We start from the raw sequence: 57,671 nt of genomic DNA, 5'->3' as shown, positions 1-57,671 counted from the left end.
CATAAACCTTTAAGCTTTATGCAGATTCCCGGAGCAAAGGATGTCGGCATCGAAATCTATACCATGTCGAAAACTTATAATATGGCAGGATGGCGTGTCGCCTTTGCCGTAGGGAATAAAAGCGTGATTCAAGCGCTGGAACTGATTCAGGACCATTACTATGTTAGTCTTTTTGGAGCTGTTCAAGAGGCTGCAGCTGCTGCACTGCTTGACTCTCAGGAATGCGTCAAAGAGCTTTCTTTAACTTATGAAAAAAGAAGAAATTTATTAGTAGAAGGACTTACTGAACTAGGGTATGAAGTTGAGCCCTGCAAAGGATCATTCTTTGTGTGGATGAAGGTGCCTCAAGGCTACAATTCAGAGTCCTTCGCTGATGACTTGTTGGATGAAGAAGGATTATTTGTCGCCCCAGGAATAGGATTTGGTGACTATGGAGAATCCTTTGTTCGAATTGGATTAAATAATTCTGAAGAAACCCTTCAGGAAGCTCTCATCCGTTTTAAGAATTTCAAAGAAAAAACTCGTAAATAACGTGACTAGGGCAAAAGCGGAAAAGCGAAGCGGTCCCTTTATATCTAGTAAATCTAAAAAAACCCGAACCCATGGAAAATTCAAAGGTTCGGGTTTTCTGGCGACTACATACTTTTGTCCACCTCTCTCTATGATCATTCCAGCTAATCATTTCACCCTCATAAGCATATCGACATGCGGAATGTCATCTTCTAAGTAAACTTCGGATACTTCCTTGAAACCAAACGATCCATAAAAATTTCGCAAATGCTCCTGTCCCTGAAGGAAAATAAATTCTGTGTGCCCTTCTTCTTTCAGTAATTCGATTGCCTTATTCATAATGGACCTTGCATATCCAGCTCCCCGTTTCCCCTTTACGACTAGCACGCGTCCAATTGAATAATTGCCGCCGTATTTTACAGGAGGGACCAACCGGCAGTAAGCAGAAATCTCCCCTTCCTCCTCTATCCAAACATGCAGGCATTCCTTGTCTCGTCCATCCACTTCTGGATAGGGACATTCTTGCTCGACTACAAATATCTCTGTCCGTACTTTCAATATTTCATAAAGTTCATTTGTCGTAAGTTTATTAAATGGCTTAATGACCCAATTCATAATTCGCACTCCTCCTTATGCTGGTTATTCACTAGTTTACAATATTCTCACACCGGTTTCTTGTCTTTCTCACTTGAAAGCAGAAAGAATTTTTGTTTTTAAGTTTCAGCTTATTCGTTGAGGGAATACTGTGCTTACACATAAGGAGGAAAAAATGGAATGATAATGGATTTACTACCTGTTTCTTTAAGAAAATATCTTCAAATGTCTAAACGGCAGCGAAAACATGAAATGCAAATGACTTTATGGTATATGCCATTTATATATATAACTTTAGCTCTCGTCTTAGTAGCCGTTACTTTGGTTATGGACTTAAAGCTTGAAGTCAATCAATATATACCTGAGGGATTTAAGATGGATTCCAGTGCGACTCGCATGCTGGTAAGTACATTAATCGGAGGCATATTAACACTGAGTGCCTTCACGTTAAACTCCCTATTAGTCGTTCTAACAACCTTCAGCGGTCAATTCTCGCCTAGAATGCTGTTAAACTTTGTCTCAGATAAACAAACCCAGCATGCACTGGGCATATTTAACGGAAGCTTTGTTTATGTGTTAATCGTATTTTTATTTATAGGTAGTTCTTCGCACGAATACTTTGTGACCATCCCATTCGTAACTATCTCGTTAGCATTTATCTCGGCTATTACTTTTATTTATTTCATTAACCATGCAACTACCTGGATGCAGGTTCATAACATTACTTTTACGATGAAAAAGGCGTCCAAAGATATTATTAATCATACTCTGAGAAAAGATATTGAGAAGTTTCGAACGAAAGCTGCTGGAGACCTGATGGAGAACTATCGGGAAGATGCAAACACGATTGATGCCATTAAATCTGGCTACCTCCAGCTGGTAGACTATAGAATTATGATAGAAGAAGCGCGAAAGGATAATATTATCGTAAAGCTCCACGTTCAAGTAGGTGACTTTATCCTAACAGGAAATCGATTGATTAGTTATTGGGGACCGGGGGCCGAGGAAGTAGACGAGGAAAAATACTATAGAATGGTAGAAATCGGTCATAAAGAAACGGAACTGCAGGATCTGCAAATGGGAATGCATAAACTTGCAGAGATCGCGATTAAAGCAGTCGGCAATGATGATCCGAAAACGGCCACCAACACCATTCACCAAATGGCTGATCTTATGTTAACCGTAGAAAATTATATTACTTTCACTCCTTATTTAATGGATGATGATAAACAAGTCCGCGTAATTCTTCTCGATGAATCCTTTAATTACTATATTTACCGCGGCTTTGGTTATATACGGCATTATGCTAAGGATAACCATCTCATTATTACGGAGATTATCAATGGTTTAGCCATGGTAGCGGAGTCTATAGATACTTCTAAACACAATGACCTATGGGAATTCGCATATAATACCCTTGATCATATAGAAGAAAATCTAGTCTATGAATTAGACAAGACTTTCCTATTGGAAGCATTATACAAGCTTGCAACCATTACAGATAATGACCCTGACTATTACCTCGTTAAAGACCGGTTTTATCCTGGAGAGAATAACAGACATACAGAAAAGGATTCGGACGATTAATCCCCGAATCCTTTTTTCTTTTCCCTTTCCCTTAACTTTTTCTCTTTCTTGTCGATACTGTTAGTGGAAATGTCCAATTAATCGTCAGGAAAAGGAGTTCGTTTATTTATGAAAAAGAATCAAAAAATTGTTTACATTTGCCACGATGGAGAAGAATTTACAGAAGAATCATCTGCTAGGAAGTACATCCTTCAATTGCGCTGCAAGAAGGTTCTCAATTTCTTTCTCAACTTAAAAGAGAGCAAGAATTAGAACGGCACGATCATTTTCCCTTGAAACCCACGCAATACTGCCCCTTTAGTAAAACCACATAGCTTCCACATCATCCACCCTGGTCTGTTTTCAATAAACGCAAGAAAAGACTAAATACTCCCCCAAAAAATCAGATTCAATGGTTTTGGATGATAGCTGCCCCTCTTGCATCTATCGCAATTACCGCCTACATTTTATATAATATAATCATCTAATTCTCAATAATTCTAAATTCGCTTCTAGAAAACGCGAACCCTGATTACAGCAATAAACAAATCAAACCGCTTCCCAAGCAGATTCACCCTGCTTATTTGTGATCGAACACATTCATTTAGATTTTATAACCATTAACGTAGAATAGGACGATGAATGCTGATCCATGCTCAAACAAGATAAAACAGAAGGGAGCTTTAACTATGGATGAAGAACCTATTTACTCCAAAGACCTTGATGAAGAAACCCTGTTTGTCGTAAGCCAGACCTTTAAAGCACTATCCGATCCAACGAGAATCCGAATTTTGAACCTCTTATTTGAAAAAGAGTATTCCGTAAACGAAATATCTGAAAATTTGAACCTAAGACAATCAACCGTATCTCATCAATTACGGTTTCTAAAAAATTTACGCCTGGTCAAATACCGCCGTGAAGGAACCACTATTTTCTATTCACATGATGACGAACATGTCATTAACGTACTTCAGCAAATGATCCAGCATGCCCTTCACCATTAATAGTAGTACAAAAGAGGAAGCGCCCTGGGAGCCCAGACAAGCATAAGACGAGCGGGCCGAGTGGGCATTCTTCCCTCCTCTAGACGATAAAAAAAGGCTGCCCTGGAGGCAGCCTTACATTTTATAGCTCAAGAGTTTCTGGTGTGTTCGCATCTGCATTCATTAAGCGGATACTCTCCGGATAAATTTCAAGCACGATATAATTCGTATCCTGCTTACTGGAGAACCAGCGTTCCATCTCTTCACTCCAGAGCCAATCTTTAATTTTCTGATCTTCCCTCACTTTAGCCTGACCTTCCACCTCTAAGTAGGCATCTCCATTACCTTCCCCTTCATAGCCAATCAGGATATGAACGTTAGGATTTTTTTCAATTTCGTCCGTCTTATGTGTTTCTGAGCTTGTAGGTGTATAAAAAGTAAATTCATCATCATTAGAAAAAGTCATAAAACGAGAATGCGGCTTATTGTTTTTCACAGTGGCCAGCGTTCCCACTTTGTGCTGGTCGAGGACATTATAAATCTTCTTCTTTAATTCTTCTTGATTCATTTTTACAGGCTCCTTCCAAATTCAAATTTCTTTCTTAGTTTTCCTTATTATAGAAATGAATAAACCTTATAATCGTCTCCTTTCCTAGTTCTCCTTTAAAAAGTTAGACAAATCCTCTATTTTGATGTTTTTTCCAAAAAATTTGTGGAACAGGAATATTACAATAGGATTACAAGGGGGATTGTTTTATTATGAGATTTTCAGCGCATGGGTACAGCGCTGTCTTTGTCATGTTGTTAGTTTGCTTTGGATTTAATGTCAGCAAGGTCCAAGCTTTTCAGATGGATCGGATTAATGGCGATAACCGTTATGAAACCGCGGTAAAGATTTCCCAACACGATTGGAGCAATGGTGCTGATGCCGTGGTCCTTACCCGGGGAGATGAGTTTCCCGATGCTTTAGCCGGTGCGCCATTTGCCTACTCCAAGAACGGACCATTATTATTAACGGATAAAGATCACTTAACTCCTATAACTAAAAGGGAAATAAGCCGCTTACACCCATCCAAAATCTACATCGTTGGAGGTCCAGGCGCCGTTTCTAAATCCATACAATCAGAATTAAACAGCTCTTATGATGCTACTGTTAAAAGAATTGCAGGTAGTAACCGCTATGTTACAGCTGCAAGGATTGCCGATCATATGTCCTCAGACCGGGCATTCGTAGTGAACGGTTCAAGATTTCCCGACGCTATGACTGCCGCTCCCTATGCAGCGAGACATGGATCACCTATTTTACTAACGAAAGAAAACCATCTTCCACTGACTACAAGAGGCGCACTAAAAGCGATTCAATCCACCTTTATTGTTGGAGGGAGTGGTGTGGTGAGTCATTCTATTGTCACTCAACTGCCAAATCCTACACGGTTTTCAGGTGACACTCGGTTTAAAACCTCTGCAGATGTCGCCGAACGGCTTCCTATGGGAGACCCGGATCATGCGTTTGTTGTAACTGGAAGTGAATTTGCTGATGGAATTGCAGGAGCCGTATCAGCAGCCAAATCCAATGATCAAATATTACTCGTGGAGGAAAACTATGTCCCGAATGCTATAAAAATTGCTATTCATCGCCGCGGGTTGAAAAGCTTCACAGTATTTGGGGGATACAACGCTGTAGACCAATACGTAGATACGGAGCTTTCTTTACCAATTCAGCTGCTGCTAGTCAATAAACATAGAGGAATTCCTTCTGACTATAAAGCAGATCATCTTGTAAAACCAAATGTCAGATTCCCGTTTAGTGCCGATATACCGAAGCGATATATGAGTAGTATGGCCGCCGGTCACTTAGAGGAGATGTTTGATGATGCTTGGGATCAAGGGGTAGAATTATATGCCGTTTCTGGATACCGTTCTTACAACCGACAAAAGGAAATTCATGAGAGGATCACAAGAAATCAGGGAGCTGCCTACGCTGATCGAGTCAGCGCAGAGCCAGGTCACAGCGAACACCAGACTGGTCTTGCGATGGATGTGTCCAGCCCTGCCGTGAATTACCAGCTTGTAGAAAGTTTCGCTAATACAGAAGAAGGCAGATGGGTGAAATATCACGCTTCCGATTACGGGTTCATTATACGATACCCTGAGGGTCGAGAAGACGATACAGGGTATAAATATGAACCATGGCACCTTCGTTATGTAGGTAAAACGATCGCACAGTATATGGATCGAACCCATAAGATTCTCGAAGGCTATTTAAGGTAAGATCATAGAAACTCCCCCCTGCCTGTGAGCCAGGGGGATTATTCTTATCCTAGTTTTACAGCTTTAACAGCTATATAGGCGGTGATGTTCATCTTGCACCCTTCCAATCCTAAATGGATGATATAGTTGCAAAATTGTTCCACGTGAATCATTATTCGACAACTTAACGTTTTACAAGCTGCAGACAAAATAGTCAGCAGCTTTTTTTGTTTATTTCCTGGGAAATAGATACTTTATTGTCGATCCTAACAACCAGTTATTTCCACAAGCTAACTCATTCATTATATGGGTTCATATCGAAATACATAGGGCTGAATAAAATAATAGCAAATAACCAGCCAAGCGTTTGCCAAGATAAAAGTTAGAAATGTATATGAACCGGATAACATCCATACATAAGGAAGTAAGAAAATGAGGGCAAAGAGGATGGTTGAAAATCTTGAAGGCTGCAATAAGCAATAACAGCTTGGACAGCGAATCATTTTAGCGGTTTTATTCCCTTTAAGAATGAATGAATCAAGCTCGCCGCTGCATCTTTCACAATATTGTCTGCCCATGGTTCTTCACTCCGTTCCTGTGAGCACTTATTGAATATTGGACCATCTTGGGGATCTGTTTATTCTATTCTGCACAGGCCGGCAAGTTTCAACACAAGATAAAAGTTTCTTTTGGTTTAGGGGGTGTTTTTCTTTTGGTGTTTGGCTATTTTTCCGCCCTCATTGATCCGCACAAATAGGAATAACAATTTTCAATTGTATCCACACAGTCGTGAATCTCGGCCGTTTCAATTTCATAGAGCCCGAATTTATTTTTTGAGACCTTGTACTCTCCGATTTGAATGCTTTCCTCTCCGGGAACCAATTTATTAAGTTCTTTATAAACGGGATCAGAATCTGCCCCGAAGAAATCAAACATACTCGATTGTTCCATTAGTCTGCTCCTTTGTCACTTATTCCTTTTTAAGCTTTCGACATGCTTCCACCAATTCCCTTTCCGTTTTAAATTTAAGTACTGTTCACCATTTATGCGTTGATTAAAATAATCGCCCCAGATTTGATCTGGAGGGAACATAGCGGCTAATCTTTAACAGAACCTGCTAATAATCCTCATACAAAGACCTTTCCAAGCAGCACATACACAATTAAAGTTGGTAAAGCAGCGAGTTTTTTCAGCATTTTAAATCAAGTAAATATTTTTGAAAAGTCTTACATGAGAGTAAAAAAAAGAGAGGTTCACACCTCTCGTCCAACATGCTGGATATTATAAATCTTTGTACCACGTTTCTACCACTTCACCAATTGCACCCATCGTTTTGTTCTTGAAATGGTCTGATACTGTTTCCCCCGATGGATTAGCATAATAATAAGCCTGGTATTCTGGATGGAAATCGTACCCTAAACTGCTGAGCCTTTCTTTGAGTGGTTCAGGCAGATGACTCTTCCCTGTCCGTTCCTTAAAATATTCAGTTGGATAAATCTTGACCTCCACATCACCCGTTCCCGTATTGACGGTGATCAGATGATCGTCTTTGCGCGTCATCCACTTGCCTTTGGAAAATAAAGAAACTCTTATTTTGTTTAGTGAAGAAAGTCCTTCTAAGTTTATGCCAAAAATTTGATTGATCATATGAAGCACTTCCTTAGAAGTCACCTCAGACCCCAAATATTCTAAATACAAATCCATGGCCTCGACCTTGGGAAGGCGCATAATCCACCGATCTGTTTCGGGAGACGTATCCTTATGTAAAACTTCTCGTATTCCCCGCATAATTTCAGGGGAATAAACGTGTGCACGTTTCCCTTCCCCTTTATCTGAAACAGCTTTCAAATCAATATTGAATGCCTCATCCACAGCTTTTCGTATTACAGGTCCATTTATACTATCCCCATAAGATTCCAGGACTTTATCGATCATTCCCTCTGTTCCTCCTATGAATTAATTTTACGTTATGTTACCGTACATGAAGGTTCCACCTTTTCACATCATACCATAAATATTTAGTAGTTTTTTGTTTTTTCAATAAACTTGAAATTAATTATGAATATTATGTAAAACCTCTTCTATAATTCGAGCTTTTTCTGTAAAATATTCTCATACTAAATTAAATGTGACGAGTTAAGATAGTAGAATATAGAAGGTTCAGTCCAGGAGGATCAATCATGAATCACACACACACAAGAACGCAGAAAAAAGCGTTCTTCTATACAATAGCTTTAATAATTATGGGTACCAGCCTGTTTTTTCTTTCAACAAGGTCCATTAGCTCTGAAGATAACAAGGAACTGATCCCCACTCTGTTCATTCATGGATATAAAGGCGGACCGCGAACATTTGGTCCGATGATGGAACGGTTTGAAGATCGGGAAATTGGCCAGCAGCGTATGGTGGTAGTAGTTAGTTCACAGGGACGGGTGACGATCAAGGGTGGTATTCCCCATAAGATGAATCCATTTATTCAAGTCCTTTTCCAAGATGACCGCGCAAGCGTTGCCGACCAGACGTATTGGCTGAAAAAAGTACTTTATCAGCTGCATGAAAAAAGAGGGATAGATCAAGTGAATTTAGTGGCTCATTCTATGGGCGGTCTTGCCTCCACTAACTTCCTCCTGAATAACAGCGAAGGGAGTCATCACTACCCTAAGGTGAACAAATTGGCAGTCATTGCCACACCGTTTCGAGGGATACAGAAGGAAGATTACTTTAAACACAATTCGGGGGATGCCCTGCCTGATTTGAAACCAGATGCAGAAGTTTTAACGCAAATGAAACAGCAAAGAAAACAATTTGACCCTCATACTCAAGTTCTCGCCATTGCCGGTGTCATGAATGAAGATGAAAATCATGCGTACTCAGATGGTCTGGTGACCGTATCCAGTGCTCTTGGCATTCGAGATATTGTACCTAAAGAAAATTATAAAGAAGCCGTAATTTATGATGAATATGCGACTCACAGCGGTTTACATGAATCGAAAAAAGTAGATGCTCTGCTTGCGGAGTTTCTCTGGGACATCCAAAGCAATTAAATGTTCATGAAAAAAAGACAGATCCACCGAGGATCTGTCTTTTTTCTTGAATTTAACTGGCAGCTGTTGCGGATTTCTTAGCTTCATCATGTTTCCGTTCCGATTCTCCGACAACGACCGCACAGGCAGCATCTCCTGTAATGTTTACGGCGGTACGTGTCATATCAAGCAATCGGTCAATCCCAATAATTAGAGCAATCCCTTCGACAGGCAGTGCGACCTGGTTAAGTACCATAGCAAGCATAATCAATCCAACTCCAGGAACGCCAGCTGTCCCGATACTAGCAAGGACCGCGGTTAAGACGACCATAATAAGCTGGGTAAAAGATAAATCCGTGTTATACACTTGAGCGATAAAGATCGTCGCTACCCCTTGCATAATTGCCGTCCCATCCATATTAATCGTAGCCCCAAGCGGCTGTACAAAGCTGCTCACTGGTTTAGGCACCCCTAAGTTCTCCTGAGCAGTCTTCATGGAAATCGGCAATGTAGAACTACTGCTAGACGTACTAAAGGCAACGGTCATTGCCGGGAAAAATCCTTTAAAGAACTTTATCGGGCTCATCTTGCCTAAGAATTTCACTGCGGCTCCATAAGTAACGGCACCATGAAGGAGCAGTGTAACAATAACGATAAGCATGTAAGAAAACATTGCTTTGACACCCTCGAGTCCCATTTCTCCTACGGCTGAGGCTAATAAACCGAAAGCCCCGTATGGAGCAAAACGCATAATTAAGTTAACAAGAAACATCATAATATCGTTACCTTGCTCTATTACCTTTAAAACAGCTTCCGTCTTTTTCCCGAGCATCGCTAAAGCAAAGCCGATAAAGATAGAGAAAGCAATGATTTGCAGCATATTCCCTTCCGTCATCGCCTGAATCGGGTTCGTTGGAATGATGTTTGTAAAGGTTTCCACCACAGTTGGTGCTTCTTCACTTTCATAAGTGGCACCAGTTGGATCGATTCCCCCAGCGTCCCCCGGATGGAAAACATAAGCCATAGCTAAAGCAATCGAGATAGCTATTGTGGTAGTGGCAAGGAAAAACAGGATCGTTTTCCCGCCAATTCTGCCTAATTTTTTAGGATCTCCGAGAGAAGCAGTCCCTAATGTGATAGAGAAGAATACGATTGGTACAACAAGCATTTTAATTAAATTTAGAAAAATAGTGCCGAGTGGATCAAAGATATAACTGTTTAATACGTCGAATAAACTCGGTGCTGCTAAATTAAGAATCAGTCCGACCATCAAACCAAGAGTTAAACCAATAAATATTTTCGTTGTTAATTTCATGTAATGCCCTCCTTCTTCAATTTATAGAAAGCGCTTTCCTTACGTTGTGTTCTGTTTTTTTGCGATCATCGCAAGAGTTGGTTCCGATACTGCAAAAAAGGGTGGATATTGAAGCTGGGTTTTCTTAAAAGAAAGGTACTTACATAAGGGGCTGGTGGCATGCTTTGCGCAAGAAAGTATAAAACCGTGAAATCGCCCACGTTCCTATTTAAATATGAAAGTAGCAAGAAGTCAATAAGGCAAATGACTATTCTTTTTATTTGGAATAGTAGAACAAATGCTGACTCATTCTTTAGACCTAAGGTATGAAATCCAAACGCTCCGGTTATATATAATGTAATTTCTTATTTCATTACCCCTGTGCATGAGTTCAGATTTTTTATCTTCTTACTGTTGGTGAGGGTACCTAAGCAAATAACAAAAAAACACCTGTGCTTATCCTTGTCATAAGCACAGGTGGAGGCATTATTTATTTTATATTTTCAAACAAGAATACCCACATAAAGGTAAGCGACTGCAGAAGTTCATCAGGTAATCCCGTCCTATGCTGTTCTTTCACTTCTCTTTTATACACCCCGTGACCATCCTTCAGTTTCCATCCGTTTTCACTTGCTAACTCTTCCAGTTCCCACGGCATCATCGTATTGCATATGACTTCTTTTCCATACAGCCTTGGGTAACTATTTACTCTCGGTTTAGCAGTAGGTCCTAATACACCGATACATAGCTTACCTCCTGGTTTTAAAATCCGCTTCATTTCACTTAAACCCTCTGCCGGTACCTCTGTCCATTCCAAACAGTTAATCGCCATTACTCCGTCAAAGGTATCTTCCTTAAACGGAAGTCGAGTAATATCACCTTGGACATATTGAATATTTTCCTTTGTGTTACTCCCTTTCGCCCGCGCAATCATGTCCTGAGAAATGTCGACGCCTGTTACCTGGTAGCCTCTGTCATGCAGTTTTGCTGATCCATATCCATCTCCACAGCCAAGGTCTGCTACATGACTAGAAGTTGAAAGATAGTTTTGTAAAAAAGGTATAATGGTTTTTCTGCTTCCTTTTTCCCACATCTGCTGACTATTCTCATTCCAGTATTCCGCTCTGTCATTCCATTGTTTCTCTACTTCTTTATGCCAGTTATAGGGTTTATTCATTGCGCTTCCTCCCGTTGCCATTCAGCGATTGATTTGTGCTTTATTTTAAGAAAAATCCCTAATGAAAAGTTTCTTTCCCTTCTATTATTTCATAGAAATTATATAGATAGGTAAAGAATTATTTTAAGTAAATCTCACTATTTACAATCATGTAAATCCTGAAGCTGCATTGAAAAAACTTCCTTCATAATAAAATCCCCGGTACAAAAGAGTAATGGTTTCGTTACTGAAAGAGAAGTGAAAGGATTCCGGGAAACATCTCGCTTTCCGTGGGCGTACGGTGTGCCTTCTCAGCCTTTTAGGCTTTCGGGGTCACACACCCTGTACTCTCCTCCCACAGGAGTCTCGACGTTTCCCGGAATCCTTTATAAACATTTGAGGAATGAAACCTCTTCTATTCTTGAATTGAGATGACAGAGAACAAAAAGTTTCCAGTCTCTAATCAATACATCCACCGTTTAGGGTTTTGCTAAGAGACTGATCATGATGGTTCCATAAACTATCATGGTAAGGGGGAAGTTTATGAAATGATTTATTCAATTATAAGCTCGATTAATGGCAAAAAATCTGCATAACACTTTCCATTTTTACTAACACAAAAAGGTTTGAACCCGCACCAGAGAGAACTATCACTCCCCTTCACCCTCATTCTGAATAAATTAAATGTTGCGTAAGTCATCAAACTTCGATATGATTAAAACACAAGATAAGCTAAATTAAAATAAAAAACATACTACATATAGTGTTTACGAATAAAAGATGCCACAAGGCTTAATAGGGAATCCGGTAGAATCCGGAGCTGCCCCCGCAACTGTAACCGCTCGCGAAATGGATCATCCACTGTGCCCAGGCACGGGAAGGACCAAAGTAGAATCGAGCGTCAGCCAGGAGACCTGTCTTTGTACGTGAAAGTTTCAACTTCTTCGGGGATTGAGAAGATGAAGCGATGGAATAAAGGCAGGTTTCATTCTTCTGAAGCTTCTTTATTTCATGGTTTCATCCGCTCAATTTATATTTGAGCGGTTTTTTTATGTTTAATTATTCAGTGCTGACCGAAAAAAGGAAACTCTTCTTTTTTTCAGGGCAGCCGTGAAGGAGTGATTGGATGAGTATAACCACAAGCACTGTTTGGGAAGATTGGCTGCTTCAACAGCAAGAACATTTCCCGTCGCTTAGAATAAATCAATGGATCACTAAGCTCCATACGCTTGGACTTGAAAAGCTGGACAAGTCTGCACAAGCAAACACATTAATATTGGAATGCCTGGCAGAAATGGATGAAACAGAGCCTGATTGGACTTTCCTCGCCAGCCGGATTCATCTGAAAGAAATGTATGAGCAATCGGTTCATAACCGCGATGCAAACAAAGCATACCAGGGACTGCACTCCCTCATTCTATTATTAATAGAGGAAGGGATTTATTCTCCTGAAACGCTTAAGCATTATTGTAAAGAAGATATCGATAATCTCGAAGCGGCAATCGTTCCAGAACGAGATAACTTATTTACTTATATAGGATTAAAAACTCTGGATGACCGTTATTTAGCACGTTCTAAAGACGGAAGAATCTTGGAACTTCCTCAGGAAAGATTTATGATCATCGCAATGACCTTGATGGCCCATGAGCCAAAGAACAAAAGAATCGATTTGGTTAAAGAGAGCTACTGGGCTCTCAGTCATTTATACATGACCGCAGCTACTCCGACTCTGGCTAATGCAGGCAAACAATACGGACAATTAAGTTCCTGTTTCATTGATACCGTCGACGACAGTTTACAATCCATTTACGACAGCAACACTGATATCGCTAACTTAAGTAAAAATGGCGGCGGCATTGGTGTTTACTTAGGGAAAATTCGCAGCCGCGGCAGCGATATCCAAGGATTTAAAGGAGTGTCGTCGGGGGTTTTACCTTGGATGAAGCAGTTGAATAATACGGCTGTCAGCGTTGATCAGCTTGGACAACGGCAAGGGGCTGTTGCCGTTTATTTAGATGTTTGGCATAAGGATATCTTCCCTTTTCTGGACAGCCGGCTGAATAACGGAGATGAAAGGCAGCGCACTCACGATTTGTTTACAGGTGTGTCCATACCAGATGTATTTATGGAAGCTGTCGAAAATCGCGACGAGTGGTACTTATTCGACCCACACGAAGTGAGAGAAATTATGGGCTTTTCATTAGAGGATTATTATGACGAGACACGTGGCAAAGGATCATTCCGAAACAAATATCAAGCTTGTGTCGATAACCCCCGTCTATCCAGAATCAGCGTCCAAGCCATCGAAATCATGAAGCGAATCATGATTGGACAGCTGGAAACAGGCACTCCGTACATTTTTTATCGTGACGAGGTAAATCGAATGAACCCTAACAGCCATAAAGGCATGATTTATTGCAGTAATTTGTGCACAGAAATCGCACAAAACCAAAGCCCTACCACCCAAACTGAGAAATTGGTGCAGGACGGGAAGATCATCACTGTGCACCAGCCTGGGGATTTTGTGGTCTGTAATCTATCTAGCATCAATCTTGGCCGGGCCGTACCCGCAGGAGTCTTATCTCGGCTCATTCCTATTCAAGTACGAATGCTCGATAATGTAATTGACCAGAATGAAATTCCAGTAATGCAAGCGCAGCTGACCAATCGGGCTTACCGGGGAATTGGTCTTGGGACATTCGGTTGGGCTCATCTCCTCGCCCAGCAAAAGATCGCCTGGGAATCCGAAGAGGCCCTCACCTATACGAATGAGGTTTATGAAGCCATTGCTTATTACACCATCGAAGCGAGCAGCAAGTTAGCTGAAGAGAAAGAAAGCTATCCCCTATTTGAAGGATCCGATTGGGAAACGGGAGACTTTTTCACTAAAAGGGACCTTGAAGAAGATGGGTCGTGGAACTGGAAGAAGTTGAAAATCCAAGTGAAAAACCACGGATTGCGAAATGGATATTTACTAGCGGTGGCTCCTAACTCAAGCACTTCTCTAATTGCCGGAAGTACAGCCAGCATTGACCCTATATTTAAGAAATTTTATTCAGAGGAAAAGAAGGATTATAAAATCCCTGTCACCGCCCCTGATTTAAATCCTGAGACGTACTGGTATTATAAGTCTGCCTATGACATTAACCAGCAGGCGAGCATTCAGCAAAATGCGATTAGACAAAGGTTTATCGATCAGTCGATATCCTTTAACCTCTATGTGAAAAATTCTATACAAGCAAAAGAACTCCTTGACCTTCACCTAACCGCATGGAAGCTTGGGCTCAAGACGACTTACTATACCCGTTCAACCTCTAGTCAAGGAGAGTACGATGATTGTGAAAGCTGTTCATCTTAAGGAGGGAATCGAATGACAAACTCTATCAATAAAAGAAAACTCGTGGACGAAACGGCACCTAATGCTTCCACAGGAGTCATAAACGGTAAGTCCTCCAATGTCCTAAATTGGGACGACACCCGTTATCCATGGGCCTACCCGATGTACAAAAATATGCTCGCTAACTTTTGGATTCCAAATGAAATCAATATGAGCAATGACTTAAAGCAATGGCCGCACTTAACGGAAGACGAACAAACTTCCTTCAAAAAGATTATCGGGCTGCTTGCTTTTCTAGACTCGGTTCAAACAGATTATTCTGGAAAAATAGCCGATTATTTAACCGACTCCAGTTTATCCGCTTTAATGCAAGTACTTGCTTTTCAAGAGGTCGTTCACAACCAATCTTATTCCTATGTCCTGTCTACGTTAGTCGACCAACAGGAACAAGAGAGTATTTTCGAGTATTGGAAAAACGATGCTATATTAATGGAAAGAAACCAATTTATCACCAGGGGATACCAAGAGTTCGCCGACTCCCCTTCGATTGAAAGCTTTCTAAAATCAATCGTCTATGATGTCGTACTCGAAGGGTTATTCTTCTATGCAGGCTTTGCCTTCTTTTATAATTTAGCTCGCAATCAGAAAATGGTTTCCACCAGCACCATGATTAATTATATTAATCGTGATGAACAGCTTCATGTCACCTTATTTACTAGGATTTTCAAAGAAACCTTGAATGAAAATCCCCAGATAGATCGCTCTGCAATTATAAATTTTGTCGAACAAACGTTTAAAGAAGCGGTTCAACTTGAGATCAAATGGGCCCACCACATTATCGGCAAACAATTCCCCGGAATTCCGATCGGTGACCTTGAAGATTATATTAAGTTCATGGCAAATAAGCGCTGCAAGCAATTAGGAGCAGAAAAACCTTTCCCAGAATACAAAACGAATCCACTTAAATGGATTCGCGCTTACCAGGAAGTAGATGAAGGAAAATCTGACTTCTTTGAACAGAAATCCAGGCAATACACAAAAGTTTCAGAGCATAACGGATTTAACGAACTCTAATTAAAACTGGATAAAGCATAACACCGCCAAAAAAAGTTACCCAAACCCTATCATAGTTAAAAATTCTAAAACAATGAGTAAGCCGCCTGATATCAATCAGGCGGCTTTATTCATGTCAACTTTCCTAACATGAATGCAAATTAGTTATTGATTTTTCAGAAAACTTGCTTTATAGTTAGATTTAGACATTACTTAATGTGTTAGAAAACCTAACATAATAGTTAAAGGGGAGCTGTATGATGAAAAAATTGGAGGCTATTATTCGTCCGGAAGCTTTTCAAACCTTAAGACAGAACCTGGATGAATCAGGTGTCAAAGGTCTGACAGTGTCTGAAGTTGCTGGCTGCGGTCAGCAAAAAGGACAGGAAGGGATCTTTCGAGGCAGTCGATTCGAAATTAAGCTTTACCCAAAAGTAAAAGTAGAAATGGTTGTTGAGGATCACGAACTAACTTCTATTATCGATGTCATCACCGATACATGCGCTACTAATGAAGTTGGAGATGGAAAAATATTCGTTTACACCATAGATGAAGTCTTTCGAATTCGCACAGGTGAAACCGGCAAGTCTGCACTTATATAAATCAATTAGGAAGGATGTTTCATAACTATGAAGAAAGTATTGCCGCTCGTCTTATTAGCTATTTTAGGATTTCCAGCTGCCGCAAGCGCCCAAGCCGCTGTAACACCCGAAACGGTCATGCAATCTGTGGATATGGTCTGGGTTATGATCGCCGCCTTTCTAGTATTCTTTATGCATGCAGGGTTTGCAATGGTCGAAACAGGATTTACCCGTTCAAAGAACGCCCTTAATATTTTAATGAAGAATTTCATGACGCTATCGATCGCTTCCGTTCTTTATTTCATGGTTGGCTATGGTTTCATGTTTGGCACTTCCGGCGGTGGGATCATTGGTATAGATGGATTTTTCTTAAGCGGACAGGAAGACCAGATTGGTTTCTTCGTCTTCCAGGCCGTCTTTGCCGCCACATGTGCTACCATTATTTCCGGTGCTGTCGCAGAACGTATGAAACTTTCCTCTTATTTGTTATTAACGGTAGTAATGACAGGTCTCATCTATCCTGTAGTCGGTCACTGGGTCTGGGGAGGCGGCTGGTTATCTGAACTAGGGTTTGTTGACTTTGCAGGCTCAACCGTCGTTCACCTGACTGGTGCCCTTGGTGCTGTTGTCACCGTTATGCTGCTCGGACCGCGTATAGGAAAATACTCAGGTAAAACAGTGAATGTTATTCAAGGTCACAACATCCCGATGGGGGCATTAGGAGTCTTCATCCTTTGGTTTGGCTGGTTTGGGTTTAATGGCGGCAGCACGCTGGCTGCAGATCCATCCCTAGTTCCAAAGGTTATCGCCACCACGCTGTTGTCTGCTTCCACGGCCGTCATTGGTTCAGCGTTGTACTCTTACTTTAAATACAATCGCATTGATGCTTCCCTAACGCTTAACGGCGCCCTTGCCGGTCTTGTTGGAATTACTGCCGGGACCGCCAATGTCTCTCTCATTGGTGCGATTTTTATCGGGCTGATTGCTGGAGTGATATTAGTAGAAGCTGTTCAATTCTTCGACCGTATCGTTCGTATTGATGACCCCGTCGGCGCTATCGCCGTTCACGGAATCTGTGGAATATGGGGAACGCTCGCTGTTGGATTATTCTCTGTAGATGGCGGACTATTCTATGGCGGAGGAGTAAAACTCCTATCCATACAAGCCCTCGGGGTCCTAGCCGTTATTGCCTGGACAATGGCATCATCAGCCGCTGTTGTCTTTACCCTTAAGAAAACCATCGGAATTCGTGTATCCCGCCAGGAGGAAATATCCGGGCTGGACTTCGCCGAACACGGTTCTACCGCTTACGAATCGACGAAGAGTATCTTTAATGAAAACTACGACCCTTCAAGCCGAGACTTCGGAGTCGGATTACTCCACCGTCTCGATAGTCTGGACAGCACGACCGAAACGAACACAAAAGATCATAAAACCGCTCAATAGTTAACATAGCAGTCTACCCCCACTGCAGCTCCCATTTCCAAGGAGTCCTGCAGGGGGTTTTTTGTGTAAAATGGTCCAAAGTAGCTATTTTTGAATTTAATACGAACGTTTGTTCTTGTTTTGGGGAAAAATATGGTATCCTAGTAGATAGATACCGTTCGATAGGATTAGGTTGTGGTGCAGATAGAAAGGGAGTGATCTCGCACATGAGTACCTATCAAGCCTTAATGATCATGTTAGCGTTTGGAACGTTTACTCTTACACTCCTAGCGCTCATCATAAAAATGAACAATAAAAAATAGACCCGCTTCCTTATTAAGGAAGTGGGTCAAACATTCAATAAAGCACGAACGGTATCGATGTCCAGGTGCAGCTGCCACTGCATCTGGACGATTTATTTTCATTATAGCATAGTACCTGGAATTTTTAATTTATTTTCCTATATGTTCGCTCTATTCTTTCATTCAGTTCTTCTCCGTCTTTTTCGTCAAAATATAAGTGATTTCCAGGAAAGGAACCGGACCAAGAGACATTTGGTGTGTCGCCTTAAGTTCCCCGCCATTTCCCGGCTCCACGTGAAAAACCTCTTGAAGAGGCGTACGGAACGTCCAGTCTCCGAGAGTGAAATAGACACCTTCATCTCCCGCCGCATTATCGCGAAGCACACTCGTTAGAATGAATCCATTACCATCGTCATTTAACGGTCTCAGTACCCCCGTCATCACTCCTCTTGGAAAAGGAAGTCCGATGTTCATATATCCTTCATCCTTATTTCTATGAGAGGAATATAGCGCCGTGAAAATTGGTGCTTCTGTTTGCTTGTTTCTTCTCACCCAGGCTCTTACCTGGTTTCTGCCATCCTTATCATCTGCGATGGATACGATTTCTCCATCCATTTCCACCTCTCCAGACAAGGGAATGTTGATCTGCCCCATTCTGCTAGTCATTCGATGACTCCAAACGGAAAACCTTTTAAACCCCTTCTTCCATTGAACATGAGCTTTCATATCAAACCCTTCAGTAGCTGTATAAAATTGCCTCACAGTTCGATCCAGCCGTCCAGGTTTAAAGTCTGCACTTCGAAGCTTCTCCCATTCAGACACAAGACCAACAGCCTGAGTGTGCACTTCTGTCCATCCCTGGTCATAAATAATGTCATTACCTACGTAACCATTTCCTCTTAACCGGCTGACAGGAAAATTTGTGAATTCAAAGCGTTTAGAGGGATGGACCCCTCTCCAGGCCATTGCCGCGAACAAGGAAAAACCAAACGCATTATAAGCCCCATGCCATTTAAGCATGCCATCAATACCCAGCCAGTAGGTTTCTTTCATTAATCCCAGACTATAGGTAAAAGAGAAAACCATCGTCATTAACAAGAGTAAGGAAGCTGCCCTAAAACCGATTTTAACCCACCCTTTAAAGTCCACAGATATCCATAGCCACCAAATACAAAGCCAGGCAAGGATCAGCACATACAGCCCTACTGTAAAGACTTCAGTTGGTGGCCCCTGGTCCAGACCAAGAGCAACAAGAAATGGACCAGCCATCACACCAACTGTAAGAATCAGATAGGGTTTCCCTACCCGCTGTTTCTTTTCAGCAGCTAAATACCGACCAAAAAAACCTGTTACCAGTGGCAAAACAAAAGCAGCATAATGAAAATGGATCGCCGTCAGCTGCACAATCGTTCCACTATAAGGAAGAAACGGAGCAAAGCCACCGCTTGCCAAGACAAGCCAAACCCCACCAACTGAAATATATATCAGCCCTGCATCGATCACAGTTTCTTCCCGCGGGCGGATTCCTCTGCCAAGAAGCCGCATCAATCCCCCGAAAGCGATCAGCAAAGTGTAAAAAAGCCACACACCTGCCCACCATCCAGCATCTCTTCCCGGCGGCAGAGTGACGGCGATCACTCCAGCACCGGCGAATGGGAGTGAACATAGCATCACTTGGTACAGCCACTTCTCCGCCCGGTTCCTCTCCCCTTCTTGAATCACTTCTTCTAATAGCAGCGGTACAAGGACTAAAAAAGAGAATCCAAGCGCCGTATCAATGATAGTCAGGTAAAAAATCATCTTCCATAAAACTAATATGACAAAACCCGCCATAGCTATCCATCTGCCAGCAAATTTCATAAGGCCATTCTCCTATCTATGTATATTTGACCAGGATTTTTGATGTGAAAAGTCGAAATTATATATACGCCCCTATTTTTTCAGTTTATCAGAAACCTAAAAGGAAGGAGTGTCGTCTATAACTATGAGGTGGGACAAATTGATACATAAACAGCGATTACAGACGTACAATCAACCGGCCAGCCAGGAATCAACCGCGCAGCCTAATATGGATAAACTAATAGAACAATGGATCCGCAATTATGGTCATGATTTAAAATGGCTTGCTTACTCATATGTTAAAGACCATTCCATTGCCGAAGATATTACTCAGGAAGTTTTCATAAAAGCCTACCAGAAATATTCATCTTTCAAAGAGAATTCCAGTGAAAAAACCTGGCTTTTTAAAATAACCATTAATTTATGTAAAGATCATCTGAAAAGCTCTTATTTTCGCAGAGTTGTAAGAAAAGGAGCAGATATATTCAAAAATATTCCTTCTGATTATTCTTCCCCTGAAGAATATGCAATAGACAAGAGCGACGATGAAGAGCTCCTTAATCATGTGCTTCAGCTGGAGAAAAAATACCGTGAAATCATTATCCTATACTATTTTGAAGAGTTTCAAATTAAAGAACTCGCTCCAATGCTTGCTATCAGTGAAAACACTGTGAAGACCAGGCTGAGAAGAGGACGGCAGCTCTTACAAGACCGGATCACTTCAGAAGGGAGGTCACAACATGAATGATTTATTAGATCGACGTCTCAAGAAAATGAACCACAACGTAAAATATAAGCAAGTTTCTTTCGAGGAAAAAGATATTCAAAGGATGGTTCGCCGCACAAAGCAAAAGTCGGCAAGGTCAAGTAAATCATGGATGAAACTGGCCCTGCCTATCCCTATTGTAACTCTATTAGCGGCGATGGTTCTGCTCTATTTTAATACCCCTTCCCGCACACCTATGTATACGGCGGCTACACTTGAAGACAAGCAAGTGACTACCAGTCTTAAATCTGTCCCGATTTTTGACAAGAGCGATATCAATCAAACAAAGGCCTTCGATCGGGGAGCTAGTACTGAGGCAGAAACATCAACCATTATACAGGAAACCTACGTCATTCATAACGGGGAACGCTATGTTCAGACTGGCCAAGTCGTCAAGGCATCCCAACTAGACCAAGTGATAGGAACAGTGACTGAGAACCAGCCTAAGATTCAGAAGCCTGCTAATACGCCGCCGAACCTGTTTCCAAAAGCAAAAATCTATAGTATTGAAGGAAAAGAAGTTTCTAAATATATTGCGATTCAAAGCCGGCGTAACATCGGGATCGGAACCAGTTCCGTAAGCAAACAAGGAATCTTTATTTTTGAAAAACAAAAACAGCTGGCTAAAAGCCAATGAACTTTCTTTAATCATGTCAAATCAGAAAAAACCGCCCGTTCACTACGACGAGCGGTTTTCTGTTTCCTTGTTCAGGTAAGTTTTCACTTTATCCAGTGAAGCATAAATATCTTCTTTGATTTTAGGATTATAAAATACAGCTGCCGGATGATAAAGCGGGATAAGAGTATACGTTTTCTCGGTTGGAATATATTCGTCCCCCTCTTCATTTAACTGCTGGATAGGTGTTTCGATCCGTTCTCCTAATACGTCTGTCATTTTGTCTTTCCTGCCGGTTAAACGCAAGTATGCAACACTGCCTAAAGCAATGATGACCTTTGGATCCATCTCTTTTATTTGGTAATCGAGCAGGGGTGCATGGGCAAGTACTTCCTTATTGTTAGGTTTACGGTTAGCCTTGCGCATCCCCCCCGAACCCTTCTTATTGGTTTTTACCCATTTATAAGGACGGCTTCTGGCCACACTTGTAATATAAACGTCCTCTCTATTTATCCCTAAATACTGCAGCTGCTTATCAAGTTCGTCTCCAGCTCTTCCTATAAACGGTATCCCTTTGACAGCTTCATTTTCGCCTGGTGCTTCCCCGACGATCATAATCTCCGACTCAGGATCGCCATTTCCCAGCACAAATCCTTCTGTGTCATAGGGTTCCATTCTGCGTTTGGCTGATTGAATTAAATCCTCTGGCCACTCCATGTTCTCACCCTTTATTTCTTGTTGTTTGCTACCATACCACTTTAGTAAGCAGGTAAAACAACCGGGAGGCTGCCTTAATCTCCGGAAGTTATTCATGATCACAAACCTTAAATCTCAGACAAAGGAGAAGAGCCATATAACAACTCTTCTCCTTCTACTCTTCTATATATTGCGCACCTTTGTGAGAAAGGAAGGCTACAAGTGCTTTATTCATTGCAGACCAATAACCTGAAGAATCATCTTGAAACATCTTGGGGTTCCGTTACTATGAAGAGAGAGTTTGAAGGGCCGTGAAATCACTCGCTTTCCGTGGGCATGTGGTGAGCTTCCTCAGGCTTTTGCCTTCCGGGATCTCACCTATCATGTACATCCCACAGGAGTCTCGCAATTTCCCGGCCCTTCTACCGTTAATTACGTATAACGGAACATGTGTATGTCGTCTTTCAATGGTTTAAGGATGACTAAAAAAATAGGTAATTGGCAGAAACTCAGCAGGTCCCCCCCTATGGTAAGGTTCGTTCGCGCAATTACAGCAGGGTGGCGGAGAAACGGTGAGACTCCCGTGGGAGAAGGTGCTAGGCGAGACCCCACAGTGAGTGAAACGAGCGAGGAGGCTCGCCAGTTCCCCCCACAGGAAAGCGAATCGTTTCCCCGCCACCCTTATCCTGTTATGGCAACGGACCTTTGTAACAATATAGTGCCACATTGCCACATGGAGTTTTAAACAGTGCTCTCAATTAAGATAACTCACTTACTTTGTCACTGCCGCTTCATTTTCCTTTATTAAATCGGCTGTTAACTGGCCGGATAAGGTGACCATAGGTACGCCTCCCCCTGGATGAGTGGAACCGCCAACAAAGTAAAGATTTTCAAACACTTGGCTCTTCGACGGGATTTTGAATCCCCCATTGGATTTACGGTCTGCCGCAATTCCATAAATTGAACCGCCATTAGGGCCATATAAACGCTCCAAATCCTCTGGAGTAAAGCGGTATTCAAACTCAATAGAGTCCCTAAGACCTTCCAGACCCATTCTCTCTAATTTATTCAGCACTCTTTCCCGGTAATTATCCCAGTCTACTGGTTTTCGTTTCCCTTTATCCATAGGAGGGACGTGGGTCAACACAAATAAATTATCTTTTCCTTCAGGAGCCTGAGTTTCATCAGACCTTGAGGAAATGCCTATATAAATGGTAGGATCATCCGCAGGTTTTCCTTGATCAAAAATTTCCTTGAACTCTTTCTCCGGATCTTCAGAGAAAAAGAAATTATGGTGCTTCATATTTTCAAACTTCTTATTTGTACCGAGAAGAAGGACGAGCCCTGACACGGTAGGCTCAAATTTCTTTTCAAGAGACTTCGTTTCTTTTTTCACTTTTGAAGTCTGCGGGGCAAGCCTGCGGTAAGCAGGGATTGCTTCCAAATTGGATACGACCACATCCGCGTTATGCACTTCACCTTCTTCGGTTTCTACACCGATGATCTTCTCCCCTTCGACGATGAACTGTTTGACTGGCGAGTTAAACTGCACATCCACACGCAATTCTTCCATAAGTTTTCCCATCGCCTCGGCGATTTTGTACATACCGCCTTTAACATAATGAATGCCAAGACCGAGTTGGACATAAACCAGCTGATTTAGAATCGCGGGAGATGAGTAAGGATTTGAGCCTACATACATCACAAAGAAATTGAATAGCTGCTCCAAATATTTGTTGTCGAAATGTTTATGAGTGGATTTAGCCACTGTTTTCATGGGGTCCATTTGAAGTAATTCACTCAGTTTATGATGGCTTTTTAAGTCTTTTAAATCTTGGATGCTATATTTGTAAAAGCTCTTCATACATAATTCATACATCTCCTGGCTGTAAGATAGAAAATCAGTCAGCTTACGGTTAGGACGATCTGTAACTTTCGCCATTTCTTCAAGCATGGTAGGAAGGTCACTCGTCACATCCAGTTGAGTTCCATCTTCAAAGAAAGTTCGCCATTGCGGCTCTACCCGCTCCACAGTTATGTAATCTTCTAATCGGCGGTGAACACTCGCGAATAATTGCTCTAATACCCATGGCATCGTTAAAATAGATGGACCGGTGTCGAAAGTGAAGCCTTTGCCTTCCCGCTGATTCAATTTTCCGCCGAGATTGCTGTTTTTCTCAATAACCTTTACGTCAAATCCATCTGCTTTAAGCCTAATTGCTGCTGACATCCCGCCAAGCCCTGCTCCAACTACTATTGCCTTTTTACTCAAATGTTCCACCTCCAAGATTAATAAAAAAAATGGGAGGAAAACTCAATAGCTGAGCCCAGCCTCCTGCAAATAAATACTAGTCATTCCATCATAATCTTTTTCATAGGAAAATCATAATTTTAATAAGCATTAAAAAATCTGCATGATACGCCTCAATGAATCACCCAAATAGATTTTTCTTCCTATCGTTTCTTCATAGCTGCTACTCAAATCCAATTCCCCTAAGCAAATAAGGGTAAACAACTCAATCGGCTGAAAAGTTGAAAGTATAAACAAGGCAACGTATGCTATTGCATAAGGATGGAAAGTTCCGATTTAATTTTATACTAGTTTTTTAATGCTCAATAGAAAGAGAGTTTATTCTTATGGTCACGATCTGCTGGATCTTTATTCTTACTATGGTTTGCGCAACCTTTTACGTTGTTTTTCGAAAATTATCTAAACGTAGTTATGTAATTATCCTTATCATTGGTGTTCTCTATGTTATCCTGCTTCTCTCCCTATGGTTAAGTTAACCCGGGGAAGCAGGATAACAAGGAACTTATTTCATTCGTTCTCGCCGCTCACGATTGATAGCTTCTCGAATATGGTAAAGCTCCGCATACATAGCCGTCGCATACACGCAAAGGATGCTTAAAAACATCGACAACACAAACACTGAACCAGACAAGTCAAAGCCCAACACAGCTGTGAAGCCTACAATCGCCCCGACCACGATACCGATTCCTGTAAATAGAATAATCTTCTGCAGAGTTACTGAATAGAACAAAATATATCACCTCATCTACTTAATCTATTAATAGTTATACCCTTCCCACTGTGAATGCACACATGAGAATCTTCGCATTCAACACTGACCACGTGTAATACGGCCTGTTCAATGCTGGACCACTCCTTAATTTTCAACAACAAAAAAGACCGCCTCTAAAGAGAGACGGCCAATAGGTGGAGCTCAATGGAATATATAATCAATGAACCACATCCTCATGCTGTCATTGCTCAATGTAGTGTGGTTCATGTGATTAGCAATCATCTTACTGCTGTTTCGCCTGACCGCGGAAATAGATTCCTGCAGCGGCGATCAATGCAAGAATGGAAGCATAGATCCAGATATCTGAGTCATGATCGGCTGTTCCGCCCATGCCAGTATCAGGCATTTCAGAAGGCATCATCATAAACTTGTCCGGCATTTGATCAACAAATGCACCAGACAGCCCTTTAGATGCTTTGAACATATGAGCATAAGAATCTCTTAAGGTCATATATACCTTGTCATAATCTTCATCAGCATATTGATCGAAATCGTTTATCAAGTAGTCAGCATGCTGCTGGAGAGTGCCTGCAAGTACATCTGCTTTCAATCGTCCATCCGTTGCTGTTTCAAGGAAGTTAGCAAAGTTCATACGATATTTTTCAAGCGCTTTAAGAGCTTCATCCTTCATTTGCTGATCGTCAGAAGCGGTCCCTTTTACATATTTAACGAAATCTTGAATGTGTTTACTCCAAATGTCATTAAACTTCTGTCCTGCTTCTTCCCCATATAAAGAAGTAATAGCAGCAGTTAAATCTTTGGTATTTTTAGAAAGTGCTTGTACGGAAGCATCAAAGTCTTTTGATCCATCTAAACCGTTCTGCATAGCCATCGTTGCCAGACCAGTGTGTTCACTTAACAGATAGTTTAAGTTAGAACGAAGATCAGCCGCCGGCGTTACAGCTTTTGTATCATTAAACTTGTCCGGGAATTGATCCGTAATTGCCCCAGAAAGGCCTTTACTTACACCGTACATGTGGTGGATGGCTTTGCGTTCTTTCATATACGCTTCTTGATAATCACCAGCTACATAACTATCAAAAGCCCCAATCAATTGATTGACGTGAGTTTGAAGTCCTTCTACAAGGTTGTCTGCTTTTAGACGGCCATCTGTTGCTGTAGCTAAGAATTTAGAAAAGTCCTGGCGATAGTCTTTAAGATTTGCCAGAGCTTCTTGCTTAGCATCTTCATCTTGATTACCCGTTGCTTTTACATAATCAACGAAATAACCAATGTGAGAGGACCACATTTTCTTAAATTTCTGTCCTGCTTCATCACCATATACAGAAGCGATAGCTGCAGATAAGTCTTCCGTGTTCTTTTCTAAGGCACTAGCGGACTGTTTGAAGTCAGGCGCACCTTGCGCACCTTTTCTCATAGTTTCGATAGCCAAGTAGGCATGTTCACTCAACAGGTTGTCCAACGTAGCTCTCAATTCAACAGCTTTGGTTTCTACGGTTGGCATGTTGTTGTCCTCAGCGTTTACGACGTCTAATGAGGTAGGTAAAAGTACAGATACACTAAGCGGTACCACTAACATTGCTTTTTTCAAATCCATGATTCCATCTCTCCTTTGTTTTGTTTTTCTACTAAGCTATCGTGGGAAACGATCAATTGGATCACATTTTTCTGAAAAAAAACAAAAAAAATTGCAGACAGTCGTCGAAAACTGTCTGCAATAGGGTTTCTTCACTTATAATTTCGAGCTCAAGATCACTTCTCCCTGGGGAGTTTCACTTGTTGCATCTGGTTCTTTGGATATCGCCATAGCATCCCAGCTTGTATCTTTTGGAAGCTGATCAAGAGAAAATGCTACTGCTCCTTCTCCATTGCTATTCGCTACAAAGGTTCCTGCCCGGTAAGGCTTATCGCCTTTAATTAACCAGACTTGATAAACCTCGTCACCTTGTAATTTTTCCAGCCCTTCCGCTTGAAGAGTGAGTAGGTTCTGATTATCTTGCTGGATCATTGCTGCCGAGGCAATCGCCTCTGTTTTCTCTCCTTTAAGTTGAACACGCTCAGCTACCTGATTGGTACTTTCATCTGCGGGCTGCTCAACTTTCGGCTGAGATGTTGTTTCACCATTATCATTTACAATGGCAAAAATGTTACCCCCCACGGAGATGACGAGTGCTGCGGCCAGGCCCCCCATTACCCATGGCTTTTTTCCGGCAGAAGGCTTTCCCGTATCTATAGGAGATCTATATTGTTCTCTGCGTTCCTTCATACCAATCAAATTGGAGTTGCCAGTATCATCGGAGGATGCTTCGCTTAGATGATGATCCTCTGAAGAATCGTCATCAGCAAATACAGCATCTAATACTCGCTGCTTCATATTCTCAGGAGGTTCCACGGGCTCAGAAGCGAACGGTAAGTCAGCTGTGAGCATCTCAAGCTCTTCCAGCTCTTCACGACATTCTTCACAAGTTTCTAAGTGTCTTTCAAATTCTTTCTTTTCTTGTTCATTTAACTGACCGTTAAAATAATCGACTACTTTCTCGCATTCGTTACGCATCATCTACGCCCCCTTTCCCTGCTGATAAGTGTTTCTTGAGATGCTTAAGCGCAAGCCGTATTCTACCTTTCACAGTCCCCAATGGAATTCCGCAGCGATCGGCAATCTCGCTTTGACTCAGTCCTTTGTAATAAAATAAATCCACCATTTGAATTTGTTCATCAGACAGTTTATTAATTGCCCGCCTAACCTTCATTCCTTCTTCCTTCCATTCTACGATATCTTCAGTGGTTTCAGTCTGCTGCTCAGGAAGATCGGTTTCTTCCTCTAACGTGTAATTTTTATTATTATTTTTACGTATAAGATCAATTGCGGTATATCTTGTAATGGTGACAATCCAGGATGAAAACTTTCCTTTAGAATTGTCGTAGGATGCTTTCTTAGTCCAAAGCTTAATAAATACTTCTTGTAATACTTCTTCTGCTAATGTCTGATCACCCGATAGTTTAATGACGAAGGAATAAAGCAGTCTTTCATATTTACTATAAATGTTTTCGAGCGCTTTTCTGTCGCCGTCTGCCATCTGGTGATAGAGCTCTACATCACGATTGCTCATAGCACACTCCTTTTATGGTGGATATAGCTATAATAGCACATCTATAGCTTAGATTCTCCGTTAGAGGAGCTTTGCTACTTAGCTATCGTTACAACTTGCTATTTGGATCACTTTCCCGAACAAAATCTCTCCCTAAACCCTGATAAGATGGGACTCTTCCTCTAAACATGCACTCCTAATTTATCCAGTAGTTAAAGGATGAGCATTGATCGTTTTCAATGACATTCATTGTGATTATGAGATCGTTGCCGTTCATTAAATTAGTCTTTGAAGGTGTCCCATAAATATGAGTTGGTAAAGTTAAATCAAGATACTCTTCTTCCAAAAGCAGCAAGTAGACTTACACAAATCCTTTCCATAAAGAAACGTCAGATCTCGATAGATCTGACGCATAAACCACACCTTGCTTATTTAAACAAACGTTTGATTAATGCTTGTTTCCCTTACTCCCCCAAGGATTCTTCTATCGCTTCTCTGAATTGTTCGATAATATCATCGGCATCCTCAATGCCAATTGACAAGCGGACTACATATTTATTAATCCCTACTTTTGCACGCTGCTCATCTGTTAAAGAGCGATGCGAAGTAGTAAGCGGGTAAGAAACCGTCGTTTCCACACCAGCTAAAGTTGGAGCAATTTTTACCCACCCTAGACACTGGAAAAAACGCTCAATATCTACACTCTTTTTTAATTCAATGGTAACAATTGCTCCATGGCCATTTTCAGAAACAAACTCAGGATAGTAAACATGTTTAACGTGCGGATTACTCCTGAAGGATTTGGCTAAACATTCTGCGTTCTGAGATTGCTGCTTCATACGAAGCGCAAGAGTTTTGGCTCCTCGCTGAGCAAGCCACGCTTCAAATGGACTTAGATTGGCTCCAAAGGCAGAAACTTTTTTCACTGCTCTCTTGATAATCTCCTCTTTCCCAGCTAGTACTCCCGCTGTTACATCACTATGGCCGCCGATATATTTCGTCGCACTATGTACCACTAAATCCACCCCCGCCTCACAAGGGTTTAGAAGATAAGGAGTAGCAAAGGTATTATCCACCATCGTCGAAAGCTGATATTTGTTTGCTAACTTTACCAGCCCCTGCAGATCTTCGACTCTCAGGAAGGGATTAGTTATAGACTCTGTGTATAAAAGCTTCGTATGGGGTTTAATAGAATCTTCCACTTCTTGTAGATTAGAGAACGATACCATACTCACTTCAATCCCGAATGTCTCTAATTCCTTGGAAATTAGGTGATGAGTCCCTCCGTATAAATCTTCGGCCGCGACTATATGATCCCCGGATCCGGCAATCGCAAGAATACCTGCCAAGATAGCAGACATTCCCGAGGAGGTAGCGGCTCCTGCTTCTGCTCCTTCCAAGCGAGCGATCGAATCCCCAAGCTCATCGGTATTTGGGTTTCTCTCCCGAGAGTATAGATACGGGCTGTTCCCTTCGTAATAACTTTCCAAGTGAGATAAATCCTTAAAAGTAAAGGCTGAGGTCTGATAAATCGGTGTACTCTTACTGTTAGAAATGGTTTCCTGATCGACTTTGTTATGAACTACTTTCGTCTCAAACGATGAATGACTCATGATTAATCCCCTTCCAAACTTAAATTCAATTAAAGAAAATTATAGAGGTTTGTCCGGATTTGTCAAAAAATTCAGTTTAGATGAAAGGGGTTAACTTTTGAACCGATTGAATGACACGCTGATAATAGTAAAAATCATGAGGAACTAAATCCTTTTTTACGATTAGTTTTTCCTCGCCTGTTAGAATAGAGGCGGCCGGCATATCAGAATGTTTTTTTGATAGAACACTAAGAAAATCGTCCAGACTGACCTTTACCACATCCTCTACTTCATCCCCGATAACGAAAGGAGTGTCCAATGAATATTCATAAAGATAGATGTGACAAATTTCCCGGTCTATCATCCCTTGCAGGGTGAGTTCTTCTTTATAGAACCCTGTATATTCCAGATCCTGTTCGCTGACTTGAATGCCCAACTCTTCCTGAATTTCTCTTAAGCCGGCTGCTTCTTTTCTTTCGCCAGCTTCAATATGACCCGCAGCAGTAATATCATAGAGACTAGGAAATGCGCTCTTATCCTTTGCTCTTTTTTGAAAGTAAATGTACGTTTGGTCATTTTGTTGTTCAAAAAACCAGCATTGAAAAGTTTCATGCCATTCCCCTTCAATATGGACCTGCTGACGTTCTTTTTCACCAATAGGAGTCAGGAGATCGTCGAAGATTGTTAATATTTCTTTCATAAACACACTCCTTTCCAAATTTATAAATAGTTTGACACGATTCTGCTTATTCTTAAGCCCATTGTATCATAGTAATGACATGTGTCCCTTAACTCTAGTAAAACCTTCTCATCTTCTTGAAGAATGCCTTAAAATTCTTACAATCCATGAGGTTTATTCAATTAAAAACCATGGAATAATATACTTATACAAAGATGGAGGAGGATTTTCATGAATAAACGGTCCTACAGAAGAGGTAACATCCACCATTCGAATGAACCAGCAGAAGTATTCAGCCACTCATTATCCGTTAGCAGAGCATTTCTTCCCCAACATAAAAAGAAGAACGAGGCAGAAGAATCTCATTCCGAATCAGATGCTATGCTTAACTTCTATAGTGATAAAGATAATAAATAAAGCAGCCGCTCCTTATTGGAGACACGGCTGCTTTTTTTCGTTGCTCAATATTTTTTAATATTCTGTTATAATGGAAATAATTTTCAAACTATTGAAGAAAGGATTTTAGCTTACTATGCCCTCCGCTCCCACAAAGAAGAAACGAATCCAATGGATCATTATTCTCATTGTAGTCCTTAGTTTCATAGTCGGGATACAAATATATACAGGTGATCGAGATCAGCCTCTTTCGTATCAAAAAGAAAAAATGTCAGAGACTAAGCCTCAACAAGAAAAGGAAGCTGAAGAAGATCCCTCTTATTTACCTGATGGATTAAAAGCAAAAAGTTATGATGAAGTTTTAAATTATTATGAGAAAAGAGCACCAGGACTTAAACGCGCCAAAAATAATGATATGACCACTTCCCCTAAACAGTCTGTTTCGCTGCCAGACCATAACGGGAAGCTTTATATCAATGAAATATGGGACAGTGGAAACAAGATTTATTTCTTATACAGCGTAGATTTAAGTGTTTTAGATGGATCATCCTCTCAAACCCTTCCCAAAGTTGAGAATATCCATATTCAGCCTCTAACAGGAAACAGTAAATTCGATAAGAAAAATCCTTCCACCTATATGATGTACCCTGGGAATTCAGGAATGGTATTTAACCATAAGCTTTACGGTATAGCTGTCTTAGGACATATACCAAAAAATAAAGACACAGGACCCCAGGCAATTGACGAGACCGTACTAGCTTCTTTCAACATGGAATTACCTAAAGGATTCTACAAAACGGATTCAGTTTCTGTTAAACTGCACTATCACCCCGATGAGATGCATATAACTACTATTCCTTTAAAGGGAACCTATCAGAAAAACGGGGTGACGATACAACCTAAAGAACTTGATGTGAGAATGGATCGGATATCCTTAAAGCTTATGATCGATACCGATAAAGACCTTACCCCAAACATTATCGGAACCCTTGTTACTAAGGAAGGTGAAGAAAGAACTTTACAAAACTTAAAAAAAATAAAAGGTCAGAAAAATCTCTATCAAGTAAACTTACAGCCCCTTTCTCGAAAATTAACAGATGCTTCCATTCAAATCGATGGAATTAATTATAATAAAGACAAAAGTTACTCCTTTGACTTGGATATTTCAGACTATCAGAAACAAGATAGTAAAACTGATCACCCCAACTACAAGCAGCTTCATAAGAAAGTAAAGAAAGTTGATCGGACAGAAATTTATCTCGCGGGAAAAAATTACTCCCAGAATGGACTCAGTCTTGATTTTCAATTTGAATCACTAGAAGAATCTCCAGAAACCTACATGGCAGCCGGTACTATGGATGACTTTGAAGATGCTAATCATTTAAAAAGAAAAGTTCACATTACAACAGACGCCGGCGAAACAAACTCTGTGCCGTACGGCGGCCGCAAAAATCACATGTCTATCTACTTAAATAAAACCATTTTAGAAGCTGCCTCAGAAGTAACGATCACCTTTGACGAAACCACTTATTATCAAGTAATCAATCATTCATTTAGCGTAAATGCCAGCGATGACCGTTCCTAAATATACCAAAGAAAACTCCAGCTTAAGAAAATTTGCTGGAGTTTTCTTTAGGCTGGAGACACTTTGCGTTGAATAAAGTGATGAACGGCCGGGTTGAAAATGTGCGGATGGGTAGCTGGTATTTGATGAAAAGCTTGATCAACCAAAGTAAGTGAGGCGTCCTCACATTGATGATAAAAACGGGAATGGTGATTTATCCAAACTTCCTTTTCCCCATATAAGAGTAACAATGGCATTTTCAGTTCATTGAGACGTGAAGTACAGTCGTATGCCTGAGCGTGTTTATAATAAGAAAGCCAAACAGACGGATCAGACTTTTCCATGTGTTCCCTGAGTTCATATTTAAAATCTTTCCCCCGGAAATGGGATTTGCTAAGTAACCAGGCAAGTGTGGCTGCATCTTTTTGCACCCAGCGGATTCCTCCGAAGAATTCAAACTGCAGACCAAATGTATCAACTTTAGGAAACCCTCCTGATAAGATAAGAGCTTTTAATCTCGATGGATAAGTTAAAGCAAATTCCTGAGAAATCATTCCACCGCAGGAATAGCCCACGAGCACCACTTTCTCGAGCTGCAAATGATCAAGTAACTGCTTTATTTCCTTTGCAAAAAAGCTTAAGTCCGGACAAGCATTTACGACATCAGAATCCCCGTGTCCACTCAAATCCGGAAGAATCAGGCGGTAATGCTTGGCAAGAGGGTGCTGTTCAATAAACACTTTTCTGCCCATCCCTGGTGGATGGATAAATACGAGCGGCTCGCCTTCACCGATATCCTCATAAAACAATCTGCGGCCAAGTTCATCTTTGTAATCAGGCATCGAATTCCCCACTTTTTTCTTTATCTTTTCCTGTTCCTATGTAATGTATGCATTCTGCCTTCCCTTCATTTCCTGCTGCCCCCCTATTTTCTCCATATCCCGATGTCTTCCTAAGGAATGGACGTTGACACTTCGTTTAAAGCGCACGTAAACTAGAAAGGAAAGACAAAATACATACGATCGGGAGGAGTATCCAATGCCAAAAAAACGATTACTTATTTTGGTTTTGATGCTTGCCGCCGCTGCCCTTCTCATGACCGCTTGCGGCAGTAAAGAACTTGAAAATACGGTGGATTGGAAAGTTGGCAGTTTTCAAGGAACAACCCAGGCTAAAGAGGATTTTTCAACCGAGGATATGGAGGGAAAGGTGTGGATTGCCGATTTAATTTTCACCTCTTGCGAAACCATCTGTCCTCCTATGACTCGGAACCTATCGCAGCTTCAGGGCATGCTTAAGGATGAAGGGATAGATGTTGAAATCGTATCCTTTAGTGTCGATCCCGTCGTCGACACACCACAGAAATTAAAGGAATTCGGCAAGGCTCATGGAGCAAACTTTGATAACTGGACGTACGTTACGGGTTACTCCCAGCAGGATATCCAGACATTTGCGAAAGATACCTTTCACACACTTGCGGAAAAAATTGAAGGGACCAACCAAGTATCCCACGGGGCGTCCTTTTATTTAATCAACAAGGATGGAGTTGTGAAAAAGAAGTATTCAGGAACCCAGGATGTACCTTATGATCAAATAGTCGAAGATGCGGGGATTTTGACAGACCAGTAAAAGGCGGAAGCCAAAATAATTTATCATCAAAAAATCCGAACCACAGAATTATATGGGTTCGGATTTTCTGTCATTGAGAAATAGGCACTCCGCGAACAAAAGACTACGCGAAATCAACCTAGTACAGCTTCTATTTATTCATACTTCCATATTTTGCTTAAGTTCATGTCGTGCTCGTTTCATTCTGGTCTTTAGAGTATTCTCATTAATGGCAAGTCCACGAGAGATCTCTTTAATGGAAAGATCGGCAAAGTAATATAAATGGATCGCTTCATAATGTGCCGGCTTCAGTTTGCCCATCTCTTGTTTAATATCTTGATTCTCTTCCTCGTTCAGCATACGTTCTAATGGATGATTCTCCTCGATTTGGTATGGATGAATCCAATGATCCTCCCATGGGACCACATTCCTTCTCGTGTAACTTCGTAAATGATCTTTACATTGATTGGTGATAATCTTCAACAGCCACGTCCGGAAGCAGCAATCCTTTTTAAAATATGAATATTTCTCAAATGCCTTTAATAAGGCTTCCTGAACCATATCTTCTGCTGCCATTTCATCTTTCACATACATAACAGCCGTTCTCACTAACAGAGGGTAATACTCTTCAACTACATGGTTTAAAGTTTCCTCGCGTTCATGTCTCACTATGTCCACTCCATAACTTTGTCCGCACTCAAGTTACTTTTTATATAATCGTACTATAAGATGAAACTTTTCAAATCTCATAATCGTACTAATATATATAACTTTTTAAGCAAGTATGGGTTAATGAGGATAAATATAACTATCCTCTGCTGTTTTTTTACTGTTTCTTATTAAAAACCAGACCATATTACCTACTAAACTAAATGGATACATACCTATTAAGAAACTTAAAGGAATGGATAACATGAATATTGGTAAAAGAATTTATGTATATCGTAAGATCCAACAGCTGACTCTCGTACAGCTGGCCGAGGACTCTATGTCTGTAGCTCATTTGAGCAAGATCGAGAATGGTCATCGGGAGCCGAGTTCTAAAGTGACACAACTTATCGGGACCAAACTCAAGCTTCCTCCCCGGTTCTTCTATCATTATGGATCTGAAGACCGTGAAATCAATTATCTACTTACTCAAATTCACCATTTTATTATAGAGGATTTAGAAAAAGCTGCCCCGCTTCTGCAAATGATTGATGATAATTACTACGATAGCTTAAGCTGCGTGAAGCAGGAGGTTTACTTTTTATTATTAAAAGGAGCCTATTTATATAAAAAAGGCCAGCTCCGTCAGGCTGACCAGCTTTACGAGGATTTCTTATTGCATTATTTAACAGGGGAAGATCCAGCCGCTTTCCCCAGACTCATCAAAGAAGCCTATTACTATTTCTTTGGACTGCACTATTATCGAAGTGAGGATTATGATCATAGTTTACAGAATTATCACAGCTATCTTAAGGTCGCTGTGTCCTTGCCCGTTAAAGCAGCGATTCATTTTAATATTGCATTGCTGCTAAAGGCGAAAGATCACTATGAACGTGCGATAGATTATTGCAGCCAGGCTTTATATTATTACGAGGTGCTTCAGCAGCCCAAAGACCAAAGTATGACCTACAATTTAATGGGTACCATCTATAAACGACTCGAGGATTTTGAGCAAGCGATGAACTATCTGAATCAGGGAGAGGAACTTGCACTGGAAGCTGAGGATTTATCGCTAACGGCACAAATTTACCATAATAAAGCCATCCTATTGAGGAAACAAAACCATGAAGCTCAAGCTTTAACCTATTTAGAGAAAACTTTGTCTTTGAAATTACAATTAAACAAGAATCCAAGTATTACTTATCATGCCCTTTGCAAAAATTACCTTGCACTTGATAAGCCCGGCGAAGCTCTGCAGGCATTTCAACAAGCCAAACTCCATGTCACACATGAAGTAGACTATTACAAACTGCTTGATGCCTTTCTCGATTATTATAAACTTACACGGCAGCATGACCTATATGTCGAAAGCCTGGAAGAATGTATCGATTTCTTCGAACAAAGAGAGCAAATGGAATTTTTGAAACCCTTGTACAAGAAGCTCGCACAGCACTACTATGAAGCAGGCAAATACAAACGTTCTTCTGAATTTTACCAGGCGCTGACCGCATTATTAGAGACTTAACTCCCTTAATCAAACGTTTGTTTAATTTCCTCCAGCATCCATTCAGCCAGCAGTTTGTAGCCTTTTTCACCAAAATGCAGACCATCATTTTTTACACCTTTCAAGATGTCGGGATAGTCGAGATCCTTCAGCAGATCATAAAATGGCAGCAGCTTTGTCTGATTCAGCTGCGCTACCTCCTTAACAGCAGTCCCATAAAGTTCGAGTGTTTGATTCGACCTTGATTTCTGCAGGTTTTCATCCACAGGAGGCGGGGTAACTAAGATAACTTTATCCGGTCCGATTTGATCCGTTATCCATTCCAGGTTCCTATGGTATTCCTCTATAGGAACCTGTTTATGCATAGCAGCGTCGTTCGAACCAAATAGTACGAATACAAGATCCGGCTGGTAGTTCAGCACATCCTCTTCCAGCCTTTGAATAGCTTGTCTGGTGTTGTCTCCAGAGACTCCCGCGTTGATCAGACAATCTTCGGGACGTTTCTGCTGAATCAATTTTGTCAGCAGTGAAGTCTCATGACCCTCTCTCCTAGCCGTTAAGCTATCTCCAAAACAGATGATCTTCTTCATAGTTTCCCTCCTTTAATTTGTCATCTAAAAAAACACCGCCCCCATAAAGAGGACGGCAGCAGCCCATTAACTGAACAGCGAACTGACAAAATTGCTTAATGCATGAAAAAAACTTTTAATAGCAGCCGTCAGCTTGTTCCAAAATCCATCGTCATTGATTAGATTTTGGATGTTGCCGGTAAGATCATCCAGCTGATTTCTGACTTTATCAAAATCGATATTCAAATTTCTCATCTGATCAAATAAGTCGATCAGCCGCTGCCGGTCTTCGGGACTGAGTTCAATATTCAGTTTAGCAAGCTGATCTTTAACAATCTTCTCTACATCCTCTTTCGTGGCAGGATTCTGTTCGGCAATTGCTTTTTTAATTTCTGTTAGCAGCTGACTAATCTTTTCATCACTCATACCTTCTTTATCAGCAATAGAGGTTGCCACATCCAGTTCATCACTAGCGACCTTCATCCGGTCTTTATCCAACTTCACCCCTTTTGCATCATAAGCTTTGTAAATACCAGTCAATGCCGAATGACCACTGACTTTCACAGAGGAAGCGACCATTACATCAGCGTTTTCCACTCCAGCTGTGAGTAACGCATTCTTGTACATTTCTGTGGTAACCTGTGTAATGTTATCAGGCGTTACAATTTCAATATTCAGTCCGTTTCCTTCATCTTTATGGAGAATTTTCACAGAAGAATACATATTCGAGTTCGGGTTCCCGTCAATATAATTGGCAATGTCCTGTCCGGTTACCGTGAATTCGTCCACTTGTTCATGTTTATCCACTTCCAGCAGCTTAGCTACCTCCGCTTTTTGCGAAGCTGATAAAGCCTCTCCATATACGACTATCGGCAATCCAAGCTTTTCGTTAATTCCTTCATCATTTGTAGATGCCTGACTGACTGTCGGCAGAATCACACTTGCTAACACAAAAGCCAATATAAGTACCAGAAAGTTCTTCTTCAATCATCTCGACCCCTTATGATAGATTCCAAATTTGTTTAACCTTATGCTAGACTTAGATATCATTATACCTAAATCAAATAGAAAGGCACTAATGATTATACGATAATTAATCTCAACAAGTTTCATTATGCCGAATTATTTACAAAGGAAGTGGACGATCATGATGATTTTAAGAAAGCTGGGACTCTACCTCTTTGCCCTAGGCTTCTTTCTAGCTGGTGCTGCCCATTTCATCTATGATAAAGGCTTCGCCCAAATGCTGCCTGAGTGGACCCCGATAAGGCTGGAAATTATTTATATGACGGGAAATACAGAATGGCTTTTAGCGTTATTGTTACTCTTCCCACAAACGCGGAGAGCCGCAGGAATTGCTTCTGCCGTCTTTTTAGTTGCTGTTCTGCCTGCCAACATTTATGCGGCCATACATGAAGTCGCCGCTCCGTGGAGTGACCATACAGATCCTGTTGTATTATGGATTCGTCCATTGCTTCAGCCTCTGCTTATTTGGTGGGTGCTTGCTGTTTCGAAGGATTCGAACTCTTTCTAGTGTTTTGATACACTTAGGAAAGAACATAGATTGGAGGAGGTTTCTATGCGTTTAGAAAACAAAAAAGTCATTGCTTTAGTAAGTAAAGATTTTGAAGACCTAGAACTCTGGTATCCTGTGCTTCGCCTTCAGGAAGAGGGAGCGATTGTTCATCTTGCTGGAGAGACTGCTGGAGAAGAATACCCTGGTAAATACGGAGTTCCTGCCACATCTGATTACGCATTTTCTGATATTAACCCTTCCGATTACGACGGGATTTTAGTCCCAGGAGGCTGGTCGCCTGATAAACTGCGGCGTTATCCAGAAGTGTTGAATATGGTTAAGCACATGGATGAATACAAGAAACCAATCGGTCAGATTTGCCATGCCGGATGGGTGCTGATCTCTGCGGACATTTTAAAAGGGCGAAACGTTACTAGTACGCCAGGAATTAAAGATGATATGAAGAATGCAGGAGCGATTTGGCATGATGAACCTGTGGTGCAGGACGAACACATCGTCTCTGCCCGCCGTCCGCCTGATCTACCTCCGTATGCAAAAGCATTTGCTGATTTATTAGCAGAAAGCTAGAGTACGAGAGCATATTCAGCACAGCCCGAACCTTTACTAAGGGTTCGGGCTGTTTTATTTCCACTTCGCTATGTGTGGGAACGGCATCAGAAATGTGCGGATATGTACTACGATGATTATCTTTTCTTTTCAAAGGTTGAACTAAGTTCACTCCAAACATCAAAAGCATTCCCATCCAGATCATAAAAGACAAAATTTCTGCCAGGGTGGCCTCTGTTTTCGACCTCCCCAGTTTTTACGCCTTTTTTCAAAAGGTCCTCTCGCAGAGCATGCAGGGAATTTACCCCATCTACTTCAAAGGTTAATGAAAAACAGGTATTCCCCAGAACATCCATAAAGTTGGAGGATTGACCCTTATTAGCTCGTACTAGGAAGAAACTCTGATCTGCTAAATTCAGAATAGCTTTGTCCAGATCCTTGTATGTAAGTTCCGCAGCTAATTTTTCAATGTACCAATCCGTTGATTTTTCGAGATTCTCGACTGGAAGATAGATCGTTCCTACTCTTTGCAATGGGTTATTCATCTTCCCTCTCCCCTTTTTATTTTTATACCCACCCTTAAATTGAAATTCCATTAACGAACTTCATAATGCAATTCTACAAATTGATTAAAGCGTCTTGTTCCTTTTAAATGAAGGTCTAATGAATTGCCCCTTTCTTTAAATAGAGGAACCCCGCTTCCAAGCAGCACAGGAGCAACCGTGACGATTAGTTCGTCCACTAAATCTTCCTTTAAAAAAGTGTGTAACAAATCTCCTCCCCCAACAAGCCATATATCTTTGCCCTCCTTCTGCTTTAATTGATTTGTAAAGCGGACCACGTCATCGTTTACTATCGTTATGTGAGGGAGATCTTCCTTAACAGTTCTTGAAAAAACAAAGGATTCCTTCGCAGGATATGGAAATTCTCCTTTCTCCTGCTGGATGATCCAATCGTAGGTTCGCTTCCCCATTAAAATCGTATACACCGTTTCATAAAACTCCGAATAACCATTATCTCCTTCCCCTTCCACCTGGAAGAGCCAATCTAAAGATTCTTCCTTTGAAGCTATGTAACCGTCTAAACTTTGAGCTATAAATAAAACTAGTTTCCGCTTATCCATAATAACTCCCCTTCCTGATAAAAAACCCCTGCTTCCTTCTAATAGGAACCAAGGGATGAACACAAATATGATAAATCTATGCTGTATATACTTCATGAGTAGGCAGCTCTAACAATGTAAGTTTTCCTCCAAAGACTGCCCCCGTATCTATATCAATTTGGTCTTTATAGTAAGAGATGTCGCGAACGGGGGTATGACCATGGATCACTGTTTTGCCTAATCCTATTTGACTTGTATGACGGGTCCACAACATCGTTTCCTCTTCTTGATCTTCTAACGGAACATCGGGAAGCAGACCTGCATGTACAAATATATATTCTTCTGTTTCATAATAAAGTCGAAGGTGGTCTTCCATCCAGTCCTGATGCTCTTTCATTTCTTCTGAGAGTCCTTCATAAGATTTCACCGTACTGGCTGCTCCGTTCATCCGCCATAAATTCAGCGCTTCCTCTTCATACTTGGAACGAATGAATAAATCGTCGTGATTTCCTTTAATAGCGATCGCCCCGTTTTCCTCGACCAGTTCTTTAACTTTTTCGACAACCTCTCTAGAGCGTGCCCCTCTGTCTACATAATCTCCAAGCAGTACTAATTGATCTTCATCAGGACAATAAGAAGCTTCTTTTAGTACTTTTTCCAGTTTTTCAATTTCTCCATGTATATCAGAAACTACAAGGTAGCGCATTAGTTTAGCCTCCTTATGAACCTGAAGTTTGCTCTGAATATTTACAACACCGTTTCTATTGAAAATAGACAGAACAGTCCATAGTAGACTATTTCTTTTTTTGCCTCACTTAAAACCTGTCTTTTCTCCCTGGTCCATTTCATCTTAAACGTTTCGCTTACTAGTTGGAGATGATGCCAATACAGGTGAGGAATGAATGGATTAATATCTTAATTTCAACAGAAGCTCTCGAATTCCTTCATCCTTTAAGATCGTATCGCTATATTTACGTGTAATTTCTGTTAAGGCAACATCATGATAAAAGAATTCCGTAAAAAACTTCACGAGTGGTTTAGATTGGGTATGCATGGCTTGCCAATCTGTATGCTCTTTGCCTGCAAACATGACTTCCTGATTATCTATAATCAGAATGCGGCTTCTCTCTAATGCTTCGTGCAGCGAGTTAGGGATAAGAATAGATACGTTGGACAAGGTCGTTTCGATGGCACCTGTCGAGTGGACTTCCACTTCTACTCCCTCATTAGACTTTCCTTCAAGAACAGGTATGTAGGGCTCAAGATCATCCGCCCACCCGGAAATGACAATAGACTTACGGGCATTTCCCATTAATTCCTTCTGCATCGATAGGATAGATTGATCTTCCTTTAATGTCCATACTCGGTCATCGGCTTCTACATCTTTTTGAGGGATATTTTTTAAGTCTTCCACATTTGACTCAAAGTCCGCTTTCAGCTTATCAATCGTTGCTTCTACAGGAAGAGCGTAATACAGACGTTTTCGATCTGCCGTAGACTCCAAAATCATTCCCTTATCCGTCATTCTCTGCAGCACTTCATATACTTTAGATCGCGGAACCCCTGAGCGTTTGACGATGGTGGTGGCATCCAATGCCTCATTCACTGTGATGAGCGCTTCATATACTTTACTTTCATACTGGGTAAATCCGAATGGTTGAAGCATCTAAGTTTTAACTCCTTACCTTCTCATTGATTTCTTCTATCTTAGCATAGTTAAAGCGGGCATAAAGAAACAATAATTCACCCTTGTAGTTTCATTGAATAAAAGTTACCATTGTAGTGGTAACTTAAGCGGAAGGGAAGAAACGAAATGGATAAACGTGTGTATTTGCTAACCATTGTGGCCTTCGTGGTAGGGATGGTTGAACTAATTATTGGAGGTATATTAGATCTAGTCGCCGAAGATCTCGGGGTAAGTGTCGGAAAAGCGGGATTATTAATATCTGTATTCTCCGTAGTCTTTGCGATTGCCGGTCCGATCTTATTAGCTCTAACGGTAAAAATAGAACGGAAACGGCTGACTTTGTGTGCGTTACTCGTTTTTTTAGCGGGCAGTATTGTAGCAGTTTTCGCCCCTAATTATACCGTGTTAATGGTAGCTAGAATCATTGGGGCGGCAAGCGGTTCGCTGCTAATTGTGCTCTGTGTCACTATGGCCTCTGCCATTTCCACTGAGGCTTACAGAGCGAGAGCGATTGGAATCATATTTATGGGAATAAGCGGTTCGTTAGTATTAGGGGTGCCTTTCGGTCTAATGTTAGGCAACGCCTTCAGCTGGCGCGCTCCCTTTATTCTCATCTCCTTATTAACGCTCTTTTCCATAGCCGGTATCTACTTCTTTATGGAAAAAATGGCACCCAAACCTTCTATTCCAATTAAAGAGCAGATACGCACCTTAAATAACCCAAAAATTTTATTTGCCCAGCTGACTTCCTTTTTATTTTTAGCGGGACATTTGACTTTATACGGTTATTTAACGCCCTTCTTAAAGTCAGCACTCGGTTTAAGCGGGACCTGGGTGAGTATTGCTTATCTCCTCTTTGGTATTGCAGCCGTTCTGGGCGGGGGAGCAGGAGGCATACTCTCTGACCGGTTTGGGACAAAGCCGACTGTGTTAGGAATAATAATGGTCTTTGGTTTATCCTTATTCGTGATTCCCTATACGACCTTTTCTCTTCCATTGTTCTTAGTAGTTATGATTATCTGGAGCATGCTCAGCTGGGCGGTCACGCCTGCACAGCAGAGTTATTTAATTGAATCGGCCCCTGAATCGGCGGATATTCAGCAAAGCTTAAATAACTCCGCTCTTCACCTCGGGATTGCCTTAGGGTCCTCTGTGGGAAGCATTGTCATTGAACGAGCTTCTGTGGAGCAGAATGCGACCACTGGTGGAATTTTTGTCGTGCTTGCCCTCGGTGCTGCCCTCTTCTCTATGACCCGTCAACGAGTAAATACGGCTGTCGTTTCAGACCAGGAGGCCGGTACGGGAGCCTATTAGCAGGAAAGGAAAAACATCAACCACTCCAGCCTAGTTCCGGAGCAGTTATTCTGGAGAATCTATCACCTTTCCTTAAAAAAACGCGTGAAATTCAGGTTTCGGAGAACTGATTTCACGCGTTTTTTATTCTATGAAGTTTCTTGTTGATTTACTTAAACCAGTGAAGCGGAGCAGGGGCAGTATTTTCAAAGACGTGTTTCACTTCTGTATATTCTTCGAGACCTTGCTTTCCTAATTCGCGTCCAATACCAGAAGACTTATACCCTCCCCAGGGAGCCTGCGCAAAGTAAGGATGGAAATCATTAATCCATACGGTACCCATACGCAGTTGACTTGCCATTCGCTCTGCTTTTCTACTGTCCTTTGTCCATACGGCTCCGGCTAACCCATAGATCGTATCATTGGCTAATTGGACAGCTTCGTCCTCCGTACTGAACCGTTCAATCGTTAGCAATGGACCGAATGTTTCTTCCTGAACTATCCGCATGCCGGACGTACATTCCGTGAATATCGTCGGTTCAAAGAAGAATCCCGCTTGTAGCTCTTCTGCTTCAGGACGCTTTCCGCCTATCCTCAAGTTCGCTCCTTCCTCAATGCCTATCCGGACGTAATTCTCCACCTTTTCCCGATGTCTTTCAGAGATAAGAGGACCGGACTGAGTGGATTCATTAAAACCATTACCTAGTTTTATTCTCTTCGTTCTTTCAATTAATGCTTTCACAAAGTCATCGTGAAGACTGTCTTGGACTAAGAGACGCGCGCCCGCCGAACATACTTGCCCGGCGTGAAAAAATACTGCATTCATTGCCTGATCCAAAGCAGTTTCAAAGTCTGCATCTTCGAAAACAATATTAGGATTCTTTCCGCCAAGCTCCAGAGCAATCTTTTTGAAGTTAGCCGTGGCGGCAGTCATCACCTTTCTTCCTGTCTCGATTCCTCCCGTGAAGGAGATAAGATCTACTTGTGAGCTTTCTGCCAGTTTCTGACCTGTAGACGCTCCAGATCCCAGAACTAGATTAACTACCCCTGCTGGAATTCCTGCCTCCTCTATTAACTCTGTCACTTTGACCGTGGTTAAGGGGGTTATCTCACTAGGCTTAATGATTAAAGTATTTCCTGCTGCCAGAGCAGGAGCAAGCTTCCACGCTGCCTGCAATAATGGATAGTTCCACGGGGTAATTTGGCCACATACACCGACAGGCTCACGAACGACTTTGCTCCGGGACTCTGGGATAGGCGATTCGATGACTTCGCCGCCATCTTTATCTGCTAACCCGCCATAATAACGAAATACCTCGGCGATATCTGCCATGTCCGCCAAGCTTTCTGTTAAAGTCTTTCCTGTGTCTAAGGTTTCAAGTTCTGCCAATTCCTGCTGATCACGTTCAATCAATTCAGCGATTTTCAGTATCCGTTTTTCCCGTTCTGGTGCTGGAGTACAGCTCCAATCTCCTTGATCAAATGCTTCTCTTGCTGCATGAATGGCGGCTTGAGCATCCACCTCATTTCCTTCAGCTGCCAAGGCAATTGTTTCTTGATTGAATGGGTCCAAAATGGTTCGTGTTTCACCGCTTTCCGCAGGAACCCACTTTCCGTTAATGTACATAGATCTCATTTTCATAGAACCTTTTCCTCCTTTACAAACTATAGATGACTATTCCAAGTCCTGCTGAAATGCCTAGCACCCATATTGGGGATATTTTTTTATACAGCATCCCCACAGCAAGGAACAGGATACCGATTTGAGGAAAATCAGCTGCCGTTGAAAATAGACCATCACTTATGGCTAATTGAACCCCGGCAAATGTAATCAGTGCTGTTATGACAGGGCGGATCCCACGCAAACTGTGATGCAGTACATGGGTTTGTCTATGCTTTACAAATAGCTTGATCAATAATAAAACCGCTATAAAAGAAGGCAGCAAATTACTTAAGGCGGAAATCATCGCTCCAGGGACGCCGGCAGCTTGATAGCCGATAAACAAGGCAGAATTAGCGGCAATCGGTCCTGGAGCAGAACTAGTAATCACGATAATATCCGTGAATTGCTGATCAGTCAGCCAATGATGATCCCTGACGGCTTCGCTCATCAAAGGAATCATAGCGTAACCGCCTCCAAAGCCAAACAGCCCCACCTTAAAAAATGCCGCGAATAGATGGAGGTAGATCATCATTCCCTGCTCCTTTTAATTCGATCCCTATAATAGAAGCAACCTGCAAGGCCGCCCCCTAAGATAAGAAAGGCAGCGGAAACCTCCAGCACGAAGAGCAGAACAATCGAGAGGATGAGCAATAGGAGAGTAAACGAATCCTTTATCGACATTCTTCCAATCTTCCATGCTGCAAATATAATAAGACCGACGATAGCCGGACGTATCCCTTTAAAGGCCGCGTCTACTACTGGTAGACTTTGATAATGAAGATAGAGATAAGTTAACAGGATAATAATTAGATTCGCTGGTAACAGCATTCCGAGCATGGCAGCCACAGCTCCTCCTATTCCCTGCACTTTAAAGCCCATATAAATCGAAGCATTGATCGCAATGGATCCCGGCGCAGATTGGGCAATCGCGAAAATACTGGGCACCTCCTCACTGGTAAACCACTCCCTCTTCCTGACCATTTCAGATTCAATATGAGGAATCATCGCTGCCCCGCCGCCAAAGGTCACCGGACTAATCTTCGCAAACGCAAAGAAAACGGTATACACCCGACCCAGGTAACTCTGACACGATCTGAGTAAGTTCAGTTGAGAAAACAACCGGCTATTCGCCGCCTAGAATGCGGGTACTATGAGGAGGCTGGACTTTCGTTTCTGGATCAATGTAATGCTTCGCCTGGCTGATAGCCGTCGGCGCTTCTCCAAAGCCCGTCGCGATTAACTTAACTTTTCCATCATAAGAAGTAATATCACCAGCTGCATAAATTCCCGAGATATTCGTTTCCATCTTCTGATTCACGACAATGGAATTCTTCTCAAGCTGCAATCCCCATTCTTTGATCGCTCCAAGACTGGAAAGAAACCCATGATTGACAATTAACGAATCAATTTCCAGGTTTTCAGAGTTTTCCCCTTTTGGTTCCTTTAAGACAATGGATTCTATACAGTCGTCTGTTCCCACCAGTTCATCGATCGCTCTCGGAGTTTTAATTTTGACATTGGTTTCTTTTAATTGGTTGACGCTGGACTCGTGAGCCCTGAATTGGTTTCGTCTATGAACGAGTGTAATCTCATCTGCCACATCTTCCAGCATTAACGCCCAGTCCACCGCTGAATCGCCTCCGCCGGAAATACACACTCTCTGTCCTTGATAGGACTGCAGATCAGTAATCGAATAAAAAAGGTTTTTCCCTTCATACTTATGAGCTGTATCATGCTTAAGCTTCCGCGGCTGAAAAGCTCCTGCTCCACTTGTGATTAACACCGTCTTAGAGTAATGCACGCCTTGTGTCGTCGTTACTTTAAAGAGATGTTCCTCAAGCTTTTCCACATCCTGAACATTCTCTTCTAGACAGATGTCAGGGTCAAACTGAGCCGCTTGTTCCTCTAACTGATGAACTAAATCTTTAGCTAATACTTTAGGCGAACCGGCTACGTCATAAATATATTTTTCCGGATATAAAGCCATTAATTGTCCCCCAGGCTGAGGTAAGCTGTCTATTATTTTCACCGACATTTCTCTCATGCCTCCGTAAAAGGCAGCAAATAACCCCGTAGGACCTCCACCAATAATAATGACATCTGAAACGTTTGCCGTATTGTCCATCTTCTTCACCCGCTTTCTCTATTATTTGTAAACAATCACGTTTTCTTCTTCGACACGCACCTTGAAGCTTGGTATCTTCTTGCTGGGATTGGCAAGCATTCTTCCTTCATTCTTAATATCAAACTCTCTCCCATGCCATGGACAGCGAATGATTTCACCTTCATGACTGTACTGGTAGTCTCCCGGCTGGCTCGAATCTGTGGTCGCCCCGCACATCATTCCTTTATCAAGAGGAGCGCCCTGGTGAATGCATTGATTTAAGAAGGCATAGAACTCTCCGTCCGGCGTGCGGCATACTAATAGATTCTGCTTTCCGAAGCTGGATTTCATCATTTCTCCAGGCTGAACATCTGAGGTTTTACAAACGATTTGTTCCATCGATTTCTCACTCCTTTGTATTGGGCAGTTTAGGGTAAAAGTTTTTGGCGTTATCTGCAAAAATCTTTTTCTTTAACTCGGGATCCATCTTAGGTAATGCCCGCTGCGGCGAGTCAAAATCCCAATGAGGATAATCAGTGGAAAAACACAGCATTTCATCGGTCCCCATTTGCTCAAGCAGAGAATCAAACTCCTTCTTGGTCAGTTCCTCAGCTGGCTGAGTAGTAAAGCGAACCTGCTGCTTCATGATTTCACTTGGTTTTCTTTTCAACCACGGTACTTCATGGCGCAAATCCCGGTACTGCTGATCCATTTTCCACATTAAATGCGGAATGAATGTAAACCCGCCTTCAATCATCATTAAGCCAAGGTTCGGAAATTTCTCAAATACACCGTTGAACATCAGGCTGGTTATTTGTTTCATATGAGCGGTCGGGATCAATGTATGCCATTCAATAAAGTACCTTGGCCATTTTCCGTAGTAAACTGGTGGTTCATTATGGTGCATACCAATCATAAGCTGGTGTTTCTCAGCTGCCTCAAAGATGGGGTGATAGTACGGTTCTCCCCACATGATGTCATCAATGGGCAAGAGCACTTGGACCATTTTCGAATGAGAGCCTACTCTTTCGATCTCTTTGACAGCCTCATCCCTGTCCTGAGCGGCAATATGGACAGATCCGTATAATCGCTCATCCTTCTCCAACCAATGCTCTATCTGCCAGTTGTTATAAGCCGTTGCCAATGCTGCCGCCATTTCATGCCATCCGTGCATTGAAGAAGGAGATGGGTCTAAAGCACTCGTTAAGATACCGAACTCATGCCCGATATCGTCTAACAGCTGTTCTTGCATGAAAGCGAGATCGGACCCAGCCGGACGGCCATCAGGGACCCTTGCGTCCGCTCGATCCACTCCGGCAATGGAGGGCTGTGTGTAAGGCATATGCTTTTCCTGAACCCAGTTACAATTTTCAATATAGTGGCGAAATGGTTCATCTAATTGGTCAAGAATATCCTTATAGCTGACACGTTCGTGAATATCCGTATCTACTAGTGCAATCTTATTACTTTTCATAGATAAATCCTCCTTGTAAGTTGGCGAGTCGTCTATCTAAAAGCCTAGCAATCTCCTTGCTAAACTCCAAACCTGTTTAAAGAGGTTGAGTGGCGCTTAGCTACCTCAGTGACGTTCAGTGACGCTCAGTGACGTTCAGTGATAACTTTTTAATTTAAATAAAAAATTTTTTCTGTTTCATTTTTACAATCTTTAGGATGGGAAATTGAGGTTAATAGAACGCTGTTATATCAAAGGGTCCAGCCAAATCTCCCTCTTATGAGCCAGACTGGAAGTTTAAATGAAACTAGACGATTAGCCAGTTTGCAATTCCCTGGGAACGTATGTAACATGTAGAAATGGTAAAGCGGACCTACCCCTGAGTACGAGTTTTGTATAAAAAATAATAGACATAAGAGGTGAGTCAATGAAAAATATTTCACTTGTTTTTTGGTATGGAGTTGCCATCTGTGCACTTGTTGTTCTTTGGGGAGTCATTGGACCAGAACAATTGCAGTCGGTGACTTCGAACGTTACAACCTTTATTTCTAATCGATTTGGCTGGTACTATTTACTGATTATCATGGTCATGCTGGCTTTTTGTGTGTACTTAATTTTTTCTCGATTTAATAAGATCAAACTCGGTAAAGAAGACGATAAGCCGGAGTTCAGCTTACCTACGTGGTTTGCCATGTTATTTAGTGCTGGAATGGGGATGGGACTCGTGTTCTGGACAACAGCCGAACCGATATCTCACGCCTTTAAGAACAGTCCCGTTGCCGAAGAAGGCAGCCCTGAAGCGATCAAACAGTCGCTGCAATTTTCATTTTTTCACTGGGGTATTCATGCTTGGGCTGTCTATGCACTCGTAGCCTTAGTTCTTGCCTACTTTAAATTTCATAAAGGCTATCCAGGACTAGTGAGTGCTACCCTTATCCCGCTATTCGGTGAAAAACGAATGAAAGGGGCGATGGGTCAGCTCATCGACACACTCGCCGTTGTAGCAACAGTTGTAGGAGTGGCGGCTACGTTAGGGTTTGGTTCCGCTCAAATTAATGAAGGTCTCGCTTTCTTGTTTGACACACCAAGTAATTTCACCGTGCAATTAATTATTCTGATTGTCTCTACAGCATTATTTATCTTTTCAGCCTGGTCCGGAGTTGATAAAGGCATTAAATACTTAAGTAATATCAACATGGTGCTAGGATTCCTGCTCATGCTGTTTCTTCTGATCGTCGGTCCTACCTTATATATCCTTAATATGTTCACGGATTCTATCGGAGGATATATTACAAACTTCTTCCATATGAGCCTCCGGATCGCGCCACTAAACGAAGAAAATCGGTCCTGGATTAATAACTGGACGATCTTTTACTGGGCTTGGTGGATCTCCTGGTCTCCTTTTGTCGGAATCTTCATTGCCAGAATTTCCAAAGGCCGGACTATAAAAGAATTTATGCTCGGAGTATTATTCGTTCCAGCGATTGTTTGTTTCATCTTCTTCGCTGTATTCGGAGTGTCCGCACTGGACCTTCAGCAGAAAGGGATCGAAGCGATTTCTAAATTCCCAATGGAAACCGCTACCTTTGCTACTTTGCAGCATTATCCGCTGGGCACCTTTATGTCATTAATGACCATTGTAGTCATTGCGATCTTTTTCATTACATCTGCGGATTCCGCTACATTTGTGTTAGGAATGCTGTCAACGAATGGTTCGATAAACCCTCCAGGTCTCGTGAAAATCGCTTGGGGACTCGCTCTTTCATCAATGGCAGCCATCATTGTCTACTTTGGTGGAACCCAAGGATTACAGAACGTATTAATCATCGCCGCTTTTCCTTTCTCGATTATTGTCATGTTAATGGGATACTCTTTCTTCAAAACCGCTAGCCAAGAAATACGTGTCCATAAACCTAGCAAAAAAGACAAGAAAAATAGTGCAATTCGTAAAGCTTAATGGTTAATGCAGACTAAAAAATGTCTCCCTTCTCAACAAACGAGAGGGAGACATTTTTTCTTATTAATTTTGTTGCCCTCTCTCTTCTCAACCGCGAGTTCCGAGGCGAAACCGTACCATAAGTCCCTTAAGGCGCGGAGCAATCCGAGGAATTTTCCATTGAACTGCAGAGAATGATTCTCTCTACAGGAAAAATCCCGCTCTCTTAGAGTAGTTCCCTTATAGGTTCGTTATCTTCCTGTGGTAAGGTGTAAGGAAAAGGGATCATTTCCTTCCAGACGAGCTTAGCAAGGAGCATGAATATGACCATTTTACTATTTTTTCTCGCAGGGTTAGCAGAAATAGGTGGAGGATATTTAATATGGCTTTGGTTACGAGAGGGCAAGCCAGTATATTTTGGTGTCTTCGGAGGAATATCTTTAATACTTTACGGAATCATCGCCACACTCCAAACCTTTCCTTCCTTCGGCCGTGTTTACGCTGCTTACGGCGGGGTTTTTATTATTATGTCTGTCTTGTGGGGATGGGCGATTGATAAGAAAACTCCAGATTTCTATGATCTTCTCGGTGCCTTCATTTGTATCATTGGCGTGTTGGTCATGCTGTGGGGCCCGAGAGGCTCTTAATTTCCGAAGCTGAGATTCTATTAATCTTTCTCATCTCTCGCAAGCATTCATGTGCCTAACCAGCTCGTGAATCTCAAGCAAATCTTCAATGGAGTAATCTGATTTTACCTCATACCAATATGCGTCTTTTTTCCAAATCGCTGTCATCCCAGCATCTTGGGCTGCCTTCACATCTTTCTCCGGATGATCGCCAATAAACACACATTCTTCTGGAAATACCTGAAGTCTATCAGCCGCCCTTCTAAATATTAATGGATCCGGTTTTTTTATCCCTTCCCACTCAGAGATAAGAATCGAATCCATATAGGGATCAATGTTCAATGCCTTCATGTTATCCATTTGAAAATTTCCTTTTCCATTGGTTATCATCCCCATCAAGAACTGACTTTTCTGCAATTCCTTTAAGGTTTCTATAAGATTAGGGAAAGGAATACAGCACTCTTTGAAATGATGAAGGTAATCCCGCAGCAATTCTTCCCATGGGATGCTAGGAATATCAAAATCATCGATTAATTGTTTATACACTTGATCCTTCCAAACATAACCACGGTTATCCAGTTCAATAAACCTATTCACAAACTTTTCTTTTGTCACAGATGCCATCCGGGTGTAAAACCGTTCATACTGCTGACCAATGAAAATTTCCACGGATCTTTCCCGATTCAATAATGTCCCATCTAAGTCAAAAATAATCGCTTTAATCAAAATCAGAGTACCCCTTTCCAGGTGAAACCCAACACCTATTCGTACTTTTAGAACAGACAGTATCTAAATTCCCCAAGGAACAGGAGCTTTAAAATGCTCCCGAACCCCCTCCGCCTCCGCCAACTCCACTGCTGCCTGTACCCGCGCTATTTGCAGCGTAGACGGTTTGATTTGCGTCTTGAAATCCGTCTTGGAAGGTAACGGCAAGCAAAATGAGCACGGCCACATCCTGGTTCATCGGATGATTATCCCTTGGCAGACCTTCATACAAACCACTGCCCAAATCAAGAATGAACTGTTTAAAATTTTCTTCCTGGCTGCCCTCTTTCCAATCTCTTAAGACCGCCACCCCTCTGGCCGATTTCGGCCGGTACACAATCGCAAATAAAACGAATAATGCAATTAGGATAATGGTCACAATCATCGCAATCGGCAAGTTATAAATCGGATAGACAACCGCTAAGGGAATCAAAGCAAACGCAAGCAAGACAGCTGCCCATCGAACCTTTATACCATTTTGATACAAGTGGTTTTCTTTCACTTCTTCATTTACCGCACTTCGCCAACGACTGAAATCAGTTTGATACGTCGAATGATTTTTCTTATTTTTCACGTAGGATTTCAAATGCTCGGGTGTGAAGGTTCCCTCTGTTCCAATTTCATAGAACAGCCATTCAATAAGAGTGGATTCGTGGTGATAGTCTGTCTCCTGATGAATCACACGAAAGGATTCGTCTTCTTTCTTTTCAATATAGCCTTTTCGAACAAGATCGAGTAACGCTGCCGTTAAAATATCCGTTGAAATCCTTCCGTTTTTAACAAAAGCAAGAGTGGCAGGAAGACTCATTTCATCCTTCCATTCGACCCTTTCGCTGTCTCTTGCCGTTTCATTTTTCTTTTTAACCGCGTGTATCACAAGCAGCACCAGACAAAGAACAAAAAATCCTAATAAGTATGGGCTGAAGGTCTGCAGCAGTTCATGCCGATGATGATCCCTGGCCATCTTTTGTTCCATCTTTTCTTTGTCCGCATGAAAGTTGTTCAGAATCGTACCATTTTTCAAAGTTCCAGGGGAGAATAGAGCTGGATCATACGCCACTCGAATATCACCGTTTTCCCCCGCTGGCACAGTTCCCAGTTTAAAGAGCACACTTCCGTCGTTTACTATTTTCTCAGTACCATATGCCTCATCATATCCGACCGCAGCTAAAGGAGAGGAAGCGACTGGAGGATGCACCCCAATTGTTAAATGATGGTAGGTGGTTTCATTGCCACTATCAAAAAATGGCCAGTAAAACTGAGCGGCATCGGAATAGAATTCCATCCCTTCATGAATCACGTAGCTTAACTCAATGGTGATGGTTTCATCCTTGCCAGCTCGATAAACTTTATAGGTATGATCTTCTTGCTTAACCTCTAAGGGCTTTCCGTTTTCACTTGCCTCCACATTTGAAATAGATGACCCTTTTTTGGGAATGATTGTTCGAGTAATCCCGTGGAATTCTCCATCGAAATCATACGTGTACACTTCATCCACTTGTACTTCACCATTTTTCTGAAGATAGGCATCCATGTGTGTTTGATTAATATTGAATTCGACAGCCAAGGAATGAATAGGAAATAACCCAGCCATAAGCACGGCGATCAGCATTATGATCCACTTCTTCATCTCAGTCCCTCCTCCCATTTCATATTAGTTATACGACATGCCCACACAATTGGTTTCAAAAACTGTTGAGCCCTATATTCCAAAGAGAAGTTGTGGGATTCTTTTTACGCTCTGTTTGGCAGAACAGCCTATCCAAAACGTACCTCGCATATTTTTGCTATAATTTGAAGATAATGCTGAAGGAAAGCGTGGTGCTTGATATGTTTAAAATCCTGCTCATCGAAGACGATGTAACCCTTTTCCGAGAGATTCAAGAGCGTCTGGGGCAGTGGTCGTATGATGTTCACGGTGTAAAGGACTTCCACAATGTAATGGATACCTTTACCAACCTTAAACCTGAGCTGGTAATTATAGATATTCAACTGCCGAAATTTGATGGTTTCCACTGGTGCCGGATGATCCGCGAACATTCTAACGTTCCCATCATCTTCCTATCATCAAGGGATCACCCTACAGACATGGTCATGTCTATGAATTTAGGAGCCGATGATTTTATTCAAAAACCTTTCCATTTTGACGTCCTTATTGCCAAGATCCAGGCGATTCTACGAAGGGTTTACAATTATAATACAGAAGTGAATGAACTGAAATCCTGGAATGGAGCCACTTTTGACATGGAGCGAAATCGAATCTCCAATGAGCATGGTACGATCGAATTGACGAAAAATGAGATGTTTATATTAAAACAACTCATTGATAAAAAGAATAAAATTGTCAGCCGCGAAGAACTTATTCAAAGCTTGTGGGATGATGAACGATTTGTCAGTGACAATACTTTAACCGTAAATGTGAACCGGCTGCGCAAAAGACTGACAGAGATTGAACTTGGAACCGCTATTGAAACAAAAGTCGGCCAAGGGTACATGGCCACAGAAAAGGTGTCCCCATGATCCTAAGGTATGTAAGAGAACGTCTGAGCTGGCTTTTGCTGATCCTTAGTCTTCAGGCTCTGGCTTTATTTATCGGTTACATAGATCCAACAATACCATTCACATCCGTGATCTATTATACTTTTCTCTCATTGTTAATCACCGTGCTGTTCTTTTTTATCCGCTACCCAAGAGAGACCTCCTTTTATAACCAAATGGAACAGCGTCACTTTGATTTAGATCTTTCCAGTCTTCCTGAAGGACAGCGGCCCTTTGAGAAAATTATTGAAGAGAATATGACGCATGAATTAGTCCGCTTAAAAGAAGAAGCCTCCTCCCTTCACCAAGCATCAGAGCAGGAAAAGGATGATCTGCTTGCCTGGATCCATGAAGTGAAGACTCCTTTAACAGCCATGCATTTGATCATTCAACGACTGGAGGACGCTAAAGCAAAGCAGCAGCTCACTTATGAATGGCTCAGAGTCCACCTGCTGCTCGATCAACAGCTTCACCAGAAGCGTATTCCATTTATCGAGAATGATTTGTATATTGAAAAGGTCGAACTTGAGCCTCTCATATTTAACGAAATTAAAACGTTACAATCGTGGTGCATGCAAAAAGGAATTGGATTCGACATAGTAATAGAGGAAAAGGAAGTGCTGAGTGACGCCAAGTGGCTGACCTTTATCATCCGCCAGTTCTTAACCAATGCGGTCAAATATAGTGAATCAACAGACATAGAGGTTAGAACAGCGATTCGCAAGGGTCATACGCAGCTGATCATCCAAGATCACGGCAGAGGAATCGACTCTAAAGACCTCCCCCGAATCTTTGATAAGGGCTTTACTTCTACGAGCGATCATAATGATGGAAAAGCAACGGGAATGGGCTTATATTTAGCTGCAAAAGTCGCCGCTTCGCTGAAAATTGAATTAAGTATGAACTCCGTACTTCATGAAGGTACAACCGCCTTTCTTATCTTTCCCAATCAAAATGACTTTGTCCATATCACAAGCATGTGACAGAAATGTCATATGCTTGTGTTGTTTTGTTCGCCGAATGAAAGGAAAAGGTACTTTCCCAGCTTTTATAATGAATTTAGATACTTGAAACGGGAGGAATGAAAACATGGCTATTTTAGAAGCCGTAAAAATTCATAAAAGCTATGGAAATAAATTTACCAAACAAGAGGTTTTAAAGGGGATTGATCTGAGAATTGCCAAAGGGGAATTTGTCAGTATTATGGGAGCATCAGGCTCAGGAAAAACAACGCTGTTAAATGTCCTCTCTTCCATCGACCGTGTCAGTCATGGCTCTATCAAAATTGAGGATACCGAAATTACTGGCAGAAAGGAAAAGAAGCTGGCAGAGTTCCGTAAACATCATCTTGGCTTTATTTTTCAAGAATATAACCTGCTTGATACATTAACCGTAAAGGAAAATATTCTGCTTCCGCTTTCTATTTCTAAAGTACCGAGAAAAGAAGCGCTCACACGCTTTGAAGCGCTGGCAAAGGATTTAGGAATATTAGAAATCGCGGACAAGTATCCAAATGAAATTTCAGGCGGACAGAAACAGCGAACATCGGCAGCTCGGGCATTTGTTCACCAGCCGAGCATCATTTTTGCAGATGAGCCTACGGGAGCTTTAGATTCCAAGTCCGCATCTGACCTGCTCAATAAGCTGAGCGAGCTTAATGAAAAACGTTCGTCAACAATCGCGATGGTAACGCACGATCCCGTTGCGGCCAGTTATTGCACCCGGGTAATCTTTATTAAAGATGGGCAGATTTACACGCAGCTGACAAAGGGTGAGCAATCGCGGCAGACCTTTTTCAAAGATATTATGAAAACACAAGGCGTCTTGGGCGGTGTTCAGGATGAGTATTAATCAGCTGATTTTCCGCAGCTTGAAAAAAAATCTGAAGAACTATTATCTTTACGTGTTTGCGCTCATCTTCAGTGTTGCTTTGTACTTTTCTTTCGTCACCTTAAGATTTGATCCAGCGATGGACCCAGCCAAAGGTTCAATCAGAGGTGCCGCTGGTATAAAAGCAGCCGCGGTTCTGCTCGTTTGTATTGTTGCCGTTTTTCTGCTGTACGCGAACCAGATCTTCATCAAACGAAGGAGTCAGGAAATTGGACTCTTCCAATTGATCGGGTTAACCAAAAATCGGATCTTCCGTATGTTAACTTTGGAAAACCTCATCATCTATTTCGGCTCTTTAATCGCTGGAGTTTTCGTCGGTTTTGCTATTTCAAAGTTGATGACCATGATCCTTTTCCATATTACAGGAGTTGAAGCCGTGGCTGCGCTGCACTTTTCCACTAGGGCGGTACTGCAGACCCTGCTCATTTTCAGTGGGATTTTCATTCTTATCATGCTGACGAATTTATTCTATATTAAACGGCAAAGTATTTTAGCTTTATTCCAAGTAAAATCCACTTCCCAGGGAAAAGCGAAGAAAATGTCCGTTTTCGAAATCATCTTAGGAATCCTGGGGCTAGTGTTAATAACTGCAGGATACTACACTTCTTCCAAACTATTTGATGGCCAAATGATCAGCATGCTATTGGGCGTGATGCTCTTTATCCTAGCCTCCGTCATCCTGGGCACCTATTTATTTTATAAAGGCTCAGTACAATTCATCGGAAATATGATCAGAAAAAAGAGGCAGGGTTACTTGAATATTAATGAAGTGATGTCCCTTTCGCCTATTATGTTCCGCATGAAATCAAACGCATTATTATTAACCGTGATCACCACGGTTTCTGCACTAGCCATCGGTCTACTATCGTTAAGTTACATTGCTTACTATTCTGCAGAAAAGAACGCGGAAAGTATGGTAGCTGCCGACTTTGCTTTTACTCAGCAAGTATATGCGGACCAGTTTAAAGAAGTTCTTAAAGAAAACGGGATCCCTTATAGCAGCCAGACGGTACAAGTTCTTCAATACGAAGTCAATGCCAAGCAAATTATGAACAAGAGTCTAAACGAAAGGGAAACTGATCCAGGTGTTATTCAAATCGCTGTGATTAGTGAGAAAAGCGCCGAAGGGATTGATGTTAAAGCAGGCGAAACCATATTTACCGGCTTTAGTGATTTAACCAATGGCTTTTTGGATTTTGATCATACTGGAAGTCTCACATTCAAGGGTAAAAAAGAGACTATTCCTATGCAGTTGGTCGGTACGAAAGATAAGTCTTATGTAAGTGGTTTCTTTACAAATGGCAGTTTACCTGTTGCCGTTGTGGATTCATCCACCTTTCAGCAATTATATCAGCAGCGGAATAAAGAATTGCAGACACCCTATAAGCACATACCGGTCAATATCACCGCTTCCGATGATATCGAGAAGGCCAATACAATATTCGATAAAATCGACAGGGGAGATTCCCCTCAATATTCAAAGCTCGAACACACACAAAGGCAAAAGAAAGCCCTTGGCCTTTCCATGTTTATCGTTGGATTTCTCGGTCTGACCTTCCTAATCACCTCAGGCTGTGTGCTCTACTTCAAACAAATGGACGAGGGCGAAGAAGAAAAGGCAAGCTACACGATTCTAAGAAAACTTGGCTTTACGCAGAGAGACCTAATCAGAGGCATTCAGGGAAAACAGCTGTTCAATTTTGGAATACCTCTTATTGTGGGACTTTCACACAGCTACTTTGCCGTGAAATCAGGCTGGTTTATATTTGGAACAGAGTTGTGGACGCCGATGATCATCGTTATGGGTGTTTATACAGCGCTCTATTCCATATTTGGGATCCTATCGA

Annotated in this window: 57 protein-coding genes and 1 riboswitch (2 of these 58 running past the window's edge); of the genes, 26 read left to right on the top strand and 31 right to left on the bottom strand. The window is 41.7% G+C overall.

The window, feature by feature from the left end; all coding sequences use genetic code 11:
- Positions 1-531, top strand: the final stretch of a protein-coding gene (locus tag Q7A53_RS13595) for a pyridoxal phosphate-dependent aminotransferase (protein WP_411789711.1). It extends 651 nt beyond the left edge of the window; 531 of the gene's 1,182 nt are visible here — the last part of the coding sequence; its start codon lies off the left edge, out of view; it ends in the stop codon at positions 529-531.
- A gap of 147 nt (positions 532-678) precedes the next feature.
- On the opposite strand, the gene Q7A53_RS13590 is transcribed toward Q7A53_RS13595, so the two are convergent.
- Complete coding sequence (locus tag Q7A53_RS13590) at positions 679-1,125, bottom strand: GNAT family N-acetyltransferase (protein WP_411789710.1); 447 nt, start codon at positions 1,123-1,125, stop codon at positions 679-681.
- A 159-nt stretch (positions 1,126-1,284) separates the two neighbouring features.
- Between Q7A53_RS13590 and Q7A53_RS13585 the strand changes: the two genes are divergently transcribed.
- The 3 genes from Q7A53_RS13585 to Q7A53_RS13575 all read left to right on the top strand — a co-directional run bounded on the left by Q7A53_RS13585 (position 1,285) and on the right by Q7A53_RS13575 (position 3,674).
- Positions 1,285-2,691 (top strand): DUF2254 domain-containing protein, encoded by a 1,407-nt coding sequence (locus tag Q7A53_RS13585; RefSeq protein WP_411789709.1) that lies wholly within the window; start codon positions 1,285-1,287, stop codon positions 2,689-2,691.
- Positions 2,692-2,799: 108 nt separating this feature from the next.
- On the top strand, positions 2,800-2,943 hold the full coding sequence (locus tag Q7A53_RS13580; protein WP_411789708.1) for a hypothetical protein: 144 nt from the start codon (positions 2,800-2,802) through the stop codon (positions 2,941-2,943).
- 416 nt (positions 2,944-3,359) lie between these two features.
- Positions 3,360-3,674 (top strand): ArsR/SmtB family transcription factor, encoded by a 315-nt coding sequence (locus Q7A53_RS13575; RefSeq protein ID WP_411789707.1) that lies wholly within the window; start codon positions 3,360-3,362, stop codon positions 3,672-3,674.
- Between the two features lie 121 nt (positions 3,675-3,795).
- On the opposite strand, the gene Q7A53_RS13570 is transcribed toward Q7A53_RS13575, so the two are convergent.
- Entirely contained in the window at positions 3,796-4,221 is a 426-nt protein-coding gene (locus tag Q7A53_RS13570; RefSeq protein ID WP_411789706.1) for a pyridoxamine 5'-phosphate oxidase family protein, read from the bottom strand.
- A gap of 191 nt (positions 4,222-4,412) precedes the next feature.
- Here Q7A53_RS13570 and Q7A53_RS13565 point away from each other — a divergent pair, with 191 nt between their 5' ends.
- Positions 4,413-5,924, top strand: a complete 1,512-nt coding sequence (locus Q7A53_RS13565) for a cell wall-binding repeat-containing protein (RefSeq protein WP_411789705.1) — start codon at positions 4,413-4,415, stop codon at positions 5,922-5,924.
- Between the two features lie 702 nt (positions 5,925-6,626).
- Here the strand turns inward: Q7A53_RS13565 and Q7A53_RS13560 are convergent.
- Together Q7A53_RS13560 and Q7A53_RS13555 are read right to left on the bottom strand one after the other, a co-directional pair.
- Positions 6,627-6,854, bottom strand: coding sequence for a hypothetical protein (locus tag Q7A53_RS13560; RefSeq protein WP_411789704.1), 228 nt, complete (start codon positions 6,852-6,854; stop codon positions 6,627-6,629).
- Positions 6,855-7,184: 330 nt separating this feature from the next.
- A complete protein-coding gene (locus Q7A53_RS13555) occupies positions 7,185-7,838 on the bottom strand; it encodes a hypothetical protein (RefSeq protein ID WP_411789703.1) in 654 nt (217 codons plus the stop codon).
- 245 nt (positions 7,839-8,083) lie between these two features.
- Between Q7A53_RS13555 and Q7A53_RS13550 the strand changes: the two genes are divergently transcribed.
- The gene (locus Q7A53_RS13550; RefSeq protein WP_411789702.1) at positions 8,084-8,947 is read left to right on the top strand and encodes an alpha/beta hydrolase; all 864 of its coding nucleotides are present in this window, start codon (positions 8,084-8,086) and stop codon (positions 8,945-8,947) included.
- Between the two features lie 52 nt (positions 8,948-8,999).
- Here the strand turns inward: Q7A53_RS13550 and Q7A53_RS13545 are convergent, their stop codons facing one another.
- Together Q7A53_RS13545 and Q7A53_RS13540 are read right to left on the bottom strand one after the other, a co-directional pair.
- Positions 9,000-10,241 carry a dicarboxylate/amino acid:cation symporter gene (locus tag Q7A53_RS13545; RefSeq protein WP_411789701.1) on the bottom strand — a complete coding sequence of 414 codons (1,242 nt, stop codon included), beginning with the start codon at positions 10,239-10,241 and terminating at the stop codon, positions 9,000-9,002.
- A gap of 469 nt (positions 10,242-10,710) precedes the next feature.
- Entirely contained in the window at positions 10,711-11,397 is a 687-nt protein-coding gene (locus Q7A53_RS13540; RefSeq protein ID WP_411789700.1) for a class I SAM-dependent methyltransferase, read from the bottom strand.
- Between the two features lie 739 nt (positions 11,398-12,136).
- A riboswitch (cobalamin riboswitch) is annotated at positions 12,137-12,312 on the top strand.
- A gap of 190 nt (positions 12,313-12,502) precedes the next feature.
- Here Q7A53_RS13540 and Q7A53_RS13535 point away from each other — a divergent pair.
- The 5 genes from Q7A53_RS13535 (at position 12,503) to Q7A53_RS13515 (ending at position 18,095) form a co-directional block, all read left to right on the top strand.
- Entirely contained in the window at positions 12,503-14,734 is a 2,232-nt protein-coding gene (locus Q7A53_RS13535) for a ribonucleoside-diphosphate reductase subunit alpha (protein WP_411789699.1), read from the top strand.
- Positions 14,735-14,746: 12 nt separating this feature from the next.
- On the top strand, positions 14,747-15,787 hold the full coding sequence (locus Q7A53_RS13530) for a ribonucleotide-diphosphate reductase subunit beta (protein WP_411789698.1): 1,041 nt from the start codon (positions 14,747-14,749) through the stop codon (positions 15,785-15,787).
- 239 nt (positions 15,788-16,026) lie between these two features.
- Positions 16,027-16,368, top strand: a complete 342-nt coding sequence (locus Q7A53_RS13525) for a P-II family nitrogen regulator (RefSeq protein WP_411789697.1) — start codon at positions 16,027-16,029, stop codon at positions 16,366-16,368.
- Positions 16,369-16,395: 27 nt separating this feature from the next.
- Positions 16,396-17,793 carry an ammonium transporter gene (locus Q7A53_RS13520; RefSeq protein ID WP_411789696.1) on the top strand — a complete coding sequence of 466 codons (1,398 nt, stop codon included), beginning with the start codon at positions 16,396-16,398 and terminating at the stop codon, positions 17,791-17,793.
- Positions 17,794-17,999: 206 nt separating this feature from the next.
- Positions 18,000-18,095, top strand: coding sequence for a putative holin-like toxin (locus Q7A53_RS13515; protein ID WP_411789695.1), 96 nt, complete (start codon positions 18,000-18,002; stop codon positions 18,093-18,095).
- 162 nt (positions 18,096-18,257) lie between these two features.
- Here Q7A53_RS13515 and Q7A53_RS13510 read toward each other — a convergent pair whose 3' ends face one another.
- Positions 18,258-19,934 carry a YndJ family protein gene (locus Q7A53_RS13510; RefSeq protein WP_411789694.1) on the bottom strand — a complete coding sequence of 559 codons (1,677 nt, stop codon included), beginning with the start codon at positions 19,932-19,934 and terminating at the stop codon, positions 18,258-18,260.
- A gap of 139 nt (positions 19,935-20,073) precedes the next feature.
- Here Q7A53_RS13510 and Q7A53_RS13505 point away from each other — a divergent pair, with 139 nt between their 5' ends.
- On the top strand, positions 20,074-20,661 hold the full coding sequence (locus Q7A53_RS13505) for a sigma-70 family RNA polymerase sigma factor (RefSeq protein WP_411789693.1): 588 nt from the start codon (positions 20,074-20,076) through the stop codon (positions 20,659-20,661).
- Positions 20,654-21,316, top strand: coding sequence for a hypothetical protein (locus Q7A53_RS13500; RefSeq protein WP_411789692.1), 663 nt, complete (start codon positions 20,654-20,656; stop codon positions 21,314-21,316). The genes Q7A53_RS13505 and Q7A53_RS13500 overlap by 8 nt, the downstream gene beginning before the upstream one ends.
- Positions 21,317-21,358: 42 nt before the next feature.
- On the opposite strand, the gene Q7A53_RS13495 is transcribed toward Q7A53_RS13500, so the two are convergent.
- From Q7A53_RS13495 to Q7A53_RS13460, 8 genes are all read right to left on the bottom strand, one after another.
- Positions 21,359-22,012: a uracil-DNA glycosylase gene (locus Q7A53_RS13495; protein ID WP_411789691.1), complete on the bottom strand. Its 654-nt coding sequence runs from the start codon at positions 22,010-22,012 to the stop codon at positions 21,359-21,361.
- A 751-nt stretch (positions 22,013-22,763) separates the two neighbouring features.
- The gene (locus tag Q7A53_RS13490; RefSeq protein WP_411789690.1) at positions 22,764-24,263 is read right to left on the bottom strand and encodes a phytoene desaturase family protein; all 1,500 of its coding nucleotides are present in this window, start codon (positions 24,261-24,263) and stop codon (positions 22,764-22,766) included.
- 541 nt (positions 24,264-24,804) lie between these two features.
- Positions 24,805-25,032: a hypothetical protein gene (locus Q7A53_RS13485; RefSeq protein ID WP_411789689.1), complete on the bottom strand. Its 228-nt coding sequence runs from the start codon at positions 25,030-25,032 to the stop codon at positions 24,805-24,807.
- A gap of 265 nt (positions 25,033-25,297) precedes the next feature.
- Positions 25,298-26,632: a copper amine oxidase gene (locus Q7A53_RS13480; protein ID WP_411789688.1), complete on the bottom strand. Its 1,335-nt coding sequence runs from the start codon at positions 26,630-26,632 to the stop codon at positions 25,298-25,300.
- A gap of 135 nt (positions 26,633-26,767) precedes the next feature.
- Positions 26,768-27,592, bottom strand: a complete 825-nt coding sequence (locus tag Q7A53_RS13475) for an anti-sigma factor (protein ID WP_411789687.1) — start codon at positions 27,590-27,592, stop codon at positions 26,768-26,770.
- Positions 27,582-28,145, bottom strand: a complete 564-nt coding sequence (locus Q7A53_RS13470; protein WP_411789686.1) for an RNA polymerase sigma factor — start codon at positions 28,143-28,145, stop codon at positions 27,582-27,584. Before Q7A53_RS13470 ends, Q7A53_RS13475 begins: the two co-directional genes overlap by 11 nt.
- A gap of 443 nt (positions 28,146-28,588) precedes the next feature.
- Positions 28,589-29,737, bottom strand: coding sequence for a trans-sulfuration enzyme family protein (locus Q7A53_RS13465; RefSeq protein WP_411789685.1), 1,149 nt, complete (start codon positions 29,735-29,737; stop codon positions 28,589-28,591).
- A gap of 76 nt (positions 29,738-29,813) precedes the next feature.
- Positions 29,814-30,416, bottom strand: a complete 603-nt coding sequence (locus Q7A53_RS13460) for an NUDIX hydrolase (RefSeq protein WP_411789684.1) — start codon at positions 30,414-30,416, stop codon at positions 29,814-29,816.
- Positions 30,417-30,626: 210 nt separating this feature from the next.
- On the opposite strand from Q7A53_RS13460, the gene Q7A53_RS13455 reads away from it, so the two are divergent.
- Positions 30,627-30,812: a hypothetical protein gene (locus tag Q7A53_RS13455; protein ID WP_411789683.1), complete on the top strand. Its 186-nt coding sequence runs from the start codon at positions 30,627-30,629 to the stop codon at positions 30,810-30,812.
- A gap of 115 nt (positions 30,813-30,927) precedes the next feature.
- The gene (locus Q7A53_RS13450; protein WP_411789682.1) at positions 30,928-32,376 is read left to right on the top strand and encodes a hypothetical protein; all 1,449 of its coding nucleotides are present in this window, start codon (positions 30,928-30,930) and stop codon (positions 32,374-32,376) included.
- A 47-nt stretch (positions 32,377-32,423) separates the two neighbouring features.
- On the opposite strand, the gene Q7A53_RS13445 is transcribed toward Q7A53_RS13450, so the two are convergent.
- Positions 32,424-33,197: an alpha/beta fold hydrolase gene (locus Q7A53_RS13445; protein WP_411789681.1), complete on the bottom strand. Its 774-nt coding sequence runs from the start codon at positions 33,195-33,197 to the stop codon at positions 32,424-32,426.
- Between the two features lie 196 nt (positions 33,198-33,393).
- Here Q7A53_RS13445 and Q7A53_RS13440 point away from each other — a divergent pair, with 196 nt between their 5' ends.
- The gene (locus Q7A53_RS13440; RefSeq protein ID WP_411789680.1) at positions 33,394-33,984 is read left to right on the top strand and encodes an SCO family protein; all 591 of its coding nucleotides are present in this window, start codon (positions 33,394-33,396) and stop codon (positions 33,982-33,984) included.
- Between the two features lie 138 nt (positions 33,985-34,122).
- Here Q7A53_RS13440 and Q7A53_RS13435 read toward each other — a convergent pair whose 3' ends face one another.
- Positions 34,123-34,632, bottom strand: coding sequence for an RNA polymerase sigma factor (locus tag Q7A53_RS13435; protein ID WP_411789679.1), 510 nt, complete (start codon positions 34,630-34,632; stop codon positions 34,123-34,125).
- Between the two features lie 244 nt (positions 34,633-34,876).
- Here Q7A53_RS13435 and Q7A53_RS13430 point away from each other — a divergent pair, with 244 nt between their 5' ends.
- Positions 34,877-36,136 carry a helix-turn-helix domain-containing protein gene (locus Q7A53_RS13430; protein ID WP_411789678.1) on the top strand — a complete coding sequence of 420 codons (1,260 nt, stop codon included), beginning with the start codon at positions 34,877-34,879 and terminating at the stop codon, positions 36,134-36,136.
- A gap of 5 nt (positions 36,137-36,141) precedes the next feature.
- Here the strand turns inward: Q7A53_RS13430 and Q7A53_RS13425 are convergent, their stop codons facing one another.
- Positions 36,142-36,705: a GDSL-type esterase/lipase family protein gene (locus tag Q7A53_RS13425; RefSeq protein WP_411789677.1), complete on the bottom strand. Its 564-nt coding sequence runs from the start codon at positions 36,703-36,705 to the stop codon at positions 36,142-36,144.
- 66 nt (positions 36,706-36,771) lie between these two features.
- Positions 36,772-37,671 carry a DUF1002 domain-containing protein gene (locus Q7A53_RS13420; protein WP_411789676.1) on the bottom strand — a complete coding sequence of 300 codons (900 nt, stop codon included), beginning with the start codon at positions 37,669-37,671 and terminating at the stop codon, positions 36,772-36,774.
- A gap of 160 nt (positions 37,672-37,831) precedes the next feature.
- Between Q7A53_RS13420 and Q7A53_RS13415 the strand changes: the two genes are divergently transcribed.
- Both Q7A53_RS13415 and Q7A53_RS13410 read left to right on the top strand, forming a co-directional pair.
- Positions 37,832-38,218, top strand: coding sequence for a DoxX family protein (locus Q7A53_RS13415; RefSeq protein ID WP_411789675.1), 387 nt, complete (start codon positions 37,832-37,834; stop codon positions 38,216-38,218).
- A 45-nt stretch (positions 38,219-38,263) separates the two neighbouring features.
- Entirely contained in the window at positions 38,264-38,788 is a 525-nt protein-coding gene (locus Q7A53_RS13410) for a type 1 glutamine amidotransferase domain-containing protein (protein ID WP_411789674.1), read from the top strand.
- A gap of 116 nt (positions 38,789-38,904) precedes the next feature.
- On the opposite strand, the gene Q7A53_RS13405 is transcribed toward Q7A53_RS13410, so the two are convergent.
- From Q7A53_RS13405 to Q7A53_RS13390, 4 genes are all read right to left on the bottom strand, one after another.
- Positions 38,905-39,312 carry a VOC family protein gene (locus Q7A53_RS13405; protein ID WP_411789673.1) on the bottom strand — a complete coding sequence of 136 codons (408 nt, stop codon included), beginning with the start codon at positions 39,310-39,312 and terminating at the stop codon, positions 38,905-38,907.
- A 50-nt stretch (positions 39,313-39,362) separates the two neighbouring features.
- On the bottom strand, positions 39,363-39,893 hold the full coding sequence (locus Q7A53_RS13400) for a dihydrofolate reductase family protein (RefSeq protein WP_411789786.1): 531 nt from the start codon (positions 39,891-39,893) through the stop codon (positions 39,363-39,365).
- 73 nt (positions 39,894-39,966) lie between these two features.
- Entirely contained in the window at positions 39,967-40,575 is a 609-nt protein-coding gene (locus tag Q7A53_RS13395) for a metallophosphoesterase family protein (protein ID WP_411789672.1), read from the bottom strand.
- Positions 40,576-40,776: 201 nt separating this feature from the next.
- A complete protein-coding gene (locus Q7A53_RS13390; protein ID WP_411789671.1) occupies positions 40,777-41,535 on the bottom strand; it encodes a TrmB family transcriptional regulator in 759 nt (252 codons plus the stop codon).
- 147 nt (positions 41,536-41,682) lie between these two features.
- On the opposite strand from Q7A53_RS13390, the gene Q7A53_RS13385 reads away from it, so the two are divergent.
- Positions 41,683-42,870, top strand: a complete 1,188-nt coding sequence (locus Q7A53_RS13385; RefSeq protein WP_411789670.1) for an MFS transporter — start codon at positions 41,683-41,685, stop codon at positions 42,868-42,870.
- Between the two features lie 148 nt (positions 42,871-43,018).
- On the opposite strand, the gene betB is transcribed toward Q7A53_RS13385, so the two are convergent.
- From betB to Q7A53_RS13355, 6 genes are read right to left on the bottom strand one after another with little or no spacing between them, the layout of a single operon-like run.
- On the bottom strand, positions 43,019-44,485 hold the full coding sequence (gene betB / locus Q7A53_RS13380; protein ID WP_411789785.1) for a betaine-aldehyde dehydrogenase: 1,467 nt from the start codon (positions 44,483-44,485) through the stop codon (positions 43,019-43,021).
- Between the two features lie 22 nt (positions 44,486-44,507).
- Positions 44,508-45,044, bottom strand: coding sequence for a chromate transporter (locus tag Q7A53_RS13375; RefSeq protein ID WP_411789669.1), 537 nt, complete (start codon positions 45,042-45,044; stop codon positions 44,508-44,510).
- The gene (locus tag Q7A53_RS13370; RefSeq protein WP_411789668.1) at positions 45,041-45,631 is read right to left on the bottom strand and encodes a chromate transporter; all 591 of its coding nucleotides are present in this window, start codon (positions 45,629-45,631) and stop codon (positions 45,041-45,043) included. Before Q7A53_RS13370 ends, Q7A53_RS13375 begins: the two co-directional genes overlap by 4 nt.
- 4 nt (positions 45,632-45,635) lie before the next feature.
- On the bottom strand, positions 45,636-46,637 hold the full coding sequence (locus Q7A53_RS13365) for an NAD(P)/FAD-dependent oxidoreductase (RefSeq protein ID WP_411789667.1): 1,002 nt from the start codon (positions 46,635-46,637) through the stop codon (positions 45,636-45,638).
- 21 nt (positions 46,638-46,658) lie between these two features.
- On the bottom strand, positions 46,659-47,015 hold the full coding sequence (locus Q7A53_RS13360; RefSeq protein ID WP_411789666.1) for a Rieske (2Fe-2S) protein: 357 nt from the start codon (positions 47,013-47,015) through the stop codon (positions 46,659-46,661).
- A 7-nt stretch (positions 47,016-47,022) separates the two neighbouring features.
- Positions 47,023-48,090, bottom strand: coding sequence for an amidohydrolase family protein (locus tag Q7A53_RS13355; protein WP_411789665.1), 1,068 nt, complete (start codon positions 48,088-48,090; stop codon positions 47,023-47,025).
- Positions 48,091-48,496: 406 nt separating this feature from the next.
- Between Q7A53_RS13355 and Q7A53_RS13350 the strand changes: the two genes are divergently transcribed.
- Positions 48,497-50,026: a BCCT family transporter gene (locus Q7A53_RS13350; protein WP_411789664.1), complete on the top strand. Its 1,530-nt coding sequence runs from the start codon at positions 48,497-48,499 to the stop codon at positions 50,024-50,026.
- Positions 50,027-50,322: 296 nt separating this feature from the next.
- A complete protein-coding gene (locus Q7A53_RS13345) occupies positions 50,323-50,652 on the top strand; it encodes a YnfA family protein (protein WP_411789663.1) in 330 nt (109 codons plus the stop codon).
- A gap of 30 nt (positions 50,653-50,682) precedes the next feature.
- Here Q7A53_RS13345 and Q7A53_RS13340 read toward each other — a convergent pair whose 3' ends face one another.
- Together Q7A53_RS13340 and Q7A53_RS13335 are read right to left on the bottom strand one after the other, a co-directional pair.
- Positions 50,683-51,357: an HAD family hydrolase gene (locus tag Q7A53_RS13340; protein ID WP_411789662.1), complete on the bottom strand. Its 675-nt coding sequence runs from the start codon at positions 51,355-51,357 to the stop codon at positions 50,683-50,685.
- 88 nt (positions 51,358-51,445) lie between these two features.
- The gene (locus tag Q7A53_RS13335) at positions 51,446-53,026 is read right to left on the bottom strand and encodes a DUF2207 domain-containing protein (RefSeq protein ID WP_411789661.1); all 1,581 of its coding nucleotides are present in this window, start codon (positions 53,024-53,026) and stop codon (positions 51,446-51,448) included.
- A gap of 200 nt (positions 53,027-53,226) precedes the next feature.
- On the opposite strand from Q7A53_RS13335, the gene Q7A53_RS13330 reads away from it, so the two are divergent.
- The 4 genes from Q7A53_RS13330 to Q7A53_RS13315 all read left to right on the top strand — a co-directional run.
- Positions 53,227-53,916: a response regulator transcription factor gene (locus tag Q7A53_RS13330; RefSeq protein ID WP_411789784.1), complete on the top strand. Its 690-nt coding sequence runs from the start codon at positions 53,227-53,229 to the stop codon at positions 53,914-53,916.
- Complete coding sequence (locus Q7A53_RS13325; protein ID WP_411789660.1) at positions 53,913-54,917, top strand: sensor histidine kinase; 1,005 nt, start codon at positions 53,913-53,915, stop codon at positions 54,915-54,917. Before Q7A53_RS13330 ends, Q7A53_RS13325 begins: the two co-directional genes overlap by 4 nt.
- Before the next feature lie 106 nt (positions 54,918-55,023).
- Positions 55,024-55,785, top strand: a complete 762-nt coding sequence (locus tag Q7A53_RS13320) for an ABC transporter ATP-binding protein (RefSeq protein ID WP_411789659.1) — start codon at positions 55,024-55,026, stop codon at positions 55,783-55,785.
- Positions 55,775-57,671: the 5' portion of an ABC transporter permease gene (locus Q7A53_RS13315; protein WP_411789658.1), read on the top strand. Its footprint extends 38 nt past the window's final position; 1,897 of the gene's 1,935 nt are visible here — the first part of the coding sequence; it begins with the start codon at positions 55,775-55,777; its stop codon lies beyond the right edge, outside the window. The genes Q7A53_RS13320 and Q7A53_RS13315 overlap by 11 nt, the downstream gene beginning before the upstream one ends.

It is taken from the genome of Halobacillus rhizosphaerae (genome assembly GCF_046719735.1).
Lineage (GTDB): Bacteria > Bacillota > Bacilli > Bacillales > Halobacillaceae > Halobacillus_B > Halobacillus_B rhizosphaerae.
The sequence above is the reverse complement of the archived record's forward strand: the minus strand, read 5'-3'. Positions and strand labels throughout refer to the sequence as shown.

What these genes read in the sequence shown, in the direction of transcription:
- Q7A53_RS13355 (WP_411789665.1), bottom strand. Translation starts at nt 48,090, where the DNA reads ATGAAAAGTAATAAGATTGCACTAGTAGATACGGATATTCACGAACGT.
- Q7A53_RS13530 (WP_411789698.1), top strand. Translation starts at nt 14,747, where the DNA reads ATGACAAACTCTATCAATAAAAGAAAACTCGTGGACGAAACGGCACCT.
- Q7A53_RS13330 (WP_411789784.1), top strand. Translation starts at nt 53,227, where the DNA reads ATGTTTAAAATCCTGCTCATCGAAGACGATGTAACCCTTTTCCGAGAG.
- Q7A53_RS13525 (WP_411789697.1), top strand. Translation starts at nt 16,027, where the DNA reads ATGAAAAAATTGGAGGCTATTATTCGTCCGGAAGCTTTTCAAACCTTA.
- Q7A53_RS13510 (WP_411789694.1), bottom strand. Translation starts at nt 19,934, where the DNA reads ATGAAATTTGCTGGCAGATGGATAGCTATGGCGGGTTTTGTCATATTA.
- Q7A53_RS13550 (WP_411789702.1), top strand. Translation starts at nt 8,084, where the DNA reads ATGAATCACACACACACAAGAACGCAGAAAAAAGCGTTCTTCTATACA.
- Q7A53_RS13465 (WP_411789685.1), bottom strand. Translation starts at nt 29,737, where the DNA reads ATGAGTCATTCATCGTTTGAGACGAAAGTAGTTCATAACAAAGTCGAT.
- Q7A53_RS13395 (WP_411789672.1), bottom strand. Translation starts at nt 40,575, where the DNA reads ATGCGCTACCTTGTAGTTTCTGATATACATGGAGAAATTGAAAAACTG.
- Q7A53_RS13320 (WP_411789659.1), top strand. Translation starts at nt 55,024, where the DNA reads ATGGCTATTTTAGAAGCCGTAAAAATTCATAAAAGCTATGGAAATAAA.
- Q7A53_RS13345 (WP_411789663.1), top strand. Translation starts at nt 50,323, where the DNA reads ATGAATATGACCATTTTACTATTTTTTCTCGCAGGGTTAGCAGAAATA.
- Q7A53_RS13410 (WP_411789674.1), top strand. Translation starts at nt 38,264, where the DNA reads ATGCGTTTAGAAAACAAAAAAGTCATTGCTTTAGTAAGTAAAGATTTT.
- Q7A53_RS13535 (WP_411789699.1), top strand. Translation starts at nt 12,503, where the DNA reads ATGAGTATAACCACAAGCACTGTTTGGGAAGATTGGCTGCTTCAACAG.
- Q7A53_RS13470 (WP_411789686.1), bottom strand. Translation starts at nt 28,145, where the DNA reads ATGAGCAATCGTGATGTAGAGCTCTATCACCAGATGGCAGACGGCGAC.
- Q7A53_RS13360 (WP_411789666.1), bottom strand. Translation starts at nt 47,015, where the DNA reads ATGGAACAAATCGTTTGTAAAACCTCAGATGTTCAGCCTGGAGAAATG.
- Q7A53_RS13580 (WP_411789708.1), top strand. Translation starts at nt 2,800, where the DNA reads ATGAAAAAGAATCAAAAAATTGTTTACATTTGCCACGATGGAGAAGAA.
- Q7A53_RS13430 (WP_411789678.1), top strand. Translation starts at nt 34,877, where the DNA reads ATGAATATTGGTAAAAGAATTTATGTATATCGTAAGATCCAACAGCTG.
- Q7A53_RS13555 (WP_411789703.1), bottom strand. Translation starts at nt 7,838, where the DNA reads ATGATCGATAAAGTCCTGGAATCTTATGGGGATAGTATAAATGGACCT.
- Q7A53_RS13560 (WP_411789704.1), bottom strand. Translation starts at nt 6,854, where the DNA reads ATGGAACAATCGAGTATGTTTGATTTCTTCGGGGCAGATTCTGATCCC.
- Q7A53_RS13495 (WP_411789691.1), bottom strand. Translation starts at nt 22,012, where the DNA reads ATGGAGTGGCCAGAGGATTTAATTCAATCAGCCAAACGCAGAATGGAA.
- Q7A53_RS13475 (WP_411789687.1), bottom strand. Translation starts at nt 27,592, where the DNA reads ATGATGCGTAACGAATGCGAGAAAGTAGTCGATTATTTTAACGGTCAG.
- Q7A53_RS13385 (WP_411789670.1), top strand. Translation starts at nt 41,683, where the DNA reads ATGGATAAACGTGTGTATTTGCTAACCATTGTGGCCTTCGTGGTAGGG.
- Q7A53_RS13590 (WP_411789710.1), bottom strand. Translation starts at nt 1,125, where the DNA reads ATGAATTGGGTCATTAAGCCATTTAATAAACTTACGACAAATGAACTT.
- Q7A53_RS13545 (WP_411789701.1), bottom strand. Translation starts at nt 10,241, where the DNA reads ATGAAATTAACAACGAAAATATTTATTGGTTTAACTCTTGGTTTGATG.
- Q7A53_RS13415 (WP_411789675.1), top strand. Translation starts at nt 37,832, where the DNA reads ATGATGATTTTAAGAAAGCTGGGACTCTACCTCTTTGCCCTAGGCTTC.
- Q7A53_RS13325 (WP_411789660.1), top strand. Translation starts at nt 53,913, where the DNA reads ATGATCCTAAGGTATGTAAGAGAACGTCTGAGCTGGCTTTTGCTGATC.
- Q7A53_RS13440 (WP_411789680.1), top strand. Translation starts at nt 33,394, where the DNA reads ATGCCAAAAAAACGATTACTTATTTTGGTTTTGATGCTTGCCGCCGCT.
- Q7A53_RS13450 (WP_411789682.1), top strand. Translation starts at nt 30,928, where the DNA reads ATGCCCTCCGCTCCCACAAAGAAGAAACGAATCCAATGGATCATTATT.
- Q7A53_RS13390 (WP_411789671.1), bottom strand. Translation starts at nt 41,535, where the DNA reads ATGCTTCAACCATTCGGATTTACCCAGTATGAAAGTAAAGTATATGAA.
- Q7A53_RS13585 (WP_411789709.1), top strand. Translation starts at nt 1,285, where the DNA reads ATGATAATGGATTTACTACCTGTTTCTTTAAGAAAATATCTTCAAATG.
- Q7A53_RS13460 (WP_411789684.1), bottom strand. Translation starts at nt 30,416, where the DNA reads ATGAAAGAAATATTAACAATCTTCGACGATCTCCTGACTCCTATTGGT.
- Q7A53_RS13570 (WP_411789706.1), bottom strand. Translation starts at nt 4,221, where the DNA reads ATGAATCAAGAAGAATTAAAGAAGAAGATTTATAATGTCCTCGACCAG.
- betB (WP_411789785.1), bottom strand. Translation starts at nt 44,485, where the DNA reads ATGAGATCTATGTACATTAACGGAAAGTGGGTTCCTGCGGAAAGCGGT.
- Q7A53_RS13515 (WP_411789695.1), top strand. Translation starts at nt 18,000, where the DNA reads ATGAGTACCTATCAAGCCTTAATGATCATGTTAGCGTTTGGAACGTTT.
- Q7A53_RS13500 (WP_411789692.1), top strand. Translation starts at nt 20,654, where the DNA reads ATGAATGATTTATTAGATCGACGTCTCAAGAAAATGAACCACAACGTA.
- Q7A53_RS13540 (WP_411789700.1), bottom strand. Translation starts at nt 11,397, where the DNA reads ATGAATAAACCCTATAACTGGCATAAAGAAGTAGAGAAACAATGGAAT.
- Q7A53_RS13565 (WP_411789705.1), top strand. Translation starts at nt 4,413, where the DNA reads ATGAGATTTTCAGCGCATGGGTACAGCGCTGTCTTTGTCATGTTGTTA.
- Q7A53_RS13375 (WP_411789669.1), bottom strand. Translation starts at nt 45,044, where the DNA reads ATGATGATCTACCTCCATCTATTCGCGGCATTTTTTAAGGTGGGGCTG.
- Q7A53_RS13575 (WP_411789707.1), top strand. Translation starts at nt 3,360, where the DNA reads ATGGATGAAGAACCTATTTACTCCAAAGACCTTGATGAAGAAACCCTG.
- Q7A53_RS13425 (WP_411789677.1), bottom strand. Translation starts at nt 36,705, where the DNA reads ATGAAGAAGATCATCTGTTTTGGAGATAGCTTAACGGCTAGGAGAGAG.
- Q7A53_RS13445 (WP_411789681.1), bottom strand. Translation starts at nt 33,197, where the DNA reads ATGCCTGATTACAAAGATGAACTTGGCCGCAGATTGTTTTATGAGGAT.
- Q7A53_RS13365 (WP_411789667.1), bottom strand. Translation starts at nt 46,637, where the DNA reads ATGGACAATACGGCAAACGTTTCAGATGTCATTATTATTGGTGGAGGT.
- Q7A53_RS13405 (WP_411789673.1), bottom strand. Translation starts at nt 39,312, where the DNA reads ATGAATAACCCATTGCAAAGAGTAGGAACGATCTATCTTCCAGTCGAG.
- Q7A53_RS13455 (WP_411789683.1), top strand. Translation starts at nt 30,627, where the DNA reads ATGAATAAACGGTCCTACAGAAGAGGTAACATCCACCATTCGAATGAA.
- Q7A53_RS13350 (WP_411789664.1), top strand. Translation starts at nt 48,497, where the DNA reads ATGAAAAATATTTCACTTGTTTTTTGGTATGGAGTTGCCATCTGTGCA.
- Q7A53_RS13335 (WP_411789661.1), bottom strand. Translation starts at nt 53,026, where the DNA reads ATGAAGAAGTGGATCATAATGCTGATCGCCGTGCTTATGGCTGGGTTA.
- Q7A53_RS13480 (WP_411789688.1), bottom strand. Translation starts at nt 26,632, where the DNA reads ATGGATTTGAAAAAAGCAATGTTAGTGGTACCGCTTAGTGTATCTGTA.
- Q7A53_RS13520 (WP_411789696.1), top strand. Translation starts at nt 16,396, where the DNA reads ATGAAGAAAGTATTGCCGCTCGTCTTATTAGCTATTTTAGGATTTCCA.